The sequence below is a fragment of the Paenibacillus sp. J22P15 genome, from assembly GCF_056269345.1.
Window position 1 is genome coordinate 1 of the sequence record NZ_JBWDNT010000017.1, and the last position, 57,671, is coordinate 57,671.

A 57,671-nucleotide genomic window follows, 5' to 3' on the forward strand; every position below is an offset into this window, starting at 1 on the left:
ACATCTCGCTATCAATGGGGATTAAAAAAGATGACTCCTGACGAATACAGGAGCCATCTACTTTCGGCTTAGCACTTTTTATTAAGTGTCCACAAACGGGGTCACAGTTCACTATGAGGAAACAGTCTTTTTTTCTTAAAATATTTCTCGCTTATTTACCTGATATTCGTTCGGGGATTCTCCCTTTCAAGCAGTAATAATGACCATGACACAATGTGTCTCTATCTTTTAATCTATCCAAGATTGCTGACGCACTTTCTTGTTCCATTAAGGTAACCGTATCTGCGATTAAAATATTATATTTTAAAAATGATTTGTAATACGATATACCACTAATTTTGTTTTCTAGAATTGTCTTATGCATCCTTGCCATATATTTCGCGGATTGCTGAAGTCCACCTGTTCTTAAAACCCAATTGAGCAGAGATTCACCCTCTACTCTGTCATATGTAATCCCTTTCGTTCTTCGTAATTAACGATTTCATATGCCTTTGGTTTCGCCTGTACCAACTATTTTCCGATATTTCATTTGTGCCACACTCCCTATTTCGACGGAAGTACTCACAGCTTACATTATAACACTACAATTCTAATGAATCTCTTTATTGCACATGTTATATACTAGGAGTTTCTATTGATTATAGATATAGGTGCTAATCGTAACATTCTATAAAAACCCATTTTCGCAGCTGCCACTAAAGACACAGCGGGCGGCGGTATCCATATCTTAAACGGAATTACTTTACAAAACGCTATTTTACGAGCACAAGTGGATAAAGATACATATTCCCCATTGCAAACTGATGCATATAAAGTTGCTTCTGGAGCAACTCCTGGCAAACTTGTTAAAAGAGAAGAGGCACACATCAATACACCTAAAGGATATCAACCACTTAACAAGCCTCATTATCACGTAATCATGTACGGAACTCAAACTAGAGGTCATCATTGGTACAATTAAAAAAATTAAGCCGATACCTATCATAAGGTATCGGCTTTAAAAATCAGGAGGAATTATGGAGAATACACCTTTAGGAGAAATAATCAAAAATTATGCTAGCAACAAGTTTACTTTAGAACAAATAATGAGTCATTTTGTAAAACTCACATCTACAGAATCTTCAGAGCTTAGGGAGAAGTATATTTCAAAATTTGTTGGAGATGAATCAAACTACTTGAAATACAAAAATGATACTGAACCAAGTACGTATTTATGGAATTCATTCCGTTCTAATGTAACCATCATGGATATTAATGAATTAACAAACAACTTTCCACTTTCAAATCATCTATTTATGTTTTGGGATTATAATAGTGCGAATCACCCTATGTTTAACCAAGGACGTGAATTATTTTCAAAATTTCCTCCGAGCAACTCTTAAATAATTATCTTAAATTTCCAAGTGACACTTATTTTTTTGATGAGTCTTTAGAAAGTACTTTATTAATTACACACGAAGATTTCAATTATGATGTACAGCAATTTTTCTTATTAAAATAATATAAAACGCACAGGATAAAGGAGGTACAAAAAGTAGATACAAAGTTGTAGAACAGATGTCTCCCGTGTATACGGTAAAAAGAATATGCAAGGTCATGCACGTATCAAGAAGTGGCTATTATTGCTATTTGCATACTACTAAAGTGGATCGTGATCGAGAGACAACGGAGCTCATCTCCCCGACCACATAATGCTGAGTTAATCTTTCAAAAACGATTTCAATCTCACACCTACATCTGCCAACGAGCTCGGATCCACGATTATCTGCTTACGAATAAGCATTTCAGCGAATCGAAGCTCCTTGGATATTCCGGCGTTAATTCCTATAGCACTGGCAGCCATTAACCGATTTTCTTCTGCTAAATGAAAATAGAGTTTGTCCGTTTCACTTATTTCTCGGCACACCGTCAGCACACCGCTATCTGGTAAACCGGAAACTTGCAGCATGAGGTCATACTGATCGGACCAGAACCAAGGAAGATCTCTATACGGCTCAGTACCACCGAGCATGTTGTGTGCCGCATGTGTCCCTTGATCCTGCGCGTTTCTCCAAGCCTCAAGTCGTATTCTTTTGCCTCCGTACAGCGCATTCGGGAATGAGCAGCAATCACCGGCTGCGAATATGTCTGGGTCACTCGTGGTCAGCGTTTCATCTACATAAATGCCGTTCTCAATCTTCAAGCCGCAGCTTTCGGCCAAGGCAGTTTCCGGTATAGCACCAATACCTACGACAATACCATCGGCGTGGATGGTCGTACCATCTGCTAGAACAACAGAATGTACATCGCCATTTCGTGTGATTTGCCCAATGCCTACACCAAGCTTAAACTCCACACCAGCCTTACGATGCCGAGCAGCAACGATATTCGCGATCTGTTCAGGAACGCCTCGCATCAGAATACGCGGACCAACTTCGATAACCGTAACAGAGCATCCGATTTCCCGTGCGCTTGCCGCCACTTCCAGACCGATGAAGCCAGCCCCGATCACGGCGATGCGTCTGCCTGGCTTTAATCGCGATCGAAGCTCGATTGCATCCTCGAACGTCCGCAAGTACAAGAGTCCGCTCGTATCCGAGCCCTCGATGTTCAGCCGCCGCGGGGATGCGCCAGTTGCCAGCAGCATCCTTTCGTACCTAATTTGCTTGCCGTCATTTAGTTCAATTGAATGGGCATGACGATCAATCCGGGCAACGGATCGGTTCGTTATCAGCTCAATGCGGAGTTCCGCTAACTTCTCTTCGCCTAGAATCGTTGCAGGAGAAGGTTCGTTACCATCTGACAGAACATTCTTTGACAAAGGCGGCCGTTCGTACGGCGCTCTTCGTTCTTTGCCAATCAACGTAATTGGGCCTTCCCAGCCCTGTTTTCGAAGCTCCTCTGCAGCTCTTGCTCCTGCTTCGCCAGCTCCGATGATTACCATTCTTGAATCCACCATGATGCCTCCTAGTCGATTGAGATGAAGACTTTATCGTTGTTAACCTTCACCGGATAAGTCTTGAGCGCAACGCACACAGGTGCCCGTTTCGCGGCGCCGCTCGTATAATCGAACCGGCCGTTATGTTTCGGGCATTCAACGGTATTGCCCATTACGAATCCATCGGCCAAATGAAACTTCTCGTGGGTACAGTAACCATCCGTCGCATAATACTGGCTATCTGCCGAACGGTATACGGCGAACGTCCGGTCTCCATGATCGAACCGAATGACATCTTCTTCATCGATATCTTCTCTGTCGCATACTTCAATCCAATTGGTAGTAAGACTCATGGATTCTACTCTCCTTTATGTGTTGTTGTGTGTCGCCCAGCTTGAAAACGTAGCTTCTAGCCGCTTGGCCATCCAAAAACATACGTCCCACAGATCTGTAACTGGCTGATTCGTATAAGGAAGCGTCGGCATGTAGCTCGGTGGCCCGAACTCGGCGGTCATCGTCAATGCACTTGCCCCTTGAGCCGCACGCTGCTCCACGATTCTCTGCCACCAACCCTCATGAACCGCCAACTCCTTCGAAAACTCTGGCACGCCTGGATGGGGAACTTGAGGACTTTGCGATGTCCAACACGGGCATGTACATGTATCGCTCGGCGGATTGCAATCTCCAACGCCTCTGCCTAAGAATAAACTTGCGCGATAAAGTCTAGCCGATGCTCTTCAAGGAGCTCCATAAACTCCTGCTTATGCTCAGCAGCTGGAAGATTCGTTTCAACACCGTTATAACCTGCTTCCCCGATTCGCTTGAATATTTCGCGATAAGTACCGGACATGCCACATGTGGATTTGATAACTTTCAATTCAATGCGTATTCTTCCTTCTCTCTCTTAGACAACACGCGGTTCCTCGCCTGCGTGCTGTCCTCTTTCGATCTTCTCTGCAAACTGGCCATACCGCGGAACAACGTACGAAGCATCCTTTTTCAACTGTTTGACGGCAATGATGACTTCTCGAACAGCGCTCGGAAAGCTTGATGCCGCAGCCGGGCAATCTTGTTTAATCTCCGCGTGCAAAGCAGGCAGATTATAGTACGGAACCAGTGGGAACATATGATGCTCCATGTGATAATTCATGTTCGTATAGAAGAACTGCAAGATCGGATTCGTGTAAAATGTCCGAGCACAAATTCTGTGGTCCAGCTTATCTTCATACAACCCCACATGCTGCGTGGCGATCAGGAAAGCATTCAGGAAAAACCCATAAATCGCAGGCAAGCCGATAAACATGAGCGGCAGAATGCTATGCAAATAGAAGCAAGAAGCAATCAGTCCTCCGTAGCCGATTAGGAAAATACGAGCTTCCCAGAACAGCTTGTTGTGCTGGACCTGCGGAATAAGCTCTCTTTCAACATCGGTAAGGTGCCCGAAGGAGTGGGTAACCAATCTCACAATAGTAGGAATCAGCACATTATAGCGAATGACCCAATGAAGCAATTTCCGCCATTTCGGCGGACGCGGCGTGAAAATTTCCGGGTCGCTTCCGACGACAAGCGTATCCGTATGGTGACGAGTATGCGTCCAACGAAAGTTCGTTGCCTGCTCTAACGTAAGGAAGGAGCACACCTGATACATTGCCTCATTCAGCCAAGCCGTTCGGAACGGGGTTCCGTGGCTGAATTCATGCCATTTGGACACAGCCGCCGTACAATAGATCGCCCCGTATAACGCAAAGGCAGGAATACTCCACCATGTTCCCCAAGATAAATAAGCGATGTAGCCCATTGCGATTTGGATCAAGATCCAGAGCAGCGTGTCCCTTAAGGCTGGAGCGTCTCGCCTAACCATCAGCTCCTTCAGGCGCTTTCTCGGAACTGGACATCGGTACCACTCTGCGGAGACAAGCCCCTTCTGAATCGCTATTTCCCGCTCCGGGCCTAGTATACTGTAATCTCTCTTACGCGGCTTGCTCACAATCATCACTCCTAGTTTGATTTTCGATTTGTGATGACCTAAGTGTAAGACATTCATAATCGCTTTGACTTCCAAGATTTCATTAAATAAAATCAGACACATAGGAACATCAGAAACAAAATGGAGGCTTAACGATCTATGGGAAAATTCGGCTTGGCTTCGATGCGCTGGGTATATCGATTAGAAGATGGAAATGGTGATTTAAATGGAGTTCCCGAGCTTCTTCAGCTCGGTTGTCAGAAGCTTGCGGAGGCGTACCCTATCCGCCTCCATAGCCACGAACAGGGATATGAGTTCGTTTACGTTGTGAACGGAAACATCACATGGGAAATTAACGGTGAGTATTATCCAGTCAATGCAGGGCAATGGTTTTACACACGGCCGGGAGAGCTTCATCGGGCGAGGTTCGATCATCTGGAGCCCAGCCGAATCTGGTGGTTCGTTCTAAAAGCTCCATCAAGCGAGCGCGACTGGCTTCGTTTGGACAACGATGAGTTAGCCTTCGTCGCCGAACAGTTAAAACAAATGCCGAGAATTTTCCGCGCTGGCCCACGCGTAGCGGAGCAATTCTCCCGATTGAAGTCAACGGTCGAGGACGATATGCCGAATAAAGAGCTGTTCGCTCGCCATCAGATTCTGGACATCTTGCTAGGGATGCTTCAGCAGCCTGCAGCCAAGCCGGTTGATCCTGAGCTTAAGCAGGCCATTGCAACTGTTGTCGAGGAGTTTGCGCGCAATCCTGAAGCGAGATATTCGATCGACAGCATGGCTCACTCCGTCAGTGTAAGTGTCTCTCATTTCTATAAATTGTTCTATGAACTCTATGGACAAGCTCCGATCGCTTATATGGAGCGCATCCGAATGGAGCATGCTTGCTCCTTATTAAAAACAGACAGGCAGATTATAGACATCGCAATGGAGCTTGGCTTCAAGACGAGCCAGCATTTTTCAACCGTATTCAAGAAGCTCACGGGCAGCTCGCCAAGCGAATGGCGGAAGCAGGTCCGGGATCGGAACTAGCTTGGAGAGGTTTGTTGATTTCTCCCTTCATGTGCTGCCGAAGCACCTAACGCGGGGATCGGAGTTATAGGCGCGACTTGAATCGTAAACTGAAAACAGACAACCGAGTGCGTAATGGCACTCGGTTGTCTGTTTTTATTGCTGTCAACGCCTACTGCTTAGACCAGGCCTCAATAATCGCAATTGCATCGGTGGTTAAAGGCAATAAATCCATCCAACAGATGCTGCATCGAATTTGCACTGGTCATAACGGTGAAGATCTTAGTCCAAGTACTCGAATGACCCGCTTGATCCGTTACGATGACTTCAATGCTATGGTCGCCTAGCTGACCTGCTAAACTCAGCTCTGTTCCTGGTGCATAAAGCTTTCCATCTATCGTTACAGGTCGTTGCTATTTCCGATAATTTTTCCTTTCAGTGGTATCTTCCAAATTCCTTCCGTTGACTATACGTGCAAGACAAATCGCTGCGAAGACTCATATTATGAAGGGATATGTCCGCAGGATCAATAGTATTCGATATTATCGTGAAATGGTTGCATGAACATGCTCGAAAAGACGCTTCCAGTTACACTTTTATAGTGGTTTTGGAAGCGTCTTTGTACATAATTTGAGACTATCTCACTTGCGGTTACCCTTAATATCGGAGAATTAATTTTGCAATGAATGCAAGATCTTCAATATCGATCTTGCCGTCACCGTTCACATCCGCAAGCTTGATCTTCGCCCAATCCGGGCTAGCTTCCGTTTTGCCATAGTGGGAGGCTACGATAGCCAAATCACCGACACTTATCTTTCCGTCTTGGTTTATGTCGCCCGGAATTCCTGTCTGCGTAGGCTTCACTTGAATACTGAGAGAAGAAGAAGACGCGTTCGTCTCTTCGCCAAGTTCATTAGCCAGCTTTGCCATGGTGACTTGGATGGCCCCCTCTGCCGGTTGCGTCAGCTCATTCGCCCGGAACGTAATCTCCATATTTTGCTGTTGACCCGTAACTCCATTGTTGCTGCCGGTACTGGCAATAATAAAGCGCAGCTTGCCCGGCGTGTCGCTTACCTGCTTCAGAATCACAATGCCTTCCTTCACAGGTGCCGCAGATTCAAATGTCATCACATTAGGATCGTAATCTATCGAGATATCCTGGGCAAAGATCGTTTCTTTTTGCAAGCTAAGCCCAAACGTCACTTTGAATGGCTCGCCTGCCTGAACTTGATCTTGACCTGTCAATGTTGTTAGTGGCTGATGTTGCACAGCAGCGACTTTGAGCACATACTCGCGAACCGTCGTGTTTCCGGCGTGATCCTTTGCCGTAACGATAATGTTATGGTCTCCGGCTGCCAATGTGAAAGGCTCTGCCGTAATAGGTTCATATTGTTCTCCATCCAGCGTTATAGATTGAGAATCGATGCCGGACAAGCTGTCCTCGCTTTGCAAATCGAACTTGACAGTTTGGTTGGCCTCAAATTCAGCACCATCCACCAACGGATTTCCATTTGCCAATAACGTAATCGTTGGTGCTTTGGTATCGGACTTAACGACCGTTGTTGCGATTGGGCTAATATTCCCCGTTTGGTCGGTCGTCCGGTATTTCATTTCATATATGCCATCGCGAAGCACAATTGGCGTAGTGTACGGAACGAAGTCGCTCGTCGATTGTGTGCCATTCTCGCTTTGCACGACTGTTAATGAATAAGTGTTCGACAGTGCGCCGTCAGGCATGGATACCGTTGCATCTGACGTATACCAATCGTTCGCTCCGATTGTACCTGCTACATTTGCTGTAGCATCTTGACCTGCCTTCTTTGAATTCACTTCCAGTTCCAGGATTGAAAAATGAGCCCACGTCAGATTAGCCTTGTTGATCTTAACCCGCAATCCCTTCTTGTTCGTTACGGGCGTGAACGAGACGGTTCTGGATTCGATCGTGTTCGTGTTGTATGCCCAATTTATTTTGCCCGAAGTAGCGACAGTCGTCCAATTCGTGCTTCCGTCATCCGAAACTTGGATTTCCCAATCCGATGGCGCCTGCTCCTTGCTGAACCAGCTGGAGAGCTTGACGCTTCCGATCGTTTGTCCCGTTGTCCAAGTCAGCGTCTCATATTGCGGAAACGTTGGGTTGTCAACGCTTACCATTCCGGTCGAGATGGAATCATCATTAAGAAGAGCGGCTGGGTTGGCCGAGGTTGCTCCGGTCGAAGAAGCTTGAGCGAGCGGAGCCAAGTTCGATATCGTCGGCAGTGGACGTTGCTTGGATTCCGGTGTGGCCAACGAATTCGCTTCGATCTCGGAAATTGCAAAATAGTTGTTCGTCATATTCGCGTTGTTGATTTTGATGCGAAGTCCTTTCTTATTGACGAGCGTCGGGAAGGAAAGGTATTTCGTTTCAGGCTTATTCGATGTAATCCAATTCAGACTGACGTTAGATTGCACAGTCGTCCAATTGGCTCCATCATCGGAGGCTTCGATGTCGATGTCAGTCGGAGCGTTTGTATTCCCTTTGCCGACAGTCAAAGCGACCTCGCTGATCGACTTGCCCGTATTCCAATTCATCGTAACGTATTGCGGCATCGACGGCGCTGATGCGCTTCGGTAGTCGCTTTCAATCACTTCGTCAGCCGCATCGCCTACGGGATAATCTTTATTTTGGCTAGTCGCACTGATTGTCGCGTATGGCGCATAGTTTTCGTTATACGACGTCGGAGCAGGAACTGGAGTCGCTCCCTCGTTATAGCTCGCTTCGAGTTCGTAAACGGAGAAGTAGCCTAGCGTCTTGTTTGCAGCGTTTACTTTAATACGTACATATTTGACATCAGTAAGCGTCTCGAATGAGGTCGTGTTCGACTCTAGCGTTGAATCGTTATACTGCCAGTTCGGCTTAATGTTCTGGGCGATCGGCTTCCATCCGAAACGGCCATCGGCTGAATACTCGATATCGTAGTCGGTAGGAGCTTGATCCTTGCTGAATCTGTTCTTCAAGGTAATCGAATTGATCGTTTGAGGCTTTGTCCAATCCAAATACAGATATTGCGGGAAAGTCGAAGTATTGTTAGGCGTTCTGTAAAATGTGTTCGTATCTCCGTCATTCATGCGGTATGGCGGATAGCTCTTATAGTGCGTGACGGGAATACCTACCGTTGAGGCATAGCCGAGCTTGGCTAAATTATCGCCCGGAGCCGGAGTTGGCGCAGGCGTATCCGCAGGCAGGCTTTTATTTTTATACACCCTGAAATAATCGATATTCATGGCCGAAGAGCCGCTTACTCCGTGGTTATTGAACGAAAGAAATGTAGCCATGCGATAATTAATGCTTTTATTGACCGTTCGCTTTAACTTGCCGTCGACGTAAAATTTAAGGTATTGCGGATCCCACTCGAACCCGTATACATGGTAATCCGCTGACGGATCGAAGCTAGTCGTGTAATTACCGGTATCAGAGGTCAAATTCGGGTCGTCCCATTGGTACACCCAGCCGCCGATCTTGTATTCATTGTTGATCTTAGCTCCGCCGTATTCGACAATATCGACTTCTGCCGTATCTGTAACTTTATCCTGGAAGCCGGTCATCCACCATGCAGAGGAATGCTTGCTGTCTGCACCAGGATTCAGTTTTGCCCTGATTTCAAAATAGCCGTATTTCGTCACGTACTTATCTTCGGTTGGCATATGTCGGTATTGAACCAGCGAACCTTTGTACATGTGAACGTAATCTCGCATACCGCCTTGCATTCCCGGATTCGTGAAGCCGCCTTCTTGTTGATCGTCCCAGCGCGGGGAAGCGGTCGACACGGTTTCGGACAATATTCCGGAATTGATATTGTAAACCGACTTCGAGGTATTGCCGCTGTGCGCCCAGTATGGGAAATAATAAGGGCTCCACAGATCGGATAAGTTAGGTCCGTCGAATTCATCGCCGAATGCAAGGGTCCAATTAGATGGATTCTGCACAATTGGAGAGTCTGTAGACGGCGGGGTGACGACGCCCTGTTTATACACGTATAACTCGTCAATTGTCATCCACGCTGGAGCCGATGGAAAACTAATCATGACATAACGTGCGGTTTGGGGTGTTTCAGGAGCAAAATAAATATCGCTAGTTGAGTTTAGCAAAGATGTAGGTACAGTGCCAAATTGGCTCCAATCCGTACCATTATCCGAAATTGAAATACTGAAATTATTCCATGATTGTGCCGCATATCTGCCTAATACCACCATGCTGATGGGTTGGGACGAGCCCAAATCTGTTGTAATATTCCAATCCGTAACAGCAGTACCGCCAAGCTGTGTAAAGCTGTCGTCATTATTATTTTTTAATGGAATAGGAGAATTTCTTGCATTGTCAGTTAAATTCGTGAAATCATGTAGCGCATAAGGTGCTCCGCTCGGATTCCCCGTAGCTGTAGAGCTTTTCCCTAATGCAATGTTTTGTAAGGAAGCCATATCAACGCTACTTGGCTGAGTATTCGTAATGCTTGTATTGATCATGGTGGCGGCGTAAGCAACCTCAGAACCGCCAAAATTAATGAGCATGGAGAAGGCTACCGCTATAACACTTAGTACCGATGTGTACTTTCGAATTCTCATATCATATCCCCTTTGCAAAAATTAACTGCAGAGTTGCCCATACTTTCCGTGTTGTAACTAACTATCATTTACAATCGATTTGAATAGGCATCAGCCTCCTAACTTAATAAAGGAATTCATGATAGCGCTTTCTCGTATGGGCATTGATATCAATATAGCGTCTGAAATTAAAAAAAACATTATGAGATTTCCGTTATGAGATTTCTGCTATGCAGCAAAAACGGACAACCGAGTGCCTGATCACACTCAGTTGTCCGTTTTCAGTTCACTCTTTCAACGCAGGTATGACGATCTCCACGCGCGTTCCTGTTCCTCGCTCACTTTCGATGCTTAGTCCATATTTTTGGCCGAACAAGAGCTTAATCCGCTCGTTGACATTCTTAAGACCATACCCTGAACCTGATACTTCCAATAATCGATCGATGACTTCTTGCTCCATCCCTTTCCCATTGTCTGCGATGACGAAGCGGATCGTTTCCTGATCTAATTGAGCGGTTATGACGATCTCCCCGTCTCCGCTTTCTTTCTCATCAATTCCATGGACGATCGCATTCTCGATGATAGGCTGAAGGATAAAGTTTGGCGTGTCGTATTCGGATACACGATCATCAACGTCGAACACGACGCGAAACGGATTGTCAGCATGCAGCGATAACTGAATATCCAAATATGCTTCGATATTCGCAATTTCGTTCTTGACAATCGTGAGCGGCTGTCCGTTATTCAAGCTCGTGCGATAGAACTTGGAGAGCGCATTCGCGATTTTGCTGATGTCCATCGCATCCATACGGATTGCCTTCCAATTCATCATGGATAGCGTGTTGTAGAGGAAATGGGGGTTAATTTGCGCTTGAAGCGCCTTAAGCTCCGCTTCCTTCTCCAGCAGCTGTGCATCATATACCTCCCCGATTAACCCCTTCACCTTCTTAACCATGCCAGCGAAGCTTTCCGTCAAATCTCCGATTTCATCCTTTGAAGTCGTTGATATAGGAATATCGAAATCTCCGCCTTCGACGAGCTTCATCTTCTTTTTCAAAGAAAGAATCGGCCGTACAAGCGTCATAGAGAAAATCCAAATGACAAAAACAAGAAGCAATAAGCAGGCCAATACGATCGTACCCGTTGCTACGAGAATGCTCTTCGTGTTCACAATCATGCTTCGAACAGGGATGTAATAATACGAAGTCCAACCCGAATGCGGAATGGACTTACGGGTGAGGATGTATTCTGTCCCGCCGACTTTGAAGCGGCCTGTTGTAGTCGCTTTCATACGAGCGAGGACCGAAGCTTTCAAGTTGGTGCCATGTCCGCCTTTGTAAACAGCCTGTCCTTTATTATCCATAATGAGAATGCCGTAGTCGCCTGAAGAGAAATGATCAAGCCCTTCGAAGACAAGATCCGCATCCAGTCTCATGTGCATGACGCCTGCAAACGTTATATTGTCACTCTTTTGAATGTTATGTGCGGCATACAAGACGTCGTCTTGCATCCACCATATCGTCTTCTTGCTCCCGCCTGCTTCCTTATACCACTCTTCACTTTCAACCTTGCCGCTCATGTCGATGAAATTACCAATCTGTCTCGGTGAAAACTTCGAGTAGAAGACGACTTCCTTGATTTCGCGATTAATGTTGATGTAGTACCAGATCGTCGGCTCGATGTTGTCGTTCAGTTCCTTCGTATAGTTCAAAATGCCGCCCAGCTCGTATCCCATAATTTTTTTGACTATAGGGTTATATACCATGAAGTCGACGAAGTCCCCTAAGCTCTTGATCTTCTGATCGATATTGACCGCAATCTGCTCATTCGTGTACTCCATGCCGACCATCGCTTGTTTCTTTAAATAGCTTTCGGCCGTTTTATAGGAAAATACACCTAAAACGATGAGCGGGATGACGCTGACAACGAAATAAGTAATCATCAGTTTACGCTTTAAACCAAGAGTTTTGAAATATGCAAGCAGCCGCCTCACTCCGTTCGTACCCGCTCTCTGTATTGGGTCGGCGTAATTCCGTAATATTGCTTGAAGGTTAAGCCGAAATAAGAGAAGTCAGCGAAGCCGACCATGCGGCAGACGTCCGAAATTTTATAGTTACTCTCGTCAAGCAACTCTCCAGCCTTCTCCATCCGGCATTTGTTTATATATTTCACGATGCTTTTGCCCATCGTTTTCTTAAACAGATGGCTCAAGTAGCTGACCGAAAGATGTACTTTTTCCGCGAGATACTCGAGCGTGAGCTCATTGCCGTACTCTTTCTCAATCAGCTTGATCACTTGATCGATCGCCCGCTTGCGATAATCCGAGTCCGGGACTCCTGCCTTCGAGCCTGCCTTCGAGCCTGCCTCCATCAGCGCGCCGTATACGATTTGCTTGATTTCTTGGACGTGCTCGCTTAGAAACACGCGCTCCACGGCGGTTTTTATGTTCTCGTGCTTCTTCTCCCTGCCTTGTACGTCATATACCTTCTTCACAATCTCGATAAAGAGATGCTTGACGTACATTTGGCTTAAGCTGCCGCTTTGGCGAAGCGCGGACTCCAGCAACTCGATATTCTCAATTGCGATTTGAGTCTCTCCATGTTCAACGTTGCCTAGAATTCGTTTCAATAGCGCGTCAATAATTTCGTAGGAAGGGTTGTAAACCTGAGCATCACGGTCCACCATCCAGGCTGTGCTGTCTGTGGTGAAGAAGGAAAGCTCCAGCATCTGCTCCAGCCGGTCATATTCCTCGCGCAATGCGGCGAGTTCGGAGACTAATCCGCCGAATACCATGTGAAATACGTGAGCCCCCTGCTCCAAAAACTGCTTCGTATCATCCCATAATAAGGCGTTCTGGTCGTATCCGATATCCGGTCCGTTATGCATCAGAAAGAGTACGCACTGTTTATCGTTTAAATTAAGTAGCTCGTAATCCATCGTTAATCGCACGCGGAGATATTCATTAAACGACGCTAAGTGTCCATCTAAGTACGCGGTTCTAAATTCAATCAGAATCATCTGAATCCATTTCCCCTGAAAGCCTAATGAAGTGAGGCTTTCAGCATCGGGCAGCTGCTGCCGGGAGTCGGATCCGTTAACGATGGACATTAGGAGCTTTTCTTTGCGCTGCTCGTACTCCGCGAGCCTCTTGCTCGCGTCCTCCATGCACTGCTCAATAACGCGCGACAACAGCTCCCGCAGCGCTTCCGGTTCAATTGGTTTAAGCAAGTATTCAGTCACATGTAGCGATATCGCTTTCTTCGCGTATTCGAACTCACCATGACCGCTTAGAATTATAATTCTCACATTAGGCTGTTTTGTTCGAACCTCTGCTGCCAATTCCAGACCGTTCGCAAACGGCATGCGGATATCGGTCAATAGAAGATCAATCGCGTTGTTCTGTATGAAAGCTAGCGCTTCCCGCCCGTTCCTCGCTTCGCTGATTCGCAGCGGGAACCCGAACTTTTCAATTAGAAACTTGACGCCGTCCCTCTCATCCTTATTATCGTCGGCTATTAGCAAATGGAACATGCGAAGTCCCTCCCTTGCTTATCATTGTACCAAAACGAAAGAGAAAAACAGTCTTCAATCTTGAGATTGAAGACTGTATTCTATTGCAAATAGGCATGAGCAATTACTTCTACGATTTCAAGGATCGAGCCCTTCGTTTCCGACGAAAACGAATTCGTTTGCTTCGTCCACTCGTACTCCCAAGCATACCAATCGATCTCTTCAGGCTCTTCCCCATTGTCGAGAGCAGTTTCCAAACTTGAGACAAACATCCTCCAGCGCGGCAAATAGAAATCCTCGATCAGGCCTGCCCACTCGCGATGAGAGTACTCGTGCAGCACAAGTGCAGATGGCTCCGGTCCCCACAACGTAATTAACGTCCGGGCATTGAATTCCAGCCAATCTTTCTCCTCCGCTGTCTTGCCCATTTCTCTCGCTTCTTTCAGCCATGAACCGAGCAGAAACTCTTGTCTCGTTCCGAGCAGCTGATCTTGCAGCTCAACGAGATTCAGGAACTTTACTGACTCCCACTCAAAACGCTCCCGATCACGATCAAGGAAAGCCTCAACCATATTGCGATGATAGTCTCTCGACAGATCTGCCAAGCACTGCCTCGTCACGTCAACCAAATCATATAAGTAACCTTCATAATCCTTGCAGGAGTCATAGCAGGCAAGCAGCTTCAAGCAAGCTTGTCGCACGTCTTCGGTCCGATATGGCATTGTTTTCGGTCCCCAATTGGAGACGTTCTCAATCTTTAGAGCCGGTCTCGCGCAGATTAACGATTCGTATGCGCCTTGTTGAACCGATTGGCAGCCATAAACACTGTTTCTCAACAACTGCCATGCTTCTATTGCCTGCGGCTGCACACTGCCGTATCTGCGCTTAATGTAGCCGCTGAGCCAGCTTTCGACGTCTACGACCCCTGTACGCCAAACCGTATCAGTCGACAGATCGTACATGACAGGATTCGTCCCGATCCCCTCCATTGCCAGCCCAATCCCTTTCATATTGCCGGCTTCCGGATTATGAAGCGTAGACAATGGATCGGCTGCGAGCGTATCCAAATTGCCGAACAGACCGTTTTTTCCACCGTAATTTTGAATCATGCACCATACCCATGGAATGCCATAGAAAGCTTCGGACGACTTCCAAGCGGGTTTAGATTCGCACCATAGATCCAAGACCAAAGCATGCTTCGAATCCACATTCATCAAGATCTCTTTCTTCGGGTTTCCTTCCCATGCTTGGAACACCCATACGGCATCAGGGTCTTGCTCGAGCATCGTCCGCTGAACGCGCTGCGCATAGTCAGCAAGATCAATCGCTTCTGCATTGCCGCCCTCATGGAAAGGATCCATGCTGTAGTGATGTATATCCGAGCCGAACAGCTTCCGCTGCTCTTCATAGAAGGCATGTGCGCACGGTTCAAATAGCGGATCATTCGGCAGCAAAAGATCGGGACGATTGAAATTGCACCATTTGCCTTGATCGACGGCATTTGATTCCGTATATTTCTCTCTGAATCCGCGCGGCATCATGCCGCTGAAGCCTTGCAGAATCGGCGAGATACCCAAGCTAAGCATCCGTTTGTTCATTCGGTTAGCAAGAGCGACTCGCTCTTCGTACCACCATTCCGGCAATGGCCCTCCCCAGGTCGTCATATTCTGCATCCATTGCCAGGAGAAGAACGCAGGACCGCAAATAAACGCAGCCACCTCCTGCTCCGTATAGCCCAGACGAAGCAGCGTTCTTCGCCATACTTCTTCCTGTCCGACGATATTAAGAGCGAGATTAATCCCATTTAAGGCCATCCAATCGATTTCCTTCTCCCATCGCTCCCAAGTCCAGAACGGCATCGAGTAGGAAAACGTGCAGTAGTTCAAATAATAGCGGATTGCATATGGAGTTACCTGACGAATCGGTTCCTCCGGAATCGGCAGCGACTCTGGAGCAGCCATATTGTCTCCGCACCAAGAGAGCTGCATGTTGCAGCAATGCTTTAAATACCAATGGAAACCGGAGGTCAGTGCGCTCGTGGACGAACCCTTCAGGAGAATGTGACCTCCTTCGCCGCTTATTTCGAATATATCCCGGTCATTTTCCTGACTGATAAATTCTAAGCGAAATTGGGCAGCGCCTGACTTCCCGATAACCCGCTCTATGAGCTGAATAACCGCATGGTCGTTCATTATTCTCACCTCAACCTTTCAAGGCGCCTGCGGCTACCCCTTTAATTATGTTCCTTTGCATGAGCAGATAGAAGACAAGAAGCGGAGCTACTCCGAGCAGCAGCATCGGGAACAGACTCGTCCAATCAACTGAGAATTGCCCGATATTGCGATATACCTCAAGCAGAATTACGTTGTTTTCCCTCGACTGCAGGAATAGAAGCGGATTCAGAAAGTCGTTCCAAACGTTCAGCGTCGCGATGATCGCAACAGTCGCGATAACTGGCTTCAGCAGCGGCAACGCGATTCTCCAGAAAATCCCTTGAACGGAGCAGCCGTCGATAAATGCGGCCTCCTCCAGCTCAAGCGGGATGGATGAGCTAATAAAACTATGAAACAGGAAGATCGCGATGACGCAGCCGTTCCCAATGCTGACAAATATAACAGCCATCAGATGATCCATGATTCCCAATTTGATAATTAACCGATAAAGACTGATTAAGCCCATTTGAAACGGAACCATTAGCCCTGCTAGAAACACGTAGAACAATACGCGATTGAGGAGATGTGCTCTTCTTGCGATCGAGTAAGCAGCCATTGCAGAGAATAGTATAATGCCGCCAACCGAGAAAACCGTGACAATTGCTGTGTTCAAGAATACACGCGGGTAGTCCATCGCATTCCACGCATTTACGTAGTTGTCCAGCGTTAAGTGCAATGGAAACGATAGCGGATGCAAGGTGGCTTCCTCCGCGGTCTTAAACGTTGTGACAATCAAATAGTAAATCGGTATAAACACAATCGCAGCTGCGATGACCAATAATAATTCGACCGCGTAGTCCATCGTTCTTTTACGCATACTCATTTGATTTTTTCGCCCCATTTCCCAAGGAAGCGCATCATCACGAATGTGATCGCCATGACGGCCGTAAAGAATACGACGCCGAAAGCAGCCCCTTTATTGTAGAAACCTTCGGTAAACGACGTTTTGATATAGGCCGTCATTATCGTTTGCGTCGAATTACCAGGGCCTCCGTCCGTCAGAGCAAGAATAATATCATACACCTTTAATCCGCCGATCATGGCCGTAACGCTAATCACGTTGACCGATGGCTGCAGCAGTGGAAGCGTAATTTTCCAAAACTGTTTCCAGCCAGATGCTCCATCAATACTGGAAGCTTCGTAATAATCCTTCGAAATGCCTTGTAAATTGGCAAGAACAATAACCATGGCCCATCCCGTCCATTGCCACAGCTGCGTAAACACGACGGAATACAAGGCAATATCGGCGTCGCCTAGAAAGTTCACCTTCTCTAAACCTAACCAAGTGATCCCTCTATTGATTAATCCAAAGTCAGACGTAGACATCATGTAGTTCCACAAGAAACCGACGATGAGTGGACTGAATACGGCCGGCAAGAAGAACGCGGATCGCAATATGTTTTTTGTCTTTAGCTTCCGGTCCAAGAAGACGGCTAATATGACGCCGAAAGTCGTTTGGAACACCGTCATGAGAATCGCATAAACAATCGAGTTTTTAAGACCTGCCATCAATAGCGTGTTATCAAAAATAGACATATAGTTCTTAAAGCCGACAAAGTTCAAATCGGTCATCTTGCGCACTGAATAATCAGTCACACTGAAATAGAACATCGTTATAAAGGGATAGACGCAAAATGCCAAATAAAAGAGCAGCGCCGGCAGTACTAGCCATCCATACGCGAATTCGCGTTTCAACCATCTCGCGCTCATACACCGCCAACCTCTCTGTAAAACTTACGGCAGTCGCCGTTAAGCGCTGCCGTAAGTTTAATTGTAAATGTTATTGTTCCAATAGTTCTTTCATCTTCTTGTCTGTATTCTTGAGCACTGCAGCAACGTCGCTTTGACCGCCGAGAAGCTCTTGCAAGTGCTTGCCGTACTCTTCGATCATCGGAACTGCAATATCTCCCCAGTTATTCCAAGGTGCGTATATATTTCCCGCTTTGAGCGTTTCCTTCACACCGTCATACTCCTGCGGCATATCGAATTCGACGCCTTTCAGGTAGCTGCTTCCACCCTTGTTGTCATTCCAGAACGCTTGTTGACCTTCTGGCGTTGCAATCAAATCAAGCACCTGCTTAACTGCGTCGAGATGATCGGATTTCGCGTTCGCCGCAAAACCTACGCCAGGACCGCCGATCAACCAGCCCGGTCCTGCCTCAGAGCCGTGAAACGGGAACATGTCAACTTTAATGTTCGGGTTCTTCTGTTTGATTGCATCAAGCGCCCAAGGACCCGATTCCCACATCGCAGCTTTGCCCGTAGCGAATTCATCCAGTGCCTGATCATAATCAGTACCAAGCATCTCTTGAGTCAAGTAGCCCTTCTTAATGAGATCGACCCACTTCTCAACCGCAGCGTTCCAGCTGCCATCGAGCGTCTTCTGGCCTTTGCCGTATTGAACGTCGAAATCTTTGCCTTCTGGCTTGGACAGGAACTCGTTCATGACAAGCCCCATTGTCGATTTCACCATCGGTTCCCAAGATTTCGCTCCCATTGCTTGTGGGTTAATACCGTTCTTCTTCAGCGCTTCGTGAAGCTGGAGTTCTTCTTCGAATGTGGTCGGCGGCTTCAAATCATATTTATCGAAGATGTCCTTGTTATAGAAAATACCTTCGAACCAGCTAATGCCTGGAAGTGCATATAGCTTGCCATCTAGCGAATAAACGATTTTGCCACCATCGTTAAATCGATCTGCGAATTCCGAAATATCCGCTATGTAGCCTAGCTTTGAATATTTAGCGATTGCTGGAGGTCCGACAGAAATAATGTCTGGCCCGTTTTCCGCGGCTAATTGCGTGGAGATGATATTGTCGTATTGCTTGTTATCGATAAATTGGTATTCAACTTCGATATTCGGGAGTTTTTGTTTAATTAGGTCAAGCAGCGTTTTCACACTGTCTTCTTTGTTCCAGTAAGCCATTCTGATTTTTACATGCTCCGCCTCCGAAGCATTGGTCGAATTCGTTGTTGCCGCATTAGACGATGATTCGTTGTTCATATCTTTACTTCCACACCCTGTCAAAAGTGCTGTACCAACCATGGAAAGCGTGAGCAGAGTGATCGATAGCTTCTTCAAAGAAAGACCTCCCCAAGGATTCGTGTATTTAGTATGCGCTTGTTTGTTTCGGGAACCGGTTCTTCTTTACTATAAAGCGCTTTCGATCGAAATCCAATCTGACAATTTTTCGTTCTTTATGATAAAACGATTGGAATGAAAATAACTGTCACCAACATTCAAATGGTACGGCAAACATGATGATTCAATAACAAAGTATCCTTGGGAGAGATCAGTATCTTTTCACGCTCCTTCTGCGCCATATAACTCATGACGTGCAGGAAATAGACCTGAGATGAATTTCCCATCCAAGCCGCCTGCCTTCCACTGTCTTGTATCAAGCAACTCCGGCTTGTGAAACAATATCAAGATGCTCTGAGCAAGTTAAAGGTGAGCGGCTACTTAGGCTCCTTCCCATTGATTCGCTTAATATTCAGTACCTCATTTTACATGCACCTAAATACTTTCATCATAGCTTTCAGTTTCATATCCATCTTTCCTCAGCATTCTATTTAATCATGGATCAAATCAACATTTGAAGAGCTACTTTTTAAACTTGCTAACGAGTGATAATTGCCAAAATCACCATTATGACAATTAAAAACAGAAATAGTACTTACCAATTGCAACCAGCAGGTGTGCCTTTAACGCTATCAACTACCATTCTTCTTGTAGCTCTTGGAGCCTTCATGAAAAATCCTCCTGCACTTAACTTTTCAAATTTTTAACATTTTAACATTTTAACATTTTAATTATTTTGAAAATCATATGTCCCAACTACTAGATCATAAATATGCTGTTATCTTTATTTATAGGTTAAATTACTCCACTCTGAATTATTTCCTACCTGTAAATGTCCTATGAAAAGCCATATAAATCCTCATTTTTGTAGTTTAAATAGCCTTCTTATCGCATTATGTAGAATAAGCACTTACATATATTTAGTTCATTCAACACTTCCATAAATGCCCAATATAAATTACATTTAAATTAGACGACTTGTACACGGCGGACACCTCACTAGAAAGGTGGAGGTTGTAAGCATGGATATATTTCAAGCTCTTTCAATCATGTTTGCATTTGGGTTATTTATACTCACACTGTTAACCTATATTGACAAGAGGAAATGATCTGAAGTGGCACTAGTTTTGGTTTGAAACCATACTAATAAATCCGCCATTTACAAGCCGCCGACGTACAAGCCAGGTTACCTCAATGATCTGGCTTTTTTTATTCACTAGCAATAAATCAGTCATTTCATCAAATCAAGATACCTTTACTGTTTTTTCAACTCACCATCTACATGTCGAATATACTTAGTTTCACAATACGGGCAGGTTACAACCACTTCAATATCCTTAAAACCCCTGCCGCATTTCTTCTTTAAGCTTCAGATTCAGCTCTCTGCGTGACTTTTCAATTGCTAATTCTCTTGTATAGAACTCATCCTTATGCTTCATCAATTTCTCTGTTAATACCTTGAAATCCAACATAGGTTTCACCTCCTAAGGCCTGTTATATCGTTACTTAATAATTCAAGGTCTGATTGATAATGGAAAAGCAAGAAGTGATTTTTGAAGAAGAAATTTTGAAGGGGAATTACTTAACTTAGCAAGATGACTCGTTACGGATGTCATGAGCGTGTAGCCTTTAATATGGATATGGAGCGCTATTTAATCATCATTTTCGTTTCTGAGTTTGCCAAAAGTCCTATAAACGATAACTAGTATTAGAAAGATACAATTAATGTTGCTGTAACAAAAGCACTTTTGGACTGTCTATGATTGCTTGCTTGGCTGGATGTTTTTTAAGTAAATTGCCCATGCCCCAAGACAAGTTGTAAATGTGCTCTTTTGATGGCTAAGTTTATCGTCCATACAAAATAAGTAGTAGAGTAAAATCGCAATTTACTCAACTACCTATATATCCAAATTAATCAAAGGATTATACTTATCATTCTGCTCTCTTAGTTCATTCCCCCACATAGCAACATACCTCATCGTCACAGTAATATTCTGAAGTCTCATCAGCTTTTGAATAGCAAATGCGCTCATCCCTGACATAGCAAGTCTATGACAAAACGTGTGTCTAAACGTATGCGGTGATACTCTCACATCAGTGAAGTTCATCTTATCTTTCAAATACTTAAATACTAGCATCAACGAGTTCTCAGTTAACTGATTATAGTCACGCTTAGTAAATACATACTCATTTACACTACCCCAATGTTGTTTACAAAAGGCTTGATATGCTCTTAATTCTTTTGAGAGCTTCATTGTCATTGGTATTGATTCTTTTCTTCTCGACTTTCCAAAGACTGATAACTGTTGTTTTTCAAAATCAACATCAGACCATTTCAACCCGATAATTTCACCACGCCTAATGCTAGTGCCAAGTATCGCAACTATAATCATATAATCACGATAAGCAACGTAGCTTTTTTCTCTGCGCTTAATACGTCTATAAAAATTAAGCATCTGATTAATTTGTTCATCTGAAAACACGTCAATCTTTACATCTGTCTTTTGGAATTTTGCTTTGTGGGCTGGATTATTCTTAATGACTTCGCATTCTACCATGTAATTGAGGAATGCTCTTATTCTTAACAGCTTAGTATTTATTGTGCCAGCTTGGTTGCCTTTATCCTGACAAAACATCAAATACTCTTTCACATGGCTTTGTGCAATGTCCTCAACATTTACTACCTCATTGTCAGTGCAATAGTTAACAAACTCACCTAGTAACGTTAGGTAATTCCTAATATTTTTCTGTGTAGTATTCTTAAACTTACGGTCATCAAGAAAATCTTTAAATGCAAACTTTAACAACACAAAAAACCACTCCCTAATAAAATTATTAAGAAGTGGTCATTGCTTGATTTATTATTTATAACTGTAACTGCTTCTTAAATCAAAATCAAAAGAACCTCAATTTAAGGAGCTAAATGGTCTGATGGTTTAGAGCAGAAAGGCTGAAAAGCCTTATCCTGTCTAGCTTACATCATGCCGCCCATTCCACCCATGCCGCCCATATCAGGCATGCCAGCGCCAGCACCCTTAGGTTCTGGTTTGTCAGCAACAACTGCTTCAGTAGTCAAGAACATAGCTGCAACAGAAGCTGCGTTTTGAAGAGCAGAACGAGTTACTTTAGCAGGGTCAACGATACCAGCTTCGAACATGTTTACCCATGCGCCAGTAGCTGCGTTGTAGCCGATGCCGATTTTTTCGTTTTTCAGACGCTCAACGATAACTGAACCTTCTTGACCAGCGTTCGCAGCGATTGTGCGAAGCGGCTCTTCAAGGGAACGAAGAACGATGTTAACGCCTGTTTGCTCGTCGCCATTTGCTTTAACAGCAGCAACTGCATTGTATACGTTAATGAGGGCAGTACCGCCGCCCGATACGATACCTTCTTCAACCGCTGCACGAGTGGAGTTGAGGGCATCTTCGATGCGGAGCTTGCGCTCTTTCAATTCTGTTTCTGTAGCTGCGCCAACTTTGATAACTGCTACGCCGCCTGACAATTTTGCAAGACGCTCTTGAAGCTTCTCACGATCAAAGTCAGAAGTTGTTTCTTCCAGTTGAGCGCGGATTTGGTTCACGCGAGCAACGATGTCAGCGGAGTTGCCGCTGCCGTCAACGATGATTGTTGTTTCTTTAGTGATGCGGATCTGACGAGCAGAACCTAGTGATTCAACGCCAGTCGATTTAAGCTCAAGGCCTAGCTCTTCTGTAATCACTTGGCCGCCTGTTAGAGCAGCGATATCTTGAAGCATAGCTTTACGACGGTCACCGAAGCCTGGAGCTTTAACAGCTACGCAAGTGAATGTACCACGAAGTTTGTTCACTACTAGAGTAGCTTGAGCTTCGCCTTCTACGTCTTCAGCAATGATTAGCAATTGCTTGCCGGATTGTACGACTTTCTCAAGAACCGGAAGGATCTCTTGAATGCTCGTAATTTTTTTGTCAGTGATAAGGATGTAAGGGTTGTCTAGGACAGCTTCCATTTTATCAGTGTCAGTAATCATGTATGGAGATACATAACCACGGTCAAATTGCATACCTTCAACTACTTCTAGCTCTGTAACAAAGCCTTTCGACTCTTCTACAGTGATAACGCCGTCGTTGCCGACTTTTTCCATAGCTTCTGCAATAAGTTGACCTACTTCATCGTCAGCAGATGAGATCGAAGCCACTTGTGCGATCGATTGTTTGCCTTCGATTGGTTTCGAGATGGATTTAAGCTCTTCAACAGCAGCTTTAACAGCTTTCTCGATACCTTTGCGGATAACCATTGGGTTAGCGCCAGCTGTAACGTTTTTCAAGCCTTCGCGAATCATCGCTTGAGCAAGAACAGTCGCAGTAGTTGTACCATCGCCTGCTACGTCATTCGTTTTTGTTGCTACTTCTTTAACGAGTTGAGCACCCATGTTTTCAAAAGCATCTTCAAGCTCGATTTCTTTTGCAATGGATACACCATCATTCGTGATAAGCGGGCTCCCGAATTTTTTCTCAAGTACCACGTTGCGACCTTTTGGACCTAGTGTTACTTTAACCGCGTTTGCAAGTGCATCAACTCCGCGCAGCATTGCGCGACGAGCGTCTTCGCTAAATTTAATTTCCTTAGCCATGAACAGAAACCTCCCAAAATAGTTTAAGTAGAAATGCTTTATTTATGTCTTGCCTTCTATGTGACCCTTAACGGGCTGTTATTCAAAAATCGCGTGGATTTCGCTTTCTTTCATAATCAAATACTCTTTACCTTCGTATTTGATTTCAGTGCCGGCATATTTGGAGAAAAGAACGCGATCGCCTTCTTTAACTTCAAGAGCAATACGAACGCCATCTTTCAGCGTACCGCTGCCAACTGCAATCACTTTACCTTCTTGCGGTTTTTCTTTCGCCGAATCCGGCAATACGATACCGCTAGCAGTTGTTTCTTCCTTCGCGATTGCTTCGATCAATACGCGTTCACCCAAAGGTCTGATCATTGAAAATAGCCTCCTTCAAAATTTGTCGCTGCTTATATTCTCGTTAGCACTCGAAACCTTCAAGTGCTAACAACTAGTTTTATCATACTCATTTTCGTTATTAATTTCAAGTGCTTGGTTTTAATTTTCCGTTTATTTACACTAGGCAGAAGGAACCAAATTTTTTTCTACTGCTTACTCGGATTCATAGTGATCAACTTAAGCTATTAGAAACCTTATTTCAAAGCCGTATCTATGCCAAAAGCTTGTCCTGACCATGCTTTCTTCGAGGTCCAAGCTTCTTCAGCACCACTCCAGAAAGAATGCTCGCTTGGCAATCCCAAAGGCAAGAACACAGCGGCGCATAAATAGAGACTTCCTGTAGAAATGTAGCGCTCTCCAATATCCCGCTGGTAGAAGCCCATCGTGAGCCAGCCCTCTGATGTGAAATTCCCAGGCATTTCAAGCGTTCTACGTATTGTTGCTGTCAACGCACAGCGCACCTGAGCAGCAGTTACCCCTTTTGGCAAATCATCTAGCCATGCGCTTTGAGCTAAGCTTTGGAAGGCACCGAAGCGATAAGCAAGCGATCTTCCAATAGGCGGATACGTGCCGTCAGATCCGATTAATCGCTCAAGTACCTCTGCATAACGCCGTGCTCGGCTCGTTACGGCAGGTCGCATCGCTCCCCATTCCTCATATTCATTACCTGCTGCGGCTAGCACTTCGACAAGCATAGGCTGAATGACGAAGCTGTTGTAATAATCCCAGTGAAAATCAGGACCATCACCATACGCACCGTCGCCCAAATACCATTGCTCATGCTGCTTCAAGGCGTAATCGATCCGCATAGGGTCCCAGTCGTTCTCTCCTAGCTTTAGCAAAGCTGCTTCAGTCGTTGCAGCAAACAACAGCCAGTTCGAGAATACAGGCTTCCTTGACCGCGTTTGCTTCAGAGCTGTAATTACATTTAATTTCACACGTTGCTCCAGCTTTTCACCCAGCTCAATCGGAGCCCGTAAAATCGCAAGCGCCAAAAAAGCAGCGTCCACTATCGGCTGAAATCCTTCGCTAAAGTTCATATAATCCGGGGAGGCCGGATCAGTTCCCGCATCAATTGCTTCACGAGCGAGCTCGGTGTAGCGGATCCGCAGCTCATCCTCTTCCCCTTGCAATTGCTGATTCTCTAGCCAAGGGGCCATGCCGGAAAGAAGTCTCCCCAACGCTTCTAAATGTGTGTATTTCGCTCGGTCAGCTATAAGTTCCGCTTCCGCTTTTTCGACATCGTTCTCTCCAGCAGCTTCTGCGATTTCAATCGGCATCCGTTGTTTAAGACGGCGCTCAGCAAGCGCAGCAAGTACAGGCTCGCCAATAGCTAGCATCTGCTCTAACCAGTATTTGCGTTCAGGAAGTATTGCGTTTAACAGCTGTCTATTTTCGATTTGCATGCTCATCCCCCCTCCTCTACCAAAATGTAGAGGAATCCCCTCTTAACCGTGATAAGCCTTCTACGAAGAAATAGTCGCCGTATATTAGCGGTACGTCAATGTTTCTCCGCTGAGGGTAATGACTTGTCCCGTGCAAAATCAAGCCTTCTTCCGCATCATCATCCCAAGCGCCGTAGTTCTCGTATAATGAGTGCAGTATTCTTTCTCCACCCGCTTGGTAAAGTTCCGACTCTTCATCTGGAACCGACTTTGCGATTTCAAGCAGGCCGCAGGCTGCACAAGCACCAGCGGAGGTGTCACGATAATGCTCAACGCCTGAAGGCAAACGGAAATCCCAATGCGGCACCGAATCCTCGGGCAAATTCGCCAAGAAGAAATGAGCGACCCGCTTCGCAGCCTCCAAATATCTCGTCTCACCTGTGTACCGATAACTAAGCGCCATCCCATAAATCGCCCACGATGCTCCGCGCGACCAAGCTGAATTCGGAGCAAAGCCTTGTCCTCCGTTTACGCTTACGAATTCACCCGTTTCCGGATCAAAAATAACGATATGATTAACCGAGCCGTCCGTCCGGATGAAATGCGCAAGCACCGTATCCGCATGCGCCATCGCCAAATGCTTGAATCTCGGATCTCCAGTTGTTTCGCTCGCCCAGTAGAGGAGCGGCAAGTTCATCATACAATCTATGATAGCCCAGCCCTCGTTGCGTTCACCCTCGCCCCAAGGATTCCAAGCTCTTATATAATTACCTTTCACATTGAAACGTCCGCTGAGTACACTCGCAGCAAGCAGTGCACGCTTACGCGACTGCTCTTCTCTCAGCAGCTTATAGCGTGCTACGCTCGTAAGCGACCACATGAAACCGATATCGTGATCGAGCCGGTCATATCCAGTCAATACTTCATCCAATTGCTGCTCGCAAGCTTCCGCAATATCCTTGTAACGGTCGTCCTTCGACTTCGGGTCACGGTACAATAACCATAGCAAGCCCGGCCAGAAGCCAGCCGTCCACCAATGAGGAGCTTCAAGCACATAAGCGCCATCTACGCTTGCATGCGGAAACCTTGCCCCAATCCGGCTGCTCGTTCTCGTTACCTTCTCATGTACGTTATCCCATGCTTCGTTTACCCAGTTGATCTGTTCCATGTGCGTACTCGCTCCTCGTGTCGATTTAGTCATCTATGAGTCAAACTGAAATATAAAAGGCGCCGTCAAAGGTACATCTAATGCTGCCATTAATTGAAAATCAAGGGTATACCAGAATCGTTCCTGTCCATAATGATCGATATCGCTTCGTGAAGTCACAACAGGTTTCCATACCTTATGATTAAAGTGAATACTCAATTGACGCTTTCCTGTTAACGTCATTCGACCTTCAGCAGAAAGTTCGGGAGCAATATACGTAATGAAACGCTCCGTAATAACCGGTTCTGCAATGCTCGGCACTATCCAAAAAGTATCAGTCAACGTTAAACGCGGCAGCTTCTCCTTTTCCCAAATGAAACGGCGTTCCAATCGCTCCAGCTTGGAATATCCATAGGCCGAGCTGATTTCAAGAGTCAGCTTATCAATAATTTCGTTTGTAGACGCTTCCAAGACCTTGGCTAGATACAAAGCACCATGATGCTGATGAGCACCTTCGATGATCGGAACAGAATGTCCTTGCGAGCCATTGCACCAAAGCGTATAGCGATCCGGGCCAAAATATTGCGCCGTATATTTTCCGCTGCCCAAATCGGCTAAATAAGCTTGTCCATCCGCATGAACAATGAAATGTCCGACATCATTATGGTTATGAGGCTCCTCATTATGGCCGCCCTTTGCCGCAAAGCTGTAATTACCGCCATTCTCGCTCGCATGCCTGGACAGAAGCCATTGCACATCAGACAAGTAATATGATTCAGCAGGCCACATCGTAATGCTGGCAGTTGATTGCATCCATTCTTCCCGAGCCCACATCAAATTACGAATCGCAGGCGCCCAGCGTCCGCAGTGATCTGCTGAATAAGCCGCTCGAAGACTCGCGTCTGGTACGATTACCTCTTCATACTCACTATGTAAGCAGCAGCTAAGCCCCATAAAGATACCGCTTTCAGAACGTGAATCAGAGAAATTAACTACCGTGCTGTTTCCTGTAAAACACTTCTGTTGAAAGAGTGCAATCTCCTTCACCTTTCTCGAATTAAATAAGTTGATTTCTCCGCCCGTAGCCGCCTTTAACATTTGTGAGAAATAAACATAATATCCGAAACCATATTGCCAGTATAAATAACCTTCTGCACACGCACCGTCTTCACCAAATCCAGACAAATAACAATCGAGCGAATAAAGCACCCGCTCCAGTACTTTTGAAAGCCTATCGGAATCCGAAATGAGGTGAAGCGCAGCTGCACCAACCGATCCTGCGCATACCGCCGACCAATTGTGATCAGCAGTCTCCCAGCCGAATGGACCCTGCTCCAAAAAAGGATGGAAAATTCGTCGTTCCACCTCTGTCTCAATTCGCTTCCGCAGCAATTTAGGCAAACGGCTGCTTAACAACAACATAATCTCGCTAAGTGCAAATCCCGTCTCGGCACAAAATAAATCGATGTCCAGCGTCTCTTTCGCCTCATTAAAGTGAGCAGGCAGACACCATGTAAACTCATTGCAGATCGACCAAATGATATTAAAAGCGGCAGCTTCATAATCCGTATTCCCCGGCTCTTGCAGCGACATAATGACATATGCATTCAGCCTTTTGCGCCTTTCAAAATATACTCGTTCGTAGGCCAAACGCTCTCCAGTGTCTCGATAAATTTGAAAGAGTAAATAGGTAAGCTCAGGATCAGGAGACAGCAGGAATTGATCGGCCTCCGCCTTGATTTCTTCCAGAAGTAACGGATTCGCATCAACTGACCACAAACCTGTTGTCAGGTCAGTTGGCCCGCTGGCAACCTTCAGCAGCGCTAACCCTTTTTTTCTGTGCTGCTCCAAAATCTTCAATATCTGTTCGCGGTTCATTTTATAACCTCGCTCCTATTCTGCCAGTTGAACTGCCGGCTCTATATTGACGGGTCTGATACATAAATCCAATTCTTTCCTATCCATTCCTTATAAATTGTACCAATAGTTTGGAAGCAGCAGAAGACTTTAACAAAAAAAATACCGCACAGCGATTTCTCGTGTACGGCAAAGATTCATTTCAACTATTGTCCTTTGTAGTGCAAGCCTCCCAAAATGAACGAGGTTAAGTCTTCAATAATTGTTTCCTGCGAAGAAAGCTCTTCTTCGATTAATGTAGTCCAATATTCGGTATTCCGGTGAAAGAGCAATATGCCAATAATGGACATTAAAGTGTTGTCTAAAGAACCGAATTGAAACACCCCTTGCTCCTTGCCCTCCTTGAGCCATTGCCGAAGCATCTCCCACAACGGCATGACATGTTTGCGAATATGCTTAATACGATCCGTATTCATTATCACTTCTTGTTGAATTATGTTGATGAGCTCGCGATCACTATATCGGAAATTCGTTACCTCACGAGCAATGAGCTTAACACCCTCTACCGGATTTAACGAGGAATCTGCCTCTGCAATTCGATCATTTGGAAAATAGTGCTCAAATAAAGCGCAGAACATATTTTCTTTGCCGCCAAAATGATACGAGACGAGAGCGACATTAGCTCCTGCCTCCTCGCAAATTTGCCGAACGGTCGTTTTATCGAAACCGTGCTCTGCAAACAGCTTTTTAGCTGCTGACAAAATTCTGATTTTAATATCCGCATCTCCTGCTGTCATAACGGTCCTCCATAAAAACAATTTCTTATATTTTGAACCAATTACACCTAAACAGCAAGATCAAGTTTGTGATTAACGACTTTGACTTGCAATGACTGCGGAAGGCTGCTTCTGAATCGCTTGCCTTTTGACAGCTACAGCGAGCGCGCTAATCACGATTGCAATAATAGCAATGATGCTTAAAGACAATGCATCCGCTGTAGCAGCTGGACCTCCAAACAAAATGTTCATAGTGCCTTCTACTGCATACGTCGCTGGAAGAAGGTCTCCCAGCTTGATGTAGAAGTCCGATAATAATTCACGAGGCACGATCGCGCCAGAGGTAACAAGCTGTGCTGACAATAAGATTATATTAAACAACATGCCGCTCAAACCAAACAAGTATATAAAAGTTTGCGCTACGAATATAAATGTTAATACGAACAGCAGCTGAAATAACCAGATATGAAGGAAGCCTTGAGCCATCTGACCGCCAAATGCTGCAAGCAAGGAAGAGCCGACTAACGAAACGATCACACCTGCTGCTACATTAATAACACATCTTGCTGCGAATCGATGCCATCTGCTGACACTCGCGCTTATCGACAATGAGCTTTGCTCAAAATTCATCCCCATAATCATAGCCCCTACATATGAAGCAAGTACCAGCATCATCGGAACCATTTGATTGTTCATTCCTTGTATGGCATTTGTTGATTGAATGTCCGATGTAACACGCTCAGATAATCCTTGCGCCGCTGCCCCTGCCTGCTCTGCCGGCAGCTGCATATTACCCAGTACAGTTTGAATACCTCCAGTCACCGCTTGCTTGTTTACTTCTGCTGTAATTTGAGCTGCTGCACCACTCATAATGCTCTTTATAAGTGCTGGATTCGATTCGTTAATAACATATTGAATGGCTGCTGTACCATCGGCTGCCGCAGTCTTCTGGGAGAAATCTGCCGGTATCCATACAACCATCTGCAGCTCACGCTCATCAAGCTGCTGCTTTGCCACGTCAATGTTATCAATTTGCTTCATATCGAACGGTAAATTTTGAATAAGATTGCCTGTAATCTGCTGACCCATTTTCTCGTCTTCATTAACAATTGCAATATGCAGCTTGTCGATTCGATCGGTAACGCCATTATAGCCCGTCATCCAAATGACCGAAAAAATCACTTGAAACATAATTGCAGTAAAAATCCCCACTATAGTGGTAGGGCGTTTCATAAAAGCTTTCAAAGCATTTTTCATTATCGTCCACTCCCGTTTTCTCCATTTAAACAATTGTTTAAAACAACTGTTTAAATATTATGCGGAAATATTGTTTTTGTCAATAAAAAAAAGGAAGAAGAGAAACTTTCCTCTTCTTCCTTCTATGCCTTATTCAACGACTCACCGTATTCAGCTTTCCACTTTGCATCTGCTGCAAGCTGCTTTTTGTATACCGTACCCGATAGAAACACACTAATCTCATACAAAATAATTAAAGGGATTGCGACTAATATATCAGATATGAAATCCGGCGGCGTTATCATAACTCCGATAACTACCATGATGAAATAGGCAAGTCGACGCATTTTGCGAAGCCGCTTTGGATTCACCAATCGGATAGCAGTTAGAAACATAATAACTAGCGGCAGCTCGAATAGGAGCGATATAGGGATGAGTAAATTAAACATAAACGCGAAATACTGCGCAATACCATAGGTTTCCTCAAGATTTAAATGCTGTGAAACTGTTCTCGTGAAATTAAATGCGAGCGGAAAAACAACAAAATACGAAAATGCCAATCCGATTAAAAACATAATTAGTGCGAATGGAACGTATTTCAGCGTGGAACGCTGCTCATTCTTGCGGAGAGCCGGCTTTACGAATGCCCATAGCTGATAAGCAATGACAGGCAAAGCAATAATTAAAGCAATAACAAATGCGAACTTCATGTACATGCCGATTCCATCCCAAAGTGAAAACGTATGTAATGATATCGTATTTGCAGGCTTCTGGCTCATTAGAAAGTTATAGGTAGGCTGAGCTAATACAATGCCGACGACTAATCCTAAAGTTAAAATGATAAGCACGTAGAAGATACGCTTGCGCAGCTCTCCAAGATGCTCTAGAAGCGGCATAAGCCCTTCCTCGCGAAGAAGCGCTTTACGTGATGTGTGCTCCGATTTGTTGGTTGCTTCCGATCCCACCTGCACTTACCTCCTTCGCCTAGCAATATCAGCCTTTTTTTCAAGAAAAAAGCGGGCCCGATTAATCCGGAAGCCGCTTATTGTCTTTATCACTATTTTCCGAGCGATTCACTTCGACACGGTTCGAATCCTTGTCTTTACGATCATCATCTTCCATCATCTCTCTGGCTCCGGATTTAAACTCGCGAAGCGTCCGACCAAAAGCACGTCCGAGCTCTGGAAGTTTGTTCGGTCCAAATAGAAGCAAGGCAACGAGCACGAGCAGTATAACCCCTGTTGCACCAATTCCTGACATGTCACAACCTCCTTATAACTTTATGCAGTAAATTTAGCAGCTGTTTAATCCGCCATATCCCATGCTAACAATATCTTCACGAACGATAGTATCTCCAGCCAAAATTCGCGGGAGAAGAACGTCGAACGACGTATATGGATCATGCATGACGCAGCCTGGCAGCCCCATAATAGGTACACCGTGTAAATAACCGATCAGCAGCATTGAGCCTGGCAGCATCGGAGTTCCATAGCTTACGATATCCGCTCCGGCTGCTTTTATAGCTCCTGGTGTGCGGTCGTCGGGATCCACCGACATTCCGCCAGTCACTAGTATCATATCATAACGTTGTTCCAGCAAATAGTGTATTTCCTTGACAATTGTTTGTCGATCATCGGGCGTAAATCGCTGCTCCGCAACCTCTGAACCAAGCTCCTCAAGCTTGCTGCGCACCGCCGGACCAAATTTGTCTTCTATTCTGCCGTTAAAAACTTCTCCGCCGGTCGTTAACAGACCTACTCGAAATTTACGAAAAGGACGTACGCGCAGCGGTGAAACTCCCCCATTTGCAAGACGATATTCAGCTGCAAGCCTTTCAACCGTCTCCACCTTCCCTTTAGGCACGACAAGCGGAATCGCTCTCGTTGCAGCGAGCGGTTGCCCTGACTTAACAACCGTCTTCCCCTTAATCGTTGCTAGAGCAATCTCTCCTAGCTCATTAATGGCATCAACCATCGCTTGGTCAATCTCCGCTAGACCAAGCTGATTCGCTTTAATACTTACCTTACCCTCATGAGGCTCAGTTAAAATAAGCTCGCCATCGTATAAAGCTTCAGCCATCCGAATGGCTGCATCATCCTCATGAAGCTCATTTTCCCCAAGCTCCATAATATAGATATGCTCTTTACCAATGTCGAGAAGATTGGGGATATCTTCCTCTAGAACGACATGACCTTTTTTGAACAAACGGCCCTTAAACTGTCCTGGAATAATTCGCGTCAAATCGTGAGCCAATCGCAGCCCGATCGCATCATATACGGAAACTTCTCTAAGTGTAGTCGATCCAAGCTGCTCCGTTCCGCCCTCTGCACGCTGCTGTTGCTGACTCATACACTATGTTCCCCCAGTTCACCGGATAAAATGCCCAGTGCGTGCGGTAATTGATCCATGATTGCCATCAGGCTCTCATGTACACCTTTTGGACTGCCCGGCAAATTAACAATAAGAGAGCTGCCTCTTATTCCACATACACCCCTAGATAGCATGGCTCTCCTTGTCTTCTGGAGTGCACCCATCCGCATAGCTTCCGCAATACCAGGAACTGCACGGTCAATAACCTTAAGCGTCGCCTCCGGTGTAACATCGCGTTCTGCGAGTCCAGTTCCGCCCGTCGTAAGCACCAGATCAGCATGGAAATATTCTGTCATTTCAATGATCGCTGCCATAATTTCATCTTGCTCGTCAGGTACAATCCGATAGTCAATAATTTCGCCGCCCAGCTCCTCCTCAACCAGTTCACGAATAACCTGGGCACTTGTATCTTCACGTTCTCCTCGCGAGCCTTTATCGCTTGCTGTTAATATTGCTACCTTCCACCGCATTTACCATTCCTCCCATCCCTATTTCGCTCATGGGTTTGACGAAATTTGATAATCGCCGCTTTTTCCGCCCGTTTTCGAAACTAGCTGCGTAGGTCCGATGACCATATCCTTTTGCAGCGCTTTGCACATGTCGTAAACCGTTAGAGCTGCGGCCGACACGGCTGTCAGTGCTTCCATTTCAACACCTGTTTTCCCAGTCGTCTTAACCGTACCTTCTATATAAAGCTCATCTGTCCCATTATCGCTAAATATAACATTAATTCCTGTGAGCGGTAACGGATGGCACATTGGAATCCAATCTGCCGTTTTTTTGGCGGCCATGACTGCTGCAACCTGAGCTACCGCCAGTACATCGCCTTTCCCAACCTTGCCTGCCTTAATCTGTGCTAAGGTGTCTGGGTTCATCGTAACCTTGGTTTGAGCGACTGCCGTACGTGAAGTGACTTCCTTATCGGAGATGTCTACCATTCGCGCCCGACCCTGCTCGTTAAAATGGGTCAACTCCACCTTGATCGCTCCTTCTCGCGTAAACGAACACTTCGACTTTTAAAGTCCAAAGTTCATTTCGCATTCATATGACTCTAATTAACCTAAAGCAAATACACGTTTTTTTCGGTAATGATGCCGTCCATTTTCAGATCATGCTCCTCAAGGGGCACTTCAGCAATGAACTGAGCCTCGAACGACATACCAAGCCAGTGTGTAATTCCCGGCTTATGAGGACTTATATGAACCGATTCAGCAAATCGGTCATAATATCCGCCGCCATAACCAAGGCGGCCTCCTCGACTATCAAAGGCTAGGCCTGGAACAAACACTGCACCGAGCACACATTTGTCGTTGATTGGCCCCGCCACATCCGGATTCGGCTCCATGATCCCGTAGGCGCCAGCCTTAAGATCATCCCAGCCCCGCAAATGGTACAGCTTCATTGACCGGTCTGCTGCGATGCATCTTGGTGCAATGACATCTCGTCCTGTTCGCCAGCCCCATTCAATGAGGCTCGACAAATCAAGCTCACTTCGAAAAGACACATACACCATAAACGCTGTTACAGAATGGCTCTCCATGAAAATTATCGCTTTCGCACAGGCCGCTTCAGACCATAATCTTCGCTGCTCCACTGACAAATTATTTCGTTTTATCGTCATCTGATTACGTATGTAAGCTTTATCGCCTAGTTGATTTGGTTCAACCAAAAGCATTCACCTATTCTGCTTCCCATCATTTTCTTTCATTAATAGTAGTTTAACATTGTTATGCAACTTTCGCCAATGCTAGTGCTCGTTTATGGTACACTAATATGTAGTAAAAGCATTCGTTCTTTACAATTTTTTTGTTGGAGGTTTCAAAATGCTGCTGCAGGTTTCTAACGTAACGAAAAGCTACGGCGTAAATGTCGTATTATCCAATATTTCTATTCAAGTGCTGGAACGAGAAAGAATCGGTCTCGTAGGTGTTAATGGTGCCGGCAAGTCTACGCTGCTTAAGATCATTGCAGGCGAAATGTCCGCTGATTCAGGCGCTATCCATAAAGCAAAAGAAACAAAAATCGGTTATCTCGCTCAGAACAGCGGATTGCAATCCAACCGCACGATCGAAGAGGAGATGCGAGCTGTATTTTCTCATCTTATTGAAGCTGAACAGGAGCTGCGCGAGCTTGAAATCAAAATGGCTGATCCCTCAGTATATGAAGATGAGAAGCGTTATGCGGACACACTCGATCGATATGCCAAACGTTCGGATTGGTATCGTGAGCAAGGCGGCTTCGAAATCAACACACGCATCAACAGTGTACTTCACGGCATGGGTTTCGGAACCTTCCCGGGTGATACGCTGATCGCGACTTTAAGCGGCGGTCAGAAGACACGGCTGGCACTGGCTCGAATATTGCTTCAAGCACCCGATCTGCTCATGCTGGATGAGCCTACGAACTATCTCGACATTGAGACTTTAACGTGGCTAGAATCATATTTGCGTGGATATTCAGGAGCAATCTTAGTCGTATCTCATGACCGATACTTCCTCGATGCTCTAGCCCAAACGATTATTGAAATCGAGCGTAATACTTCTAAGCGTTATACCGGCAACTACAGTCGCTATATGGAGCTGAAAGCTGCTGAATACGAAATCAATATGCGTCAATTCGAGAAGCAGCAGGATGAAATATCACGGATGGAGCAATTTGTTCAACGCAATATCGTTCGTGCTTCAACCACCAAACGAGCGCAGAGCAGGCGCAAAGCTTTAGACAAAATGGATCGGCTGGACAAGCCTCAGGGTGATTTGAAGAAGGCTCACTTCACATTTGAAATCGAGCGTTCAACAGGTAAAGACGTGCTTGCGGTAAACGATATTTCAGTTGTTTTCCCAGGCAAAGACTCACCGATCTTCAGCAATGTGTCATTCCAGCTGACTCGTGGTGAAACGGTTGCATTAATTGGCCCCAATGGTATCGGAAAATCAACTTTGTTGAAAGTAATCGTTGGCCAAAACGAACCTACAACGGGAACAATCAAGTTCGGAACCCATGTCAAAGTTGGCTACTATGATCAAGAGCATACGAGGCTGAACGGCCAAAATACAGTTCTTGAAGAAGTTTGGGGCAGCTACTCCCATATGGAAGAAGCACGCATTCGAACCGTACTTGGCAACTTCCTATTCAGCGGAGAAGATGTCTTGAAACGGATATCCTCACTAAGCGGCGGAGAGAAGGCTCGTGTGTCATTAGCCAAGCTTATGCTTGCAGAGGCCAATGTCCTCATTCTGGATGAGCCTACGAACCATCTCGATCTGTTCAGCAAAGAAGTTCTAGAGGCTGCTTTGCTTGATTATGAAGGAACTTTGCTCTTCATTTCGCATGACCGTTACTTCTTAAATAAGATGGCTGAGCGAATTGTCGAACTAAAGTCGTCCGGTACGGACCATTTCCTAGGAAATTATGACGAAATGATAGAGAAAAAAAGTGAAATCGAAGAAGCGCGGCTCGAAGCACTGCAAAAACAGTCTTCAAACTCAAAGACAGCAGCCGTATCTGACATTTCACCTGCAAACTCTTATGAAGCAGACAAGCAAGCAAAACGAGAAGAACGTTCAAGGCAGCGTAAAGTTGAGCAATTAGAACTGGAAATCGCTTCTTTCGAGCAGCAAATTACCGATTTGGAATTGCAGCTCACTGATCCGGCAATTTTCAATGATTACATCCGAATTCAAGAAATTCAAGCTGCCATTGAAGTTGTTAAAGCTTCTTTATCCACCGCATATGAAGAATGGGAACAATACATGTAAGCATCATACCTGCTAAAGAGCGGTATTGTTAATTGGGTGAACGCATGCCAAGGACCTGCAGGAATCGACATTGGGCATTGCAGATTAAATTTGGCTCAGCTTTATGACGTTGCGACCGCAGATGCTTTTTTGTCTGCTTATGAGAAGCATGCTGGCTCCTCATTTCAATATGATCCCTACTGGGATCTCTTATCTTTAATCGATATATTGTTTGGACCACCTTCCGTCTATCCAGGCTGGCCTGCTTTCGTTGTAACCGGACTAACAGATAATTTAATGGTCGAGCGCTTGGACAGCTATATGGTTAGCTTACTTGGACGAGTCGCGCTACAAAATCGATCATTCGAATAAAGAAGAAACAGCAAACCGGCAGCTTAAGGTTTAACCTTAAGCTGCCGGTTTTTATTAATCTATACGATGCTTTACCCTATTAAAAAGGCCTTTTCCATCTAATATTGTTCTAAACTTATCAAGCCTAGACGCTGTGCCTCTTTAATCGCTTCCGAGCGTGATCGCACGTTGAGCTTATCGAAAATACGCGACAGCTGATACTCTACGTTTCTCTGGCTCACATGCAGCATAGCTGCCAGCTCTTTATTACTAATTCCAGTAGCTACCTCATGTAATATCGTTTGTTCTTTTTCATTAATAGATACATCCTCGACAGCTACTTCTGTACGTCCGATGGTAACCTCATGCCGCCGAAGCTGCTTTAATAGGGTGATCGGAATTACTGTGTCCCCTCTCATAGCGCATCGTATCGCATTATGCAGCTGCTCCCTTGATACGGTCTTCGATATAAAACCAGATACGCCCGATTCAATTAGTAAGTTAAAATGTGAACCAATCTCATAGCCTGAGTAAATAATCACCTTGCGTTCAGGTTCCTGTTGAATAAGACGTTTCGTCAATTCCAATCCACTAATGCCAGGCATATTTAAATCACATAAGATAAGATCAAAATGCTCGGTTTGAACAATATCGAGAGCTTCGACAGCTGACAATACAACCGACACCGACATCTCGCTATCTTGCTCGATCATTGTTTTCGTTCCTTCTCCGACAGAAGGATGATCATCAACTAATAAGATACGAATCACGCGATATACCCCTCTCCGATCTACCGGTTGTCATAATCTCTGGCAACAAAATGACAACCTCTAAGCCGCTACCGCTTTGTGAATAAAATGATATGTCCCCTTCAAGACCTGTCACCCGCTCTTTAATCCCTGACAAGCCCATATGTTCAAATGAAACAATCATTTGATTAACATCCATTCCGACACCATCATCTTGATATCGGAAATATATCGTTCCTTTACGAAGCTCAAGCTCCAAAATTACAAGCTTTGCGTGTGAATGCTTGTCCGCATTGCGCAGCAATTCCTGTACGATACGATAGATCGCTGTAATCTGCTCCTCGTTAAGCGGACGATTAAATGATTTTGTTCGGAAATCAACAGCAAAGTTTACACGCATTTGAGTGTGCTCGATGATCGATTCAACAGCCTCAACCACGCCCATCTCCTTCAAGAGCGGCGGGCGCAGCTCATTACAAGTTTCACGAATTTGATGGATTACATCCAGCAATCCTTCTTTAATATCCTCTAGCTCACGCCCTAGGCTATCCGAAATAGGATAATCCATCATGATCGCTTCCAGCTTGCGATACCAAAGCAGCTGATCCTGAAGAGCCGAGTCATGCAAATCAGCAGCAAGCTTCCTTCTCTCATTCTCAGATAAGCAGAACAGCAGGCGCAGCACCCATGGCGAAGTCGTGTGTTCTTTGCGAACCTCCGACTCCAGATCCTCAATCAAGCCCTCGATTAAATATAAGTTCTCAAATACGATGCTTGAATAGTTGGACATCGTCTTCAGCCACCGAAGCTCGTCCGAATTAAATCGAGTATGATTAGTCTTCATACCAATCCAAAGGATGTGATATCTTGACCGTTGTCTGCCGATTACAAGTCCTAATCCATAGGGAAGCTCGATTAACTCGCCTACCTGTAAGGAATTGACCGTGCCAAGTAAAAACTCAGCGGTAATGAGCTCCTCTGGCAATTCTCCCATCGGGTATACAATATTCTCTGTTTGCTCCACTACTAGAAACGTAATCCGACTAACCGGAATAAGATCACTTATCTCTTGTTTAAGCACGGCTTCCAAATCACTTTGCTTCATGACTCTAGCGATCTTTCTTGAGAAACGATCCAGACTATCCTGATAGCTGTACATCGCTTTGAAGAGCTTAGGTCTAAACCTTTGATCAATCTGTTCTTTCCCATATAAAAACAACGTCATGCCGATATAGATAACAAAAAACACGCCAAACCACATGGACCATGACGGATTGTTCTCTCCTAATAATACAAACGCTACGAGTGCTGCTACTATTACTGATGGAACAAAGGCTAGCGCCGTATAATATTTAAATCTAGTTATAATAAAATCAATATCAAATAATTGATTTGAGGTTGATAAATAGAAATAAACGATCGGCAATACGAATAGAAAAAGCGCAGTGAACGCAGCTGGAAAAACTTGATCCTTGCCGATAATTTGAGGAAGTAAATTCATTAACGCAAACGGAGTAAAGGCAACTAGATGAGAGATCAAAGTAATTGTGAACAGAGAATGCAGCTTAGTACGCCGATGCTTAAAAAACTTTCTAATAAGCATGTACACGCATACAAAATTACCTATCAGCACTGAGCTGCTATAGGCTACCTGAATATAGGTATAAATACTGTTAGATGCTAAATCTGTCCAAATGTAAATTAAGCTTATGATCCCTACAAAGCCTACAATTCCATACAATGTGTTCAATATTGGTTTACTAATAAAATGAACATCAAATCGCTTCAGATAGATATTCATAAAACTCATAAACAATAATGGTATATTAGGAAGAATCAAATAAATAACAGTAAGCCCTACAGAATCACTTCGACTTGAAGCTGCCGAACTATAGTAGCTTAAACCTATTGAAATAAAAAACAAAATAAGAATGATTACTGCTTTGTCATTCCTTCGTTTAGCATACAGAAATCCTGAAAACGCACAAAAAATAATGAGTGAAACACCAGGGATATACAACTGAATCAACAGCTCCCATAACGAATGGTCGCCTGTCCAGCCCTTAGGAAACGCAATCCTCTGTGTAACGCCATCCTTATGTAATACGAAAACGTAATCAGCATATTCAATTGAATTATATTTCTTAACAAATTCAAAATCCTGCACTGGATTTCCGTTTACTTCTAATATCTGATCACCGATTTTAATTCCTTTTACATCCGCTTGTCCTGCTGGTTCTAAAGACTTAACATAATAACGATGACCAGGCTCCTCTACTAAAACTGCGCCAATAGAAGGAATTCTTACTATCACAGCAGTTAAGTATAAAACAGAAGCTAGCAAGACTAGCAGGAAGAGGATAGCAACAATTCGGTTAAAAAAGTTAGGTCTCATGCATTCCTCTTCCTTTCCAGAAAATCAGTAAGCTAGTTCCACATGTATGCGTAACCGCTATTTTTCTCGTTTTTATTCTTTAGTTCGCCAAGAAGTGCGCGTTGTTCCTCTACAGAAACACCTGCTACTTGTAGTTGTCCACCCATAGCCATAGACATTTTTTCAGTGTTGCTTACCAGCTGACGAATCGCTTCTTTTAACATTTTAACTCCTCCGCATCTCTACTAATATTTAGTAACAACTCTACTATAACAGGAATAGATTCGACAGGGAACGCAAAAGTGATTTGTATTTACCGAAGTCTCTTTTGCGTGGTATGTTTTTATACATTTCCAGGGTTCATTATATGCAAAAATTCTGATTTCCAAGGACTTATTTCCTGTATAGAGTCTAGTAATTCCTCAAAGCGATTATAGTGCATTCGACTCATAACTGACCCATATAATATAGTTCCTGTTCTTTCGCAGGTTTCAAGAAAAAGCTCGTGCTTCATGGCCACCTCTTCAGAGGTTAACTTTCCTTCAAAATACTCTTTAATCCAGAGATCCTCTTCCGCTTCTCCTTCTATTAAATACAATGTAAGCAAGGTGCATTTCCGCTGAAGAAAGTCACTCTTATCGTCCCAACGCAGCAAATCGCGAAGATCATTTTGGATTTGAGCTGAAACACCTATTTCAAGAGCATACTCTGCAACTACATCATTCCAAGGCCGCCCAGCCAATATAACCCCGGTCATACACGCCAGCTGAAGCAAAGTAGCAGATTTTAGCTTTACGACGTCCAAATAGGATTGCTCGTCATTTATTTCATTCATAAGGTCGAGCATTTGTCCATTTGCTGCTTGAAGCAGCTGTGCATTCATCATCTCCATGAGTGCAATTCTAATCTCGTTATTCGATGTACTGCTGAGCATCGCTTGCTGTGACAACGTTAGAAGAGAAGAAGCGACATGAATGGCTATGGGCAGAGGAACCTGCATCCACGGCTTGTCCGGTACATCCTGATCCTGCAAATCATCCAGTATATCTGACGCCAAAATAAACAGTTCCACTGCCGCAGCTGCCTCGTAAGGATCTTCTCCATTACCGCCAAACATACGATAGTGCATCACTGTCAGTTGTCCAAATCGTATGGACTCCGCTAGCTTGTCCTCAATAAATCGCTCTGCCAAACGTGCAAGAGGCTCAGCTGTAAAAAACCGCTGAACCATTATACGCATGTGTTGACCAATGAATGGAATACAATCGTTCACAATCGATCCTCCGCCAATTCAAGATCATTATATTATACTATTAAATCGTTACATAAACATCCGTTGAAATACGGTTACAAATCTACCAATCCAATGAAGTGTATTTATGCCGTTACAGTCGTTAATGCGTTTGCGTTTTTTTGTCGTTTGCTCTTCCTGTTTCTGACTTTCCCCCTCATTCATTTGATTTATTAAGTTTGTAACCATCTCCATTCTCATTTCAAGTAATTTCCTACGCTCGACTGACGGACTTTCGATGCGATCCCGATGATCCATTTCTAAAAAGCCCTCCTTGAGGTTTACATATGCAATTTAACAGACTATACGTAGTCTTTAATTTTCTTATACACTGACCCTCCCATTGATCTCAACTGCGTGATGCATATAAACAGCTTCCATTGTCATACCGCCTCCTGGGAGCTGCTCAATAAGCTTCGAGGGATTATCGCATGTAATAAATTCTCCCTTGCGCATTACACACACACGATCACAGTTGTGCTGGATTTCCTCCATATCATGAGAAGCGACGATAATCGTTTTCCCTTGCTCCTTTAGAAGCTGCAACAGCGACCAATAATCTTTTTTGGCTTGTGGATCTAGGCCTGTTGTTGGTTCATCCAAAAATATAATCTTAGGGTCATTAACCAAAGCGATTGCTAATGCTGTACGTTGCCTCCAACCGCCTGATAAACGTTTTACTAATTTATCCGAATACGGGCTGAGTCCGAATTGTTCGATGATACGATCCAAGTCATTTTTTCGTTTATAAAATCCTTGGAAAAGCTCCATCGCCTCTCGAACATTCATTTTATCTACTATAGTCGTACTTTGAAGATGAATTCCGATATCTTCTTTCAGCCGTTCAGCGTCAAACACCACATCGTGACCATATATACGTATACTGCCTTGGTCTGGCATACGAATTCCCATTAACATTTCTAGCAGCGTCGTTTTTCCGGCGCCGTGCGTACCAATAATACCGAAGATTTCACCTTCATTTACTTTGAAGGAAACCTGATCCACTGCCTTATTCGCACCATAGTACTTGCTGACCGAGCTTACCTGAATGATCATTTGCTTATCCATTCCTTGGCTAACCTCCATTCACACTTAAGCATTGCAATAACTTCTCGCTATAAGGTGAGATTTATGTTTTGGTATGCGTCATAGTTTTAAGATAACGCATGCAGCTAACTTTTTCACCGAAAATCTGATTAGTAATTCACGCAAATTTTTGCGTGACCGCAATGTAAACGCAAAATAAGAGGAAAACTTGATCATAGTTCCAACCAAGCCTAAAAATGGTTGCTATATGTTATCCACAGAGATATCAACAACTCTGTATAAATTGTTAGTTAATTCTGTCGATAGTGCCTAAGCATTAGTACAGTATTTTAGCGGAATTCGTCGTTTTGTAGGTCCAAAATCATACATTTATTTATTTTATCCACGTTATACACATTATCCACAACAAAACACCTCAAAAACTATCCCCTTTCCGTTCACAATATTAAGCTTTCGTAATTCCAGCATTTTCGGGGATTTTCCCCACTTATACACAAAATTGAGCTGAATTGTGTATAACTTTGTGCACAACACTAAATTTGGTAAATTTACAGCATTATTTTCTTACTCCGATATATAGCAAATGCGATGATGAACCTAGTAAATGAACATTGTCAGCAGAGTCATAAACCAATTCCATGAACTTTGCGAATTCATCTTCACCCTTACCTCTCCAATAATCGAATTGTTCCGCTGTAAGTGCTCCAGCAACGCTGGAAGAGCCGATCAGTTTGATCGTTTCAAACCCTTGCGCTTCCATAAAAGGCTTTATATCATCTATTTCATAGTAATAAGCTCCTGTGAATCTACCTTCATCAGAATGATTAAATACGCCCGAATCCATAAAGCTCTGAATCTCATTCATGTTATCAAGAGGCTTCCAGCTTTGCGGATACGCTACTGCAGTAAGCAAATGTCTAATGCGTGTCATAAAGGCAACAAACACATAACCGCCACTCCTTGTTACACGATAAAGCTCCCTAACTGCCCGTTCACGATCCTCTTCCTGCTGCAAATGATAAAGCGGCCCCATCATAAGAGAAGCATCAAACACGTCATCCGAGAACTGGCTTAAATTCCTTGCATCCGAGACATGGAAACCTTTAAACCGTTCTGACAACTTAAGCTCCTCAGCCTTCTCCGCCGCGATTTGTACCAGCCTTGGAGTCAAATCTGCTAACGTTACATCGTATCCGCTTCTTGCAAGCTCCATCGCATATTTGCCAGGTCCAGCTCCATTGTCCAAAATATGTCCACTCTTAGGCAAGGTGTCCGAGATGAAATGCCAGTTAACGATAAACTCAAGGGGCGCTCTGTCGAGACGCCCCCATTCATCAAATTGATTATAATATTGAATAAGTTTACTCATAACATCTGCCCCCTATTGGTTTTTACCAAACACCAGCACTCTTTCCCACAATAGAGAGAACGATCTCTACTATGGGAAAAGCTAGCCTCGTGCCTCATTGGTAATTAATTAGCCGCTTTAGTGGCAATCGATTCGACTATTCTGCTCCCAGTTGTCATAACAGCTTGATTGCAGGCTGAAACATAGGCCTGAGCGGCTGCAAGCACGATATCACTATGGATTGACGTGCCGCGGAAACGTTTCTGTTGATGGATAATGCTTACAACTGCTTCTCCATGAGCATCTTCACCTGTTGATAACGAATGCAGCTCCAAATCTTCAAACTCCGCTGCTACCGGGATTGCTTGTTGAATCGCATGGATAACTGCCTCAATCGGGCCGTCGCCCATTGCCATATAAGACTGCTCCACTCCAAACTCATTCTCACGAATTGTGACCGTTGCAGTGCGCGAACGCTGTGTACCGGCATGAACATGTAGATCAAGCAATACGTACGGATCTGGCTGTGTTTGTGTCAACTCACCCGCAATACGAATCAATTCGTCATCTGTAACGATTTTTTGCGCATCAGCCGTCTCCTTGAATTTATCGTACACATCCTGCAATTGAGCATCCGTCATATCGATGCCGTATTCAGCAAGGCGATGCTTAATTGCATGGCGACCGGAATGCTTTCCGAGTATAATCATGTTACGTGAAATACCCATTGCTTCCGGATCCATAATTTCATACGTATTACGGTTCTTAAGCAGGCCATCTTGATGAATGCCTGACTCATGCTGAAATGCGTTGCGCCCGACGATCGGCTTATTGTAAGCAATCGGAAAGTGCATTGCGCGGCTAACCAAACGGGAAGTTTCATAAATTTCACCGATATTAATATTAGTTTCTGCTTGAATGGCATCCTTGCGCGTTTCTATCGCCATGACAAGCTCTTCTAGGGAGCAGTTGCCCGCTCGCTCTCCTATTCCGTTCACGGTTACTTCAATCTGCGTCGCACCTGCGTTAATAGCTGAAATACTATTAGCTACAGCAAGACCCAGGTCATTATGACAATGCGCGCTGTATCTTACCGTTTCTCCGCCTCTAGCTTCCTTGCGCACAACGCGGAACAGCTCGCTCATTTCCTCCGGCATGGCATATCCAAGCGTATCAGGCAAATTAATGATAGTCGCTCCTTCGGCAATAACCGCCTCTACGAGTTGAATGACAAAGTCTCTGCCTGAGCGCGTAGAGTCCATTGCAGAGAACTCAATTTCATCTACGAACTGCTTGCCGTATGCAACCATATCTCTTGCAATCTTAATGACCTCATCACGAGATTTGCGGAGCTGATGATTAAGATGAATATCTGACGATGATATAAATAAGTGAAGGCGTCTGCGAGTTGCATCTTGAGTCGCTTTCACGGCTGCATCAATATCAACCTTTACCGCTCTAGCAAAACCAGCGATCTCCACATGCTGCAGTTCACGTGAAATTTGCTGTACAGCTGCAAATTCGCCTGGGCTGGAAACGGGGAACCCCGGCTCGATAACATCAATACCAAGCTTGCCAAGCTGGCGTGCAATAATAATTTTGCGTTCAGGATCAATGGAAGCGCCTGGAGATTGCTCACCGTCACGAAGAGTTGTATCAAAAATTTGAATTTTTTTCATTTCGTTTGTCATTGTTATTTCCTCCTAAAGATTCGTTTTGGATGTAGTTTTTTTCATTTTTGGGTACAAAAAAAGCTCGTCGTCTCCTTGTAAGAGACGACGAGCTTACGCTGCCGTGGTACCACTCTAATTGACCGGATCTTGCTGCAGAAGCTTAAAGTCATACTGCCTTAAAGGCAGCCTTGAATAGCTTGCTGCGGGATCCGAGCCCGCTTAAATGCCCGATGACGGCGGCTAACCGTAACGTTGTAGACAATAGTTGTCATCTGACAACTTGCTTCCCTCGTTCCGCTCCCAGGCGAGATTCAAACCTCAGCTTCGACTGCGTCACACCACCCCGCAGCTCTCTGTACGATTTCAGTTCGTTTATCAGCATAGGATAAACATAGCTTGAAATTCGTTTTGCCAGCCTACTGTTCTACTGCTCCTGTTCAATGCGTTTCCACTCTATATGGTTTATTGCTAATTATTAATTGGCTATATCCTTCACTTCAAGACAACAAGAAAAACCTGTCATCTCTTGAATCAAGAGACGACAGGTTATTAAGACCCGCGCGGTACCACCCTTGTTGACTCCCATACGTTCGCAAACGAGTAGGGACGCCCAACTTAAGCATATGGCCAACTCCGGATGTTGACTCACATGCACCCGATTACGGTGGTTAACCGTAACAATGTACCTGCATGGCTATCAGCATTATATTCATGCTGCCATCGCTTCCATTGTTCCGCTCCCAGGCGAGTTTCAAGCATCCTTCGACTGCGTTGCACCATCCCGCAGCTCTCTTGTGTCTTGGCGAGGTATGAATGAAGTTCATTCATAACGACGCTGCCAACATTCCCGGACAAGCTTTACTATTCCTGTTCTTTGCGTTTGTAACGTATGAAGTTGAAGTTTGAAGTATTGTTGCCTATTATATGCTCAATGAAATTGTATGTCAATTCCAAATAATAAATTATTTACTGACTGCTATTCCTTTGCCGCTATGGACACATTGCTTACAGACCAGCTCTCAAGCGAGAAGCCAGGATCGGCTTTCATATCAAGATCTGTGAATTGCGATCGTTTTAACTTCAGATAAGCTGCCGCTCCAATCATAGCTGCATTATCAGTACAAAGTGAATTTGGCGGTATAAGCAGCGGAACTCGTTCTGATTCGCAGCGAGTCGTTAAAGCTGCTCTTAAGCCTCGGTTTGCAGCTACTCCACCGCATAGCAGCAGCTGTTTCGCACCGTAATGCTTAACTGCCCGAAGCGCTTTTGTGACGAGCACCTCGGTAACGGATTCTTGAAAGCCGCGTGCAAGCGCCGACTCATCAAGTATCAAACCCTTCATTCTCGTTTGATTAATTACCGCTAACACAGCTGATTTTAAGCCGCTGAAGCTAAAATCATAGCTATCCGGCTCCAGCCAAGCACGTGGCAAAGAAATAGACTCCTCAGCTTCGACCGCTAGCTTGTCGATATGCGGTCCTCCCGGGTATGGCAAATGCAGCGCTCGCGCTACCTTGTCATACGCTTCACCTACCGCATCATCTCTTGTACGGCCAACGACTTTGAATTCGCCCTCACTCTCTAGCAGCACCAATTCCGTATGTCCGCCAGAAACGACAAGCGCCATACATGGATATACAATGTCATGCACAAGCTCGTTTGCATAGATATGTCCAGCGATATGGTGTGTGCCAATCAATGGAATGTCTAGTGCCATGGACAAGCTTTTGGCCGCTACAACACCTACAAGCAGCGCACCTACTAAACCGGGACCTTGCGTAACCGCTATTGCAGACATATCCTTTAGCGTAAGTCCGGATTCCTTTACGGCCTGCTCAATAATCAAAGTAATCGACTCTACATGTTTGCGCGAAGCAATCTCAGGCACTACGCCTCCGAATCGCTCATGAATCTCGATTTGACTGGATACGACATTAGATAAAATATGCTTTCCTCCGCGAATAACAGCTACCGATGTCTCATCGCAGCTCGTTTCCACCGCCAAAATGATATCATTCATTGGCTGTTTGTTAACCATCTGTTTCAATTCATTCACGTTCATTGCTCCCTTACCTTCAGCCGCTCTTGGTCAAGCTCCGCCCACATAATAAGCGCATCTTCATTGTTGTCTGAGTAATACTTTGGACGAATGCCTGCTGGCTCAAAGCCATATTTCCGGTAAAGCCGCTGTGCAATTTCATTTGAAGGGCGAACCTCTAGCGTCATTTTTACAGCGCCAAAAAAGACTGCTGTCCGCTGCAGCTCATTAAGCAAACAGTTGCCTAACCCTTGTCCACGGAAATCTGAGCGTACCGCAATATTCGTCACATGCGCTTCATCCATAATGACCCACATGCCGCCATATCCTATAATTTGTTCCTTATACTCCATAATCATATAACGAGCAAATAAATTGTTCATAAGCTCATTTGTGAACGCTTCTGTTGTCCATGGACTTGAGAAGGCTTCCTGTTCAATCGCCACAATGGCAGGGATGTCAGCCATCGACATCGCACGATAAATGAGTTCGTTCACTTCCATTTTCATGCCTTAGCTTCACCTGCCTGCTTTGCCTTCCAAACAACCTCAGCCTCGGTCAGCTGAGTATAGTTAGGGATCAGCTCATGCGGATTTTCTGTAAGACCTGCCTCTAGTCGTTTCAAGCCAAGCTCCGCAATCCATCTGCCCTCTTGGACAAATGGCTGCAGCAACACGTTCACTCCCGCCGACTCGCCAATCTGCTTCAAGCGGTTTGCACCTTCTTCATGAAGCGATAAATCTCCAACTAACGAGATGCTGCGAATATTGCCAGCCGGTTGTTCTGCTAGTTGCCGCTCAAGCTGATCTACAAAATCCTTCATTAGCCGCACACCATCATCCAACCAACGACTCCATTCAGTCGTCCACGTCATCGAGAAACCGGAGGTATATACCTGACCGCGCCTCGCATCCATAATTGGAAATACCCAGTGCTCGCCCTCTTGATTATTATCCAGCTTCGCCTGCCTGCTCAAATGCTGATGCCAAGCGCCATATGCTATCGCCTCTAGGCTGGATACGCTAACCAGCGGTTTGTTCCATACCCAGGCCAACGTCTTAGCTACAGATACCGCGATACGCATGCCTGTATAAGAACCAGGCCCATTGCCTACGGCAATCGCCTCGATGTCAGTATCCGCCAAACCGCTCTTTTGCAGCATTTCTTTGATATGTGTTACCACGTGAACGGAATGATTTCTTTCCGCTAATGTTTGAATTTCCGCAAGCACTTCATGACCTCTAACGATAGCAGCTGCCATTGATGCCGTTGACGTATCTAAAGCCAAAATCGGTACCGTTTCATTCCTCTGCTCAGTTCTCATCTGTCTGCTCCTATCCTGCTTACGGCTTCACACCAGCTTGCGTAAATTTCGCCATAACCGGTCAATTGAATACGCCGTGCTTCATCGCCAAGATGCTCGATATACAGCTCCAACCGCTCGGTTGGCAGCAGCTCCTTTATCAAGCTTGCCCACTCCACAATCGTTACGCCATCACCGTAAAAATAATCATCCAAACCAAGCTCGTCTGCTTCCTCCAGCGACAGCCTGTATACATCCATATGATAAAAGGGAAGCTGCTTCCCTTCGTATTCTTTAATAATTGTAAATGTCGGACTATTCACAATCCCATTCACACCAATAGCTGCTGCAAAAGCTTGAGAGAATCTCGTTTTTCCAGCGCCGAGATCGCCATCTAACGCAAGCAGCGTACCTGGTTTGACCCATGCTGCAAGCTGCTCTGCGAGTAATACTGTATCCTGTTCCGTTTGTGCCAGCCAAGCGGCATGGCCTACCTGTTGTTCCATACGATTCACCCGTTCATGACGAAAAATGATTATATCCGCGTTTCTTAAGTAAAACTCTCTTCTCTATGTGTGACCGTGATTCTTTTCCCTCAAAAGCTTGATCATGACGGACCAGCTCTACAGCGGCCTCCCCCGTCTTGGTTTCTCCAATAATAAAAAACGGAATCCCCTCTTGATGGAAAGCCGCTCGCATCACTTCCGCATGCTCGGATGCGATTGTGCCAAGCAAGACGTAATCTTCACCGCCGTACAACATCCACTCCAGCGGGTCTACTCCAACTTTTGATGCGTAAGCAGCTATACTGCCGCTCTTTGGCAAAAGCCTTTCATGAAGCACAAGGCGAAGCCCTGATGCTTCAGCAATTTCCCATGCTTCGCTCGCCAGCCCGTCACTCACATCATTAAGCGAATGACAGCTCCCGCATTCAAGCAGTAGCCTGCCTGCCCGAACCGAAGGACTCGGCCGCTGATGCGCCTGCACGAGCAAACCTTCACTACCCGCTTTGAAATCCGCGGGCTGCAATACGGTGCGCTCCTCCTCTACAAGGAGCGCATGCAATCCCGCCGCCGACTTACCCACGGCGCCGGTCACAAACACAGCATCGCCCGGCTTAGCGCCCGAGCGACACAGCTCACGTCCCGCTTCAACGGTTCCAACCACCGTTACCGCGATAACCAAATGCTCCGGCGCCGACGTCGTATCGCCTCCAACAACGGCAACCCCGTAGCGCTCGGCGCACTCGTACAGCCCATCATACAACCTCCGCATCCGCTCCGGCGTATACGATGGGGGCACGCTGACCGAGACGAGCGCATGCAAGGGCACGCCTCCCATCGCGGCAATATCGCTAATGTTCGCGGCAAGCGCCTTATAGCCGACATCCTCATCCCGCATCGTCGACGGCTTGAAGTGCACCGTCTCCACCATCGTGTCGACAGCCAGCAGCGTCCGCTTTGGTGATGCTATGCCATCCGCGGCAGAAGCCGGATCAACTACGGCGGTATCATCACCAATTCCTATTACAACACCACGCCGACTTTGCCAATCGCCATCTTGCCTGCCGGCCGTCCAATGATGAATACTCGCAAACTCATCCAAAATGCTGATCTCCTTCATCTCAAAACAGTAGCCCGCCGCTTACAGCTTGCCAGGGCGGCTTCACCGTCCTGAATAGTACTACTATCATCATTAGTGAATATCCCGTTTCTTAAACCGTCCGCCCTTCACATCGTGAATATTGCCTACAGCGAGAAAAGCGACAGGGTCGAGCTCGTGAACAATTGACTTCATCTTTGCTTCTTCAAGCCGTGTAATTACGCAGAAAATAACGCGTTTGCTGCCGCCAGTAAAGCCGCCCTCACCATGTAAATAAGTAACGCCGCGTCCGAGCCTACTCATAATTGCCGAGCCAATTTCTTTCGATTCGTCACTAATGATCCATACAGCCTTCGATTCATCGAAGCCCTCGATCGTGATATCAATTAGCTTATAAGCAATATAATACGCGATAAGAGAATACATCGCCCGATCCCAGCCAAACACGAATCCCGCGCTGCCAAGAATAAATAAATTGAAAAACATAACCGTCTCGCCTACGGATAACGGAACCCGCTTATTAAAGACGATAGCAACAATTTCAGTACCGTCCAGTGATCCGCCGAAGCGAATGACCATGCCCACGCCAATGCCTAATATGACACCGCCAAAAATAGCAGCGAGAAAAGGCTCTACCGTAAGCGGAGGTACTGGATGAAGCAAAAACGTTCCTAGCGACATGACCGATACACCATACAGCGTCGATATTGCGAAGGTTTTGCCAATTTGCTTATAACCGAGAAACAAAAAAGGAAGATTTAAAAGAAATAGAAAAAGACCAAGCGGCACCTTCGATAAATAGGAGGCCATGATCGATATGCCGACAATACCACCATCAATAATGTGATTTGGTACTAGAAAGATTTCCAGCCCAACCGAAACCAGTGCAGCGCCGAGAGTAATAAATAGAACTCTTCGCAGTACTTCGAGCTTGGACAGTTTGTGGTGCTGTAATGATCCCATAAATGAACGCACATCCCCTACGAGCTCTATTTCTCATTATTTTACCTTAAACACTGCCAGATATAAAGCAAGTCTACCATTATTGCAAAAAAAAGAAACCTTCCGCATTTAGCAGCTAAATGCCGCTAGCGGATAGATTTCCCTACAATATTTCACGATCAGTTGAGAGAGAAACTATAACTCTTTTACGATGGTAATATGAAGCTCGTTCTTTAACTCAACCTCATAGGCAGAAGCGGGCATCGTGCCATCCGCCTCCATAATAATCCGTACGCGGGGACGATGAACAGCCAGTTCATTATTTTCCGATACGACGCCCACTTGGCCTGTACTAAGCAAAAGCGAAGTTGAAATCGGATAAATCGATATATGTCGACAAAACAGCTTGATGAGATCAAAATCAAAAAAAGTGCCGCCAGCAGCAAACAAAAACTCAATGGCTTCGCTCGCTGTATAACGCTTGCGATGCGGCCTTGGTGATGTTAAAGCATCGAATGTGTCTGCTAATCCTACGATTTGAGCATACATATGAATTTCATTTTCCTTTAGCCCTCGTGGATAGCCTGACCCGTTAAAGCGTTCATGATGCTGAAGCGCGCAATGTGCAGAAACGATAGATATATCATGATATTTACGTAATATATCGAAACCTTCCTTAGCATGGCTTTCGATGACTACACGTTCCGCCATCGATAAACCGCCGGTATGAGTCAACAGCTTTTGCGGTACCTTCGTCATGCCGATATCAAAGAGCAGCGCCCCTATGCCAAGTTCTTCAAGCTGATTGCGGTTAAAGCCCTTTGCCATACCCATAATACCGGCAAGCACGGCCACATTAAAGGAATGCTGAAACAAATAGCCGCCCATTGCATGAATACTCGTTAAATTAACGAGCATATTAGGGCGCGAAGATAAATCCTGCATGATTTGCCCGAATACCGCCCGAAAATTCCGGCCCATATCTGGTGCTATTGTTCGCCCTTTTGTTACAGTTTGGTCTTTAAAGGAGTTCATCGTCTTATATATAGAATCGACTGCTTGCTTACGCGTTTCCTCACGAATCGTATCTTCAGGAATCAGATCCGCCGTCAACCCGTCCTCTATGAATAGAAAATCGATGCCCAAGTTGCACAATCGATCGATGTAACGATCATTTAATTCAACCCCTTCTCCCAGAAGCACGCTGCCGTTTTCTTGAAAAATGGGTTTAGCCACCTTGTCCCCCGGCTTGACCATTCCAATCTGCACTTTTCTCATTAGATTAGTTCCCGCCTTTGATAATTTTGCACTTGTAACCGGATCTTATCTATTTTATCAGAACTATGTCCGACTGACTATGCAAGACACACGAAAAAGAGGATGTCCCTAAAGTAGAGGTAACTGATAATCCGGCGCTTTAGAGGCACATTGGCGGAATGGGCAGCATAATAGATCTAGTTTCTAGATCTATTTGTGTAGAATTGGTCGTTTTCAGGGAAATAGGTCTAGTTTCTAGATTTAATACTGATAATCCGGCCCTTTAGAGGCGCATTGGCGAAATGGGCAGCATAATAGATCTAGTTTCTAGATCTATTTGTGTAGAGTTGGTCGTTTTTAGGGAAATAGGTCTAGTTTCTAGACCTATTTCTGATAATCCGGCGCTTTAGAGGCACATTGGCGGAATGGGCAGCATAATAGATCTAGTTTCTAGATCTATTTGTGTAGAATTGGTCGTTTTTAGGGAAATAGGTCTAGTTTCTAGACCTATTTCTGATAATCCGGCGCTTTAGAGGCGCATTGGCGAAATGAGCGGCATAATGGAACTGTCCCAAAAGTCATCAAAGATGACGATGGGAGAGCCCCTTTCTATTCAGAACAAATGTGGTTCCCAAATTCACTACGCAGTCGAATGTTCTTCCGATCGCTGTTGTTCGCGGATTCCTGGAATGAATTGGCCGAGGAAGGAATCCGTGAACAAAGGCGACCGCTGGCGCTTCTCCAGAATCATTCGACCTGCTCCGTTTGGTTGAACCTTGAACATTTTAAAAGCAAAAGAAACCTGCCCTTGTTAAAATGGAAGTACCACCAACCATTTCTGAATAAAGAGAGGCTTCATATGTTCATCGAATATACCATGGATCAGTTATCCTTACTATGTACAGGCCGGAACAGAGAATCAATTCATTGTCAGTTACAGCCTTCATCAGCGCAAGGCGGATACCCGGTGCCTGAAACCCCATCTGGAAAAAGTCTAAGCAACAGTAGGGCAACTTCCCGGTACGATCATCGCAGATGCAGGATATGGTAGCGAAGAGAAATACGCTTATCTGGAAGAGGAAGAACGCAGAGCGCTGGTCAAAAACAATACGTATCACTTTGGTCACGTGAAGAACAATCGAGGATTTCGCAGATTTCTGCTTCGAGGCTTACAAAAAGTAAGCTTGGTGGCCGGGACAGCTTGCCCACAATCTGCTGAAGAAATTAACGATCGAAAAAAATCCAAAACGGCCATGCGGGCTTAGACCTGCATGGCCGTTTTCGTGATAGTTCAAGGCGACTCAATCGTAATTAATTTAAAAACTTTACCCCTTTTGGGACGGTCTCTTTTAGGCTAGTTTTCGTTTGACCATTCGATTGCGGCCATTGTATTTCGCTTCATACAATGCGGCATCCGCTTGTGAGAGCAGCTCACGTAAAAAGGCTTTCGGGTCAGCTAAATCGGAAGGTTCAAAATGCTCAATAGAGATTACTCCCATACTTACCGTTACCGATATAGGCTCCTCCGCCGTCCCCATACTTATTTTATTCTGCTCAACCGATTCCATAAGAAGTCCGGCAATGTGATCCGCTTGCTCTCGGTTAGTATGCGGCAAATATACGGTGAATTCTTCTCCGCCATAACGCGCAAATAAATCCGTAAACCGTAAAACTCCCCGCACCGCATCGACCGTACCGCAAAGCACTTCATCTCCAATTAAATGACCATACTTATCGTTGATTAATTTAAAATGATCAAGGTCGAATAAAAAAATAGAGAAAGGAATGCCATAACGAATATTCGCAACGACCTCATGCTCCAATTGATGAAGCAAATAACGCCGGTTATAGCAGCCGGTCAGACCGTCCGTAATCGCCATATGCTCAAGCTTCTTATTCGCTTGAAACAGCTCGTCCTGCATAATAAGCAGGTCCCTATTTCGATCCTGAAGGAGCTCATTCTGACTATTCGTTTCCTCAACCAGCAGTCGAAGCTCCGTCACATCCTGGAAGGTCAGCACTCTGCCTACTAACGTCTTCTTCATGTCAAAAATTGGGGCGGACTGAACGATGATATGTCTGTACTTATCATGCTGGATTGCAATTTCCATCTCTAACCTTTCCAAAGGACGTTTACACTGAGCTTCAAAAAAAGCGGTAACCTCACTAGTAATCTGACCTTTTAATTGTGGTTCTAGTAGAGAAGGAATAAATTTATCGCCTATCCGAAGCCTGATAATCGGTTTGATCACTTTATTCACATCAATAATAATACCGTTCTCATCTAATACGACAATCCCCATCGACATCGTATTCATAACATCTCTTTGGACGGTTTGGATAATATCGAGTACCCTGTTGCGCCTAATGGCATGCACCAAATAAACAGCAGCAAAAGCCATCCCTATTGAAATAATCGGAAAATACTGAACCATCCTATCAATTAATAGGACATTGATAACCAAATCCGTTAAAGCAAACGAGACGAGTAGAAACATACCGTTTATCGCGGTCTTGATCAATGTGCGCTGCTGAACTGAGTTTTCACCCCGCAGCTTATAAAACATAATAATAAAAGAAACAACAACATACAGCATCAGCTGCACAATCATAAACCAGTATAACGGTCCTGATTCAAGCTGCTTCAGCGGGCTAAGCTGCTCATTAACTCTCATAAACATGCCGTTAGGGTTAATAATGACTAATACGACAGAAGTAAGCGCTGGCAACGCCATAATGAACAACCGGCTCTTTCGTATAACATACGACTGGCCGGTGAGATAAACGATAAATACGAACCATCCAATTCCGAGTAAGGAAAGCCCTGCGTAGGATAGCGTAAGAAAAAACAGTCTAAAGTCCGAAGAAGTAGCAGTATGTGCAACAAATTGAAAGAGCGTCCAACTCATAAATGCAACATGCAGCGTTAAGTACATACGATGCAATATCGTGACGTTGCTGGAAGAAAACACGTAGAAAAACAAGCCGAACAGCACTAGAAACATACTAAAGTCTAGCCAGATCATCCATTCCAATACTGTTCACCCATTCATTTTTGTAGCCATCTTCTTCCATTGTAGCAAATGTTCATACTATGGACAATTGATTACGCTCAAAAAATGTACAGCTTTTGTAATTAATTAACTTTGTTTGGAACCTCGGTCGGGCCATCGATCGGAAAGCATATGCTCAAGCGATGGAGATATGTTTAGAAACTTACGAAATTGCTCGTATTGTTCCCACTTTTTCATAGAAAGCCCATGCTGCTCTGAACGGACTGCTCGAATAAGTAGATTTTTAGGCGTATGTTCCGGGTCTACAAATTCTAGCATTGAAACCTTATACCCCAGCACCTCAAGTAATGTTCCGCGTGCTGCATCTGTAGCGAGTGCAGAGAATCGCTCCTTCAACAGGCCTTGAGATAGAAGCGGGGATAAAACATCATTACTTACTTGCTTGAACAGTTCATGCTGACAGCAGGGAACCGACATAATAACCGAAGCTCCCCAATTCACTGCTTTGGCGAGCGCGGCATCGGTAGCTGTATCACACGCATGCAGTGTGACAACCATATCAGCAGTTTGCAGCTCCTCATACTCTGCAATGTCGCCTACGAGAAATTTTAATTTGTCATAACCAAGCTTCTCCGCGAGCTTAGAACAGAATGCAATAACATCTGCTTTCAAATCAAGCCCAATAATATTTATATTTCGCTGCTGCTCGACAGCAAGCAGGTGATATAACGCAAACGTCAAGTATGATTTACCGCAGCCAAAATCAACGATTGTAATTTCCCTATCGGTAGGCAAATACGCCAGCACATCAGTGACCATCTCTAGAAACCGATTAATTTGTCTGTACTTGTCCTGTTTTTTCGCGTGGACAAGACCCTCCGGCGTCATGATGCCAAGCTCGACAAGGAAGGGCGCCGCTTGGTTTTCCGCCAATATACGCTGCTTCTGTCTATTATGCTGCATTTTCGCCTTGCTTGAATCACCAGTAGGCGGTTTCTTAAGAATAGCTGCTTTGCCCTTCTTGCTAAAGAGCAGCTGAACATCTGCCTCCTGCGTTTTCACAAGCGCCTGACGGTAGTTTTCCTGAAGTAGATCAATGATTCGTTCTGCTGCTTGCGGCTCAGCAACATTGTCATGAGTTACCTTATTCGCAAAATGATATTCAAACTGATAATACAACCCGTTCTTCATCTCGATTGGGCGGATGATCGTTTTGGGCGCTGCCGTTCCATCCTTCCGCTTTGGCTGACTAAGCGTAGCTTGCAGCAGCTCTTTGCCATCGATCCATTGTGTCATCTCTTGCTGCCATTGTTCCGTCATGCTGATCCACTCATTCCTATACCATTTTTGAAACTAATATTATTGCCTTATGCTAAAGATACCTCTTATAGCTTACTAAGATCTTCAATTGCTTGCTTAATTTCATCGCGCGGCAAGCCTCCAGCCTCAAGCTGCTCATCCGATTGCAGTAATATTCGCCGATAAGCTGCTTCTGCTTCCTTCGGGCTCAGAGCATGATCTTCAAGCAGTTCATGCATCACATTTTCAACAGAGTCATATCGTCCTTCCGCTTCAAGCCATTCCATTAATAAACGCTTCGTCGACAGCGGCAGCTCATATGGAAGCAGCCGCTCAAGCAGCTCTCCTATTTGTACACGGGGCTCAACAATCGTCGGCTCGGCATCAGCAAGCGATAATCTTATGAATAGATGCAGTGACTTCACATACGCGAAGAAGCTCTCGTCCTCGCGCCCCAGGTCGCCATTCAATTCTGCTTCTTGCCTCATCAGAATGGCAATGGCTTGCAAATGATCCGTTTCCAATATACCGTTGGTCGTCATCATCTTCAATAAATCCTCATCTGACAAGGAACGAATAAGCTTGCTGCTTAGCCGAAACTT

Annotated in this window: 50 protein-coding genes and 1 pseudogene (1 of these 51 running past the window's edge); 6 read left to right on the forward strand and 45 right to left on the reverse strand. The window is 45.0% G+C overall.

Annotation, left to right across the window (positions count from 1 at the left end; genetic code table 11):
- Positions 1-1,016 precede the first annotated feature (1,016 nt).
- Positions 1,017-1,382, forward strand: a complete 366-nt coding sequence (locus tag AC0YN6_RS23950) for a hypothetical protein (RefSeq protein ID WP_475749925.1) — start codon at positions 1,017-1,019, stop codon at positions 1,380-1,382.
- A gap of 317 nt (positions 1,383-1,699) precedes the next feature.
- Here the strand turns inward: AC0YN6_RS23950 and AC0YN6_RS23955 are convergent, their stop codons facing one another.
- From AC0YN6_RS23955 to AC0YN6_RS23975, 5 genes are all read right to left on the reverse strand, one after another.
- Positions 1,700-2,938, reverse strand: coding sequence for an NAD(P)/FAD-dependent oxidoreductase (locus AC0YN6_RS23955; RefSeq protein WP_475749927.1), 1,239 nt, complete (start codon positions 2,936-2,938; stop codon positions 1,700-1,702).
- Between the two features lie 8 nt (positions 2,939-2,946).
- Positions 2,947-3,270 (reverse strand): MocE family 2Fe-2S type ferredoxin, encoded by a 324-nt coding sequence (locus AC0YN6_RS23960; RefSeq protein WP_475749929.1) that lies wholly within the window; start codon positions 3,268-3,270, stop codon positions 2,947-2,949.
- A 15-nt stretch (positions 3,271-3,285) separates the two neighbouring features.
- A complete protein-coding gene (locus AC0YN6_RS23965; RefSeq protein ID WP_475749931.1) occupies positions 3,286-3,471 on the reverse strand; it encodes a hypothetical protein in 186 nt (61 codons plus the stop codon).
- Positions 3,472-3,614: 143 nt separating this feature from the next.
- A complete protein-coding gene (locus AC0YN6_RS23970; protein WP_475749933.1) occupies positions 3,615-3,794 on the reverse strand; it encodes a hypothetical protein in 180 nt (59 codons plus the stop codon).
- A gap of 27 nt (positions 3,795-3,821) precedes the next feature.
- Positions 3,822-4,904, reverse strand: a complete 1,083-nt coding sequence (locus AC0YN6_RS23975; RefSeq protein ID WP_475749934.1) for a fatty acid desaturase — start codon at positions 4,902-4,904, stop codon at positions 3,822-3,824.
- A 138-nt stretch (positions 4,905-5,042) separates the two neighbouring features.
- Between AC0YN6_RS23975 and AC0YN6_RS23980 the strand changes: the two genes are divergently transcribed.
- Positions 5,043-5,924 (forward strand): AraC family transcriptional regulator, encoded by an 882-nt coding sequence (locus AC0YN6_RS23980; protein ID WP_475749935.1) that lies wholly within the window; start codon positions 5,043-5,045, stop codon positions 5,922-5,924.
- A gap of 636 nt (positions 5,925-6,560) precedes the next feature.
- Here AC0YN6_RS23980 and AC0YN6_RS23985 read toward each other — a convergent pair.
- The 7 genes from AC0YN6_RS23985 to AC0YN6_RS24015 all read right to left on the reverse strand — a co-directional run bounded on the left by AC0YN6_RS23985 (position 6,561) and on the right by AC0YN6_RS24015 (position 19,283).
- Entirely contained in the window at positions 6,561-10,502 is a 3,942-nt protein-coding gene (locus tag AC0YN6_RS23985; RefSeq protein ID WP_475749937.1) for a discoidin domain-containing protein, read from the reverse strand.
- Positions 10,503-10,767: 265 nt separating this feature from the next.
- Positions 10,768-12,474 carry a sensor histidine kinase gene (locus AC0YN6_RS23990; RefSeq protein ID WP_475749939.1) on the reverse strand — a complete coding sequence of 569 codons (1,707 nt, stop codon included), beginning with the start codon at positions 12,472-12,474 and terminating at the stop codon, positions 10,768-10,770.
- Positions 12,471-14,012 carry a response regulator gene (locus AC0YN6_RS23995; protein WP_475749940.1) on the reverse strand — a complete coding sequence of 514 codons (1,542 nt, stop codon included), beginning with the start codon at positions 14,010-14,012 and terminating at the stop codon, positions 12,471-12,473. The genes AC0YN6_RS23990 and AC0YN6_RS23995 overlap by 4 nt, the downstream gene beginning before the upstream one ends.
- A gap of 80 nt (positions 14,013-14,092) precedes the next feature.
- Positions 14,093-16,183, reverse strand: coding sequence for an alpha-N-acetylglucosaminidase (locus tag AC0YN6_RS24000; RefSeq protein WP_475749941.1), 2,091 nt, complete (start codon positions 16,181-16,183; stop codon positions 14,093-14,095).
- 10 nt (positions 16,184-16,193) lie between these two features.
- Positions 16,194-17,027, reverse strand: a complete 834-nt coding sequence (locus AC0YN6_RS24005) for a carbohydrate ABC transporter permease (RefSeq protein ID WP_475749943.1) — start codon at positions 17,025-17,027, stop codon at positions 16,194-16,196.
- Positions 17,024-17,914, reverse strand: coding sequence for a carbohydrate ABC transporter permease (locus AC0YN6_RS24010; protein WP_475749945.1), 891 nt, complete (start codon positions 17,912-17,914; stop codon positions 17,024-17,026). Before AC0YN6_RS24010 ends, AC0YN6_RS24005 begins: the two co-directional genes overlap by 4 nt.
- Before the next feature lie 70 nt (positions 17,915-17,984).
- Positions 17,985-19,283: an ABC transporter substrate-binding protein gene (locus tag AC0YN6_RS24015; RefSeq protein ID WP_475749946.1), complete on the reverse strand. Its 1,299-nt coding sequence runs from the start codon at positions 19,281-19,283 to the stop codon at positions 17,985-17,987.
- Between the two features lie 1,022 nt (positions 19,284-20,305).
- Here AC0YN6_RS24015 and AC0YN6_RS24020 point away from each other — a divergent pair.
- On the forward strand, positions 20,306-20,392 hold the full coding sequence (locus AC0YN6_RS24020) for a putative holin-like toxin (RefSeq protein ID WP_268760193.1): 87 nt from the start codon (positions 20,306-20,308) through the stop codon (positions 20,390-20,392).
- 228 nt (positions 20,393-20,620) lie between these two features.
- On the opposite strand, the gene AC0YN6_RS24025 is transcribed toward AC0YN6_RS24020, so the two are convergent.
- The 15 genes from AC0YN6_RS24025 to AC0YN6_RS24095 form a co-directional block, all read right to left on the reverse strand.
- Entirely contained in the window at positions 20,621-20,755 is a 135-nt protein-coding gene (locus AC0YN6_RS24025) for a hypothetical protein (protein WP_475749948.1), read from the reverse strand.
- Between the two features lie 426 nt (positions 20,756-21,181).
- On the reverse strand, positions 21,182-22,093 hold the full coding sequence (locus tag AC0YN6_RS24030; protein ID WP_475749949.1) for a tyrosine-type recombinase/integrase: 912 nt from the start codon (positions 22,091-22,093) through the stop codon (positions 21,182-21,184).
- 164 nt (positions 22,094-22,257) lie between these two features.
- Positions 22,258-23,892: a chaperonin GroEL gene (gene groL / locus AC0YN6_RS24035; RefSeq protein WP_475749950.1), complete on the reverse strand. Its 1,635-nt coding sequence runs from the start codon at positions 23,890-23,892 to the stop codon at positions 22,258-22,260.
- 78 nt (positions 23,893-23,970) lie between these two features.
- A complete protein-coding gene (groES, locus tag AC0YN6_RS24040; RefSeq protein ID WP_054026679.1) occupies positions 23,971-24,252 on the reverse strand; it encodes a co-chaperone GroES in 282 nt (93 codons plus the stop codon).
- A gap of 215 nt (positions 24,253-24,467) precedes the next feature.
- Complete coding sequence (locus AC0YN6_RS24045) at positions 24,468-25,679, reverse strand: DUF2264 domain-containing protein (RefSeq protein ID WP_475749951.1); 1,212 nt, start codon at positions 25,677-25,679, stop codon at positions 24,468-24,470.
- A 16-nt stretch (positions 25,680-25,695) separates the two neighbouring features.
- A complete protein-coding gene (locus AC0YN6_RS24050; RefSeq protein WP_475749953.1) occupies positions 25,696-26,826 on the reverse strand; it encodes a glycoside hydrolase family 88 protein in 1,131 nt (376 codons plus the stop codon).
- A gap of 33 nt (positions 26,827-26,859) precedes the next feature.
- A complete protein-coding gene (locus tag AC0YN6_RS24055) occupies positions 26,860-28,683 on the reverse strand; it encodes a heparinase II/III family protein (RefSeq protein WP_475749954.1) in 1,824 nt (607 codons plus the stop codon).
- Between the two features lie 185 nt (positions 28,684-28,868).
- Complete coding sequence (locus AC0YN6_RS24060) at positions 28,869-29,459, reverse strand: TetR/AcrR family transcriptional regulator (RefSeq protein WP_475749956.1); 591 nt, start codon at positions 29,457-29,459, stop codon at positions 28,869-28,871.
- Positions 29,460-29,531: 72 nt separating this feature from the next.
- Positions 29,532-30,695: a YhgE/Pip domain-containing protein gene (locus tag AC0YN6_RS24065; protein WP_475749958.1), complete on the reverse strand. Its 1,164-nt coding sequence runs from the start codon at positions 30,693-30,695 to the stop codon at positions 29,532-29,534.
- 122 nt (positions 30,696-30,817) lie between these two features.
- A complete protein-coding gene (gene tatC, locus AC0YN6_RS24070; RefSeq protein WP_475750089.1) occupies positions 30,818-31,570 on the reverse strand; it encodes a twin-arginine translocase subunit TatC in 753 nt (250 codons plus the stop codon).
- Between the two features lie 130 nt (positions 31,571-31,700).
- Positions 31,701-31,934 carry a twin-arginine translocase TatA/TatE family subunit gene (locus tag AC0YN6_RS24075; protein WP_475749960.1) on the reverse strand — a complete coding sequence of 78 codons (234 nt, stop codon included), beginning with the start codon at positions 31,932-31,934 and terminating at the stop codon, positions 31,701-31,703.
- Positions 31,935-31,967: 33 nt separating this feature from the next.
- A complete protein-coding gene (locus AC0YN6_RS24080; protein WP_475749962.1) occupies positions 31,968-33,023 on the reverse strand; it encodes a molybdopterin-binding protein in 1,056 nt (351 codons plus the stop codon).
- Entirely contained in the window at positions 33,020-33,514 is a 495-nt protein-coding gene (locus AC0YN6_RS24085; RefSeq protein ID WP_054026672.1) for a MogA/MoaB family molybdenum cofactor biosynthesis protein, read from the reverse strand. The genes AC0YN6_RS24080 and AC0YN6_RS24085 overlap by 4 nt, the downstream gene beginning before the upstream one ends.
- Positions 33,515-33,541: 27 nt before the next feature.
- On the reverse strand, positions 33,542-34,021 hold the full coding sequence (moaC, locus tag AC0YN6_RS24090) for a cyclic pyranopterin monophosphate synthase MoaC (protein WP_475749964.1): 480 nt from the start codon (positions 34,019-34,021) through the stop codon (positions 33,542-33,544).
- Between the two features lie 83 nt (positions 34,022-34,104).
- A complete protein-coding gene (locus AC0YN6_RS24095) occupies positions 34,105-34,719 on the reverse strand; it encodes a 5-formyltetrahydrofolate cyclo-ligase (protein ID WP_475749966.1) in 615 nt (204 codons plus the stop codon).
- Between the two features lie 148 nt (positions 34,720-34,867).
- On the opposite strand from AC0YN6_RS24095, the gene AC0YN6_RS24100 reads away from it, so the two are divergent.
- Positions 34,868-36,802, forward strand: a complete 1,935-nt coding sequence (locus AC0YN6_RS24100) for an ABC-F family ATP-binding cassette domain-containing protein (protein ID WP_475749967.1) — start codon at positions 34,868-34,870, stop codon at positions 36,800-36,802.
- Between the two features lie 36 nt (positions 36,803-36,838).
- Entirely contained in the window at positions 36,839-37,153 is a 315-nt protein-coding gene (locus AC0YN6_RS24105; RefSeq protein WP_475749969.1) for a hypothetical protein, read from the forward strand.
- A gap of 98 nt (positions 37,154-37,251) precedes the next feature.
- On the opposite strand, the gene AC0YN6_RS24110 is transcribed toward AC0YN6_RS24105, so the two are convergent.
- From AC0YN6_RS24110 to AC0YN6_RS24180, 15 genes are all read right to left on the reverse strand, one after another.
- The gene (locus tag AC0YN6_RS24110; protein ID WP_475749970.1) at positions 37,252-37,902 is read right to left on the reverse strand and encodes a response regulator; all 651 of its coding nucleotides are present in this window, start codon (positions 37,900-37,902) and stop codon (positions 37,252-37,254) included.
- A complete protein-coding gene (locus AC0YN6_RS24115; RefSeq protein ID WP_475749971.1) occupies positions 37,880-40,276 on the reverse strand; it encodes an ATP-binding protein in 2,397 nt (798 codons plus the stop codon). The genes AC0YN6_RS24110 and AC0YN6_RS24115 overlap by 23 nt, the downstream gene beginning before the upstream one ends.
- A 32-nt stretch (positions 40,277-40,308) precedes the next feature.
- Positions 40,309-40,479, reverse strand: coding sequence for a hypothetical protein (locus AC0YN6_RS24120; protein ID WP_475749972.1), 171 nt, complete (start codon positions 40,477-40,479; stop codon positions 40,309-40,311).
- Positions 40,480-40,598: 119 nt separating this feature from the next.
- Positions 40,599-41,528, reverse strand: a complete 930-nt coding sequence (locus AC0YN6_RS24125) for a polyprenyl synthetase family protein (RefSeq protein WP_475749973.1) — start codon at positions 41,526-41,528, stop codon at positions 40,599-40,601.
- A gap of 48 nt (positions 41,529-41,576) precedes the next feature.
- Positions 41,577-41,804 (reverse strand): hypothetical protein, encoded by a 228-nt coding sequence (locus tag AC0YN6_RS24130; protein WP_475749975.1) that lies wholly within the window; start codon positions 41,802-41,804, stop codon positions 41,577-41,579.
- 66 nt (positions 41,805-41,870) lie between these two features.
- Positions 41,871-42,614 carry an ABC transporter ATP-binding protein gene (locus AC0YN6_RS24135; RefSeq protein ID WP_475749977.1) on the reverse strand — a complete coding sequence of 248 codons (744 nt, stop codon included), beginning with the start codon at positions 42,612-42,614 and terminating at the stop codon, positions 41,871-41,873.
- Positions 42,615-43,149: 535 nt separating this feature from the next.
- Positions 43,150-43,962 carry a class I SAM-dependent methyltransferase gene (locus AC0YN6_RS24140; RefSeq protein ID WP_475749978.1) on the reverse strand — a complete coding sequence of 271 codons (813 nt, stop codon included), beginning with the start codon at positions 43,960-43,962 and terminating at the stop codon, positions 43,150-43,152.
- Between the two features lie 104 nt (positions 43,963-44,066).
- Positions 44,067-45,632 (reverse strand): 2-isopropylmalate synthase, encoded by a 1,566-nt coding sequence (locus AC0YN6_RS24145; protein ID WP_475749980.1) that lies wholly within the window; start codon positions 45,630-45,632, stop codon positions 44,067-44,069.
- A 958-nt stretch (positions 45,633-46,590) separates the two neighbouring features.
- Positions 46,591-47,652, reverse strand: a complete 1,062-nt coding sequence (gene tsaD / locus AC0YN6_RS24150) for a tRNA (adenosine(37)-N6)-threonylcarbamoyltransferase complex transferase subunit TsaD (protein WP_475750091.1) — start codon at positions 47,650-47,652, stop codon at positions 46,591-46,593.
- 20 nt (positions 47,653-47,672) lie between these two features.
- Complete coding sequence (gene rimI / locus AC0YN6_RS24155; RefSeq protein ID WP_475749981.1) at positions 47,673-48,161, reverse strand: ribosomal protein S18-alanine N-acetyltransferase; 489 nt, start codon at positions 48,159-48,161, stop codon at positions 47,673-47,675.
- A complete protein-coding gene (gene tsaB, locus AC0YN6_RS24160; protein ID WP_475749983.1) occupies positions 48,158-48,976 on the reverse strand; it encodes a tRNA (adenosine(37)-N6)-threonylcarbamoyltransferase complex dimerization subunit type 1 TsaB in 819 nt (272 codons plus the stop codon). Before tsaB ends, rimI begins: the two co-directional genes overlap by 4 nt.
- A complete protein-coding gene (tsaE, locus tag AC0YN6_RS24165; RefSeq protein WP_475749984.1) occupies positions 48,973-49,461 on the reverse strand; it encodes a tRNA (adenosine(37)-N6)-threonylcarbamoyltransferase complex ATPase subunit type 1 TsaE in 489 nt (162 codons plus the stop codon). Before tsaE ends, tsaB begins: the two co-directional genes overlap by 4 nt.
- A 13-nt stretch (positions 49,462-49,474) precedes the next feature.
- Positions 49,475-50,578, reverse strand: coding sequence for a thiamine-phosphate kinase (thiL, locus tag AC0YN6_RS24170; protein WP_475749985.1), 1,104 nt, complete (start codon positions 50,576-50,578; stop codon positions 49,475-49,477).
- Between the two features lie 72 nt (positions 50,579-50,650).
- Positions 50,651-51,520, reverse strand: coding sequence for a YitT family protein (locus AC0YN6_RS24175; protein ID WP_475749987.1), 870 nt, complete (start codon positions 51,518-51,520; stop codon positions 50,651-50,653).
- Between the two features lie 174 nt (positions 51,521-51,694).
- Entirely contained in the window at positions 51,695-52,777 is a 1,083-nt protein-coding gene (locus AC0YN6_RS24180; protein ID WP_475749989.1) for an HD-GYP domain-containing protein, read from the reverse strand.
- A gap of 872 nt (positions 52,778-53,649) precedes the next feature.
- On the opposite strand from AC0YN6_RS24180, the pseudogene AC0YN6_RS24185 reads away from it, so the two are divergent.
- Positions 53,650-53,874, forward strand: a pseudogene (locus AC0YN6_RS24185) (transposase); the annotation flags it as partial.
- 231 nt (positions 53,875-54,105) lie between these two features.
- Here AC0YN6_RS24185 and AC0YN6_RS24190 read toward each other — a convergent pair.
- The 3 genes from AC0YN6_RS24190 to AC0YN6_RS24200 form a co-directional block, all read right to left on the reverse strand.
- Positions 54,106-55,782 (reverse strand): histidine kinase N-terminal 7TM domain-containing diguanylate cyclase, encoded by a 1,677-nt coding sequence (locus AC0YN6_RS24190; RefSeq protein WP_475750093.1) that lies wholly within the window; start codon positions 55,780-55,782, stop codon positions 54,106-54,108.
- Positions 55,783-55,896: 114 nt separating this feature from the next.
- Positions 55,897-57,090, reverse strand: a complete 1,194-nt coding sequence (locus tag AC0YN6_RS24195) for a class I SAM-dependent methyltransferase (RefSeq protein WP_475749991.1) — start codon at positions 57,088-57,090, stop codon at positions 55,897-55,899.
- Between the two features lie 65 nt (positions 57,091-57,155).
- Positions 57,156-57,671: the 3' portion of a DUF6483 family protein gene (locus tag AC0YN6_RS24200; protein ID WP_475749992.1), read on the reverse strand. The gene runs 129 nt beyond the window's last position; the window shows 516 of its 645 coding nt (coding positions 130-645); its start codon lies beyond the right edge, outside the window; it ends in the stop codon at positions 57,156-57,158.

Bases quoted from the DNA above. Each gene is read 5' to 3' on its own strand.
- AC0YN6_RS24145 (WP_475749980.1), bottom strand. From the start codon at position 45,632: ATGACAAACGAAATGAAAAAAATTCAAATTTTTGATACAACTCTTCGT.
- AC0YN6_RS24195 (WP_475749991.1), bottom strand. From the start codon at position 57,090: ATGACGGAACAATGGCAGCAAGAGATGACACAATGGATCGATGGCAAA.
- AC0YN6_RS24000 (WP_475749941.1), bottom strand. From the start codon at position 16,183: ATGAACGACCATGCGGTTATTCAGCTCATAGAGCGGGTTATCGGGAAG.
- tsaE (WP_475749984.1), bottom strand. From the start codon at position 49,461: ATGGAACAACAGGTAGGCCATGCCGCTTGGCTGGCACAAACGGAACAG.
- AC0YN6_RS24140 (WP_475749978.1), bottom strand. From the start codon at position 43,962: ATGAGTAAACTTATTCAATATTATAATCAATTTGATGAATGGGGGCGT.
- AC0YN6_RS24100 (WP_475749967.1), top strand. From the start codon at position 34,868: ATGCTGCTGCAGGTTTCTAACGTAACGAAAAGCTACGGCGTAAATGTC.
- AC0YN6_RS24080 (WP_475749962.1), bottom strand. From the start codon at position 33,023: ATGAGTCAGCAACAGCAGCGTGCAGAGGGCGGAACGGAGCAGCTTGGA.
- groL (WP_475749950.1), bottom strand. From the start codon at position 23,892: ATGGCTAAGGAAATTAAATTTAGCGAAGACGCTCGTCGCGCAATGCTG.
- AC0YN6_RS24065 (WP_475749958.1), bottom strand. From the start codon at position 30,695: ATGAAAAATGCTTTGAAAGCTTTTATGAAACGCCCTACCACTATAGTG.
- tatC (WP_475750089.1), bottom strand. From the start codon at position 31,570: ATGCCGCTTCTAGAGCATCTTGGAGAGCTGCGCAAGCGTATCTTCTAC.
- AC0YN6_RS24055 (WP_475749954.1), bottom strand. From the start codon at position 28,683: ATGAACCGCGAACAGATATTGAAGATTTTGGAGCAGCACAGAAAAAAA.
- AC0YN6_RS24085 (WP_054026672.1), bottom strand. From the start codon at position 33,514: ATGCGGTGGAAGGTAGCAATATTAACAGCAAGCGATAAAGGCTCGCGA.
- AC0YN6_RS23980 (WP_475749935.1), top strand. From the start codon at position 5,043: ATGGGAAAATTCGGCTTGGCTTCGATGCGCTGGGTATATCGATTAGAA.
- AC0YN6_RS23985 (WP_475749937.1), bottom strand. From the start codon at position 10,502: ATGAGAATTCGAAAGTACACATCGGTACTAAGTGTTATAGCGGTAGCC.
- AC0YN6_RS23960 (WP_475749929.1), bottom strand. From the start codon at position 3,270: ATGAGTCTTACTACCAATTGGATTGAAGTATGCGACAGAGAAGATATC.
- groES (WP_054026679.1), bottom strand. From the start codon at position 24,252: ATGATCAGACCTTTGGGTGAACGCGTATTGATCGAAGCAATCGCGAAG.
- thiL (WP_475749985.1), bottom strand. From the start codon at position 50,578: ATGAAGGAGATCAGCATTTTGGATGAGTTTGCGAGTATTCATCATTGG.
- AC0YN6_RS24175 (WP_475749987.1), bottom strand. From the start codon at position 51,520: ATGGGATCATTACAGCACCACAAACTGTCCAAGCTCGAAGTACTGCGA.
- AC0YN6_RS24045 (WP_475749951.1), bottom strand. From the start codon at position 25,679: ATGCAAATCGAAAATAGACAGCTGTTAAACGCAATACTTCCTGAACGC.
- AC0YN6_RS23950 (WP_475749925.1), top strand. From the start codon at position 1,017: ATGGAGAATACACCTTTAGGAGAAATAATCAAAAATTATGCTAGCAAC.
- AC0YN6_RS24095 (WP_475749966.1), bottom strand. From the start codon at position 34,719: ATGCTTTTGGTTGAACCAAATCAACTAGGCGATAAAGCTTACATACGT.
- AC0YN6_RS24050 (WP_475749953.1), bottom strand. From the start codon at position 26,826: ATGGAACAGATCAACTGGGTAAACGAAGCATGGGATAACGTACATGAG.
- AC0YN6_RS24020 (WP_268760193.1), top strand. From the start codon at position 20,306: ATGGATATATTTCAAGCTCTTTCAATCATGTTTGCATTTGGGTTATTT.
- AC0YN6_RS24190 (WP_475750093.1), bottom strand. From the start codon at position 55,782: ATGATCTGGCTAGACTTTAGTATGTTTCTAGTGCTGTTCGGCTTGTTT.
- AC0YN6_RS24010 (WP_475749945.1), bottom strand. From the start codon at position 17,914: ATGAGCGCGAGATGGTTGAAACGCGAATTCGCGTATGGATGGCTAGTA.
- rimI (WP_475749981.1), bottom strand. From the start codon at position 48,161: ATGAAAATGGAAGTGAACGAACTCATTTATCGTGCGATGTCGATGGCT.
- AC0YN6_RS24075 (WP_475749960.1), bottom strand. From the start codon at position 31,934: ATGTCAGGAATTGGTGCAACAGGGGTTATACTGCTCGTGCTCGTTGCC.
- AC0YN6_RS24130 (WP_475749975.1), bottom strand. From the start codon at position 41,804: ATGGATCATCGGGATCGCATCGAAAGTCCGTCAGTCGAGCGTAGGAAA.
- AC0YN6_RS24025 (WP_475749948.1), bottom strand. From the start codon at position 20,755: ATGTTGGATTTCAAGGTATTAACAGAGAAATTGATGAAGCATAAGGAT.
- AC0YN6_RS24005 (WP_475749943.1), bottom strand. From the start codon at position 17,027: ATGAGTATGCGTAAAAGAACGATGGACTACGCGGTCGAATTATTATTG.
- AC0YN6_RS23955 (WP_475749927.1), bottom strand. From the start codon at position 2,938: ATGGTGGATTCAAGAATGGTAATCATCGGAGCTGGCGAAGCAGGAGCA.
- AC0YN6_RS24180 (WP_475749989.1), bottom strand. From the start codon at position 52,777: ATGAGAAAAGTGCAGATTGGAATGGTCAAGCCGGGGGACAAGGTGGCT.
- tsaD (WP_475750091.1), bottom strand. From the start codon at position 47,652: ATGGTTAACAAACAGCCAATGAATGATATCATTTTGGCGGTGGAAACG.
- AC0YN6_RS24135 (WP_475749977.1), bottom strand. From the start codon at position 42,614: ATGGATAAGCAAATGATCATTCAGGTAAGCTCGGTCAGCAAGTACTAT.
- AC0YN6_RS24060 (WP_475749956.1), bottom strand. From the start codon at position 29,459: ATGACAGCAGGAGATGCGGATATTAAAATCAGAATTTTGTCAGCAGCT.
- AC0YN6_RS24115 (WP_475749971.1), bottom strand. From the start codon at position 40,276: ATGAGACCTAACTTTTTTAACCGAATTGTTGCTATCCTCTTCCTGCTA.
- AC0YN6_RS23995 (WP_475749940.1), bottom strand. From the start codon at position 14,012: ATGTTCCATTTGCTAATAGCCGACGATAATAAGGATGAGAGGGACGGC.
- tsaB (WP_475749983.1), bottom strand. From the start codon at position 48,976: ATGAGAACTGAGCAGAGGAATGAAACGGTACCGATTTTGGCTTTAGAT.
- AC0YN6_RS24120 (WP_475749972.1), bottom strand. From the start codon at position 40,479: ATGTTAAAAGAAGCGATTCGTCAGCTGGTAAGCAACACTGAAAAAATG.